General features: G+C 46.3%; 53 protein-coding genes, 6 tRNA genes and 1 pseudogene (2 of these 60 running past the window's edge). 24 read left to right on the top strand and 36 right to left on the bottom strand.

The window, feature by feature from the left end; genetic code table 11:
• The 6 genes from EXU85_RS35225 to EXU85_RS22085 form a co-directional block, all read right to left on the bottom strand.
• A tRNA-Ser gene (locus tag EXU85_RS35225) sits at positions 1 to 77 on the bottom strand (it extends 23 nt beyond the left edge of the window).
• Between the two features lie 7 nt (positions 78 to 84).
• Positions 85 to 157, bottom strand: a tRNA-Trp gene (locus tag EXU85_RS22070).
• 5 nt (positions 158 to 162) lie between these two features.
• Positions 163 to 233 (bottom strand) — tRNA-Cys (locus tag EXU85_RS22075).
• 10 nt (positions 234 to 243) lie between these two features.
• Positions 244 to 323, bottom strand: a tRNA-Tyr gene (locus EXU85_RS35230).
• A gap of 6 nt (positions 324 to 329) precedes the next feature.
• A tRNA-Pro gene (locus EXU85_RS22080) sits at positions 330 to 401 on the bottom strand.
• Positions 402 to 612: 211 nt separating this feature from the next.
• Positions 613 to 1,713, bottom strand: a complete 1,101-nt coding sequence (locus tag EXU85_RS22085) for an ISAs1 family transposase (protein ID WP_142774169.1) — start codon at positions 1,711 to 1,713, stop codon at positions 613 to 615.
• Positions 1,714 to 1,829: 116 nt separating this feature from the next.
• Between EXU85_RS22085 and EXU85_RS22090 the strand changes: the two genes are divergently transcribed.
• From EXU85_RS22090 to EXU85_RS22100, 3 genes and pseudogenes are all read left to right on the top strand, one after another.
• Positions 1,830 to 2,909, top strand: a complete 1,080-nt coding sequence (locus EXU85_RS22090) for a type I restriction endonuclease (protein WP_142774170.1) — start codon at positions 1,830 to 1,832, stop codon at positions 2,907 to 2,909.
• 122 nt (positions 2,910 to 3,031) lie between these two features.
• Positions 3,032 to 4,021 carry a hypothetical protein gene (locus EXU85_RS22095; RefSeq protein WP_168207847.1) on the top strand — a complete coding sequence of 330 codons (990 nt, stop codon included), beginning with the start codon at positions 3,032 to 3,034 and terminating at the stop codon, positions 4,019 to 4,021.
• A gap of 149 nt (positions 4,022 to 4,170) precedes the next feature.
• Positions 4,171 to 5,373, top strand: a pseudogene (locus EXU85_RS22100) (IS3 family transposase); the annotation flags it as partial.
• Here EXU85_RS22100 and EXU85_RS22105 read toward each other — a convergent pair.
• From EXU85_RS22105 to EXU85_RS22115, 3 genes are all read right to left on the bottom strand, one after another.
• The gene (locus tag EXU85_RS22105; RefSeq protein ID WP_142774172.1) at positions 5,370 to 5,672 is read right to left on the bottom strand and encodes an Arm DNA-binding domain-containing protein; all 303 of its coding nucleotides are present in this window, start codon (positions 5,670 to 5,672) and stop codon (positions 5,370 to 5,372) included. The pseudogene EXU85_RS22100 and the gene EXU85_RS22105 sit on opposite strands and share 4 nt — an antisense overlap.
• Before the next feature lie 180 nt (positions 5,673 to 5,852).
• Positions 5,853 to 5,936: transfer RNA gene (locus EXU85_RS22110), tRNA-Leu, on the bottom strand.
• A gap of 122 nt (positions 5,937 to 6,058) precedes the next feature.
• Entirely contained in the window at positions 6,059 to 7,297 is a 1,239-nt protein-coding gene (locus EXU85_RS22115; protein WP_142774173.1) for an ABC transporter permease, read from the bottom strand.
• Between the two features lie 158 nt (positions 7,298 to 7,455).
• On the opposite strand from EXU85_RS22115, the gene EXU85_RS22120 reads away from it, so the two are divergent.
• Complete coding sequence (locus tag EXU85_RS22120; protein WP_142774174.1) at positions 7,456 to 8,718, top strand: asparagine synthetase B; 1,263 nt, start codon at positions 7,456 to 7,458, stop codon at positions 8,716 to 8,718.
• Between the two features lie 106 nt (positions 8,719 to 8,824).
• A complete protein-coding gene (locus EXU85_RS22125) occupies positions 8,825 to 9,604 on the top strand; it encodes a prohibitin family protein (RefSeq protein ID WP_142774175.1) in 780 nt (259 codons plus the stop codon).
• Between the two features lie 78 nt (positions 9,605 to 9,682).
• On the opposite strand, the gene EXU85_RS22130 is transcribed toward EXU85_RS22125, so the two are convergent.
• A complete protein-coding gene (locus EXU85_RS22130; protein ID WP_142774176.1) occupies positions 9,683 to 10,744 on the bottom strand; it encodes a DNA/RNA non-specific endonuclease in 1,062 nt (353 codons plus the stop codon).
• Positions 10,745 to 10,855: 111 nt separating this feature from the next.
• On the opposite strand from EXU85_RS22130, the gene EXU85_RS22135 reads away from it, so the two are divergent.
• The gene (locus EXU85_RS22135) at positions 10,856 to 12,115 is read left to right on the top strand and encodes an NAD(P)/FAD-dependent oxidoreductase (RefSeq protein WP_142774177.1); all 1,260 of its coding nucleotides are present in this window, start codon (positions 10,856 to 10,858) and stop codon (positions 12,113 to 12,115) included.
• Here EXU85_RS22135 and EXU85_RS22140 read toward each other — a convergent pair.
• From EXU85_RS22140 to corA, 12 genes are all read right to left on the bottom strand, one after another.
• Positions 12,112 to 13,428 (bottom strand): hypothetical protein, encoded by a 1,317-nt coding sequence (locus EXU85_RS22140; protein WP_246859192.1) that lies wholly within the window; start codon positions 13,426 to 13,428, stop codon positions 12,112 to 12,114. The two genes, EXU85_RS22135 and EXU85_RS22140, sit on opposite strands and share 4 nt — an antisense overlap.
• 198 nt (positions 13,429 to 13,626) lie before the next feature.
• The gene (locus tag EXU85_RS22145; RefSeq protein WP_142774178.1) at positions 13,627 to 14,565 is read right to left on the bottom strand and encodes a bifunctional riboflavin kinase/FAD synthetase; all 939 of its coding nucleotides are present in this window, start codon (positions 14,563 to 14,565) and stop codon (positions 13,627 to 13,629) included.
• A gap of 54 nt (positions 14,566 to 14,619) precedes the next feature.
• Positions 14,620 to 15,309: a tRNA pseudouridine(55) synthase TruB gene (gene truB, locus EXU85_RS22150; RefSeq protein ID WP_371731931.1), complete on the bottom strand. Its 690-nt coding sequence runs from the start codon at positions 15,307 to 15,309 to the stop codon at positions 14,620 to 14,622.
• An 85-nt stretch (positions 15,310 to 15,394) separates the two neighbouring features.
• Complete coding sequence (locus EXU85_RS22155) at positions 15,395 to 16,240, bottom strand: undecaprenyl-diphosphate phosphatase (protein WP_142774179.1); 846 nt, start codon at positions 16,238 to 16,240, stop codon at positions 15,395 to 15,397.
• Between the two features lie 109 nt (positions 16,241 to 16,349).
• The gene (locus EXU85_RS22160) at positions 16,350 to 16,685 is read right to left on the bottom strand and encodes a DUF3098 domain-containing protein (protein ID WP_142774180.1); all 336 of its coding nucleotides are present in this window, start codon (positions 16,683 to 16,685) and stop codon (positions 16,350 to 16,352) included.
• 15 nt (positions 16,686 to 16,700) lie between these two features.
• Positions 16,701 to 17,582, bottom strand: coding sequence for an ABC transporter permease (locus EXU85_RS22165; protein WP_142774181.1), 882 nt, complete (start codon positions 17,580 to 17,582; stop codon positions 16,701 to 16,703).
• Between the two features lie 859 nt (positions 17,583 to 18,441).
• A complete protein-coding gene (locus tag EXU85_RS22170; protein ID WP_142774182.1) occupies positions 18,442 to 18,684 on the bottom strand; it encodes a hypothetical protein in 243 nt (80 codons plus the stop codon).
• Between the two features lie 373 nt (positions 18,685 to 19,057).
• Entirely contained in the window at positions 19,058 to 19,861 is an 804-nt protein-coding gene (gene truA / locus EXU85_RS22175) for a tRNA pseudouridine(38-40) synthase TruA (RefSeq protein WP_142774183.1), read from the bottom strand.
• 38 nt (positions 19,862 to 19,899) lie between these two features.
• Entirely contained in the window at positions 19,900 to 20,049 is a 150-nt protein-coding gene (locus EXU85_RS22180) for a helix-turn-helix domain-containing protein (RefSeq protein WP_246859194.1), read from the bottom strand.
• A gap of 212 nt (positions 20,050 to 20,261) precedes the next feature.
• A complete protein-coding gene (locus EXU85_RS22185) occupies positions 20,262 to 21,650 on the bottom strand; it encodes a DUF6600 domain-containing protein (RefSeq protein WP_142774185.1) in 1,389 nt (462 codons plus the stop codon).
• Between the two features lie 173 nt (positions 21,651 to 21,823).
• Positions 21,824 to 22,648 (bottom strand): mechanosensitive ion channel family protein, encoded by an 825-nt coding sequence (locus EXU85_RS22190; protein WP_142774186.1) that lies wholly within the window; start codon positions 22,646 to 22,648, stop codon positions 21,824 to 21,826.
• 105 nt (positions 22,649 to 22,753) lie between these two features.
• Positions 22,754 to 23,704, bottom strand: a complete 951-nt coding sequence (gene corA / locus EXU85_RS22195; protein ID WP_142774187.1) for a magnesium/cobalt transporter CorA — start codon at positions 23,702 to 23,704, stop codon at positions 22,754 to 22,756.
• A gap of 303 nt (positions 23,705 to 24,007) precedes the next feature.
• On the opposite strand from corA, the gene EXU85_RS22200 reads away from it, so the two are divergent.
• Positions 24,008 to 25,345 carry a chorismate-binding protein gene (locus tag EXU85_RS22200; RefSeq protein WP_142776794.1) on the top strand — a complete coding sequence of 446 codons (1,338 nt, stop codon included), beginning with the start codon at positions 24,008 to 24,010 and terminating at the stop codon, positions 25,343 to 25,345.
• A gap of 66 nt (positions 25,346 to 25,411) precedes the next feature.
• On the opposite strand, the gene EXU85_RS35455 is transcribed toward EXU85_RS22200, so the two are convergent.
• Together EXU85_RS35455 and EXU85_RS22205 are read right to left on the bottom strand one after the other, a co-directional pair.
• Complete coding sequence (locus tag EXU85_RS35455) at positions 25,412 to 25,579, bottom strand: hypothetical protein (RefSeq protein WP_168207848.1); 168 nt, start codon at positions 25,577 to 25,579, stop codon at positions 25,412 to 25,414.
• A 79-nt stretch (positions 25,580 to 25,658) separates the two neighbouring features.
• On the bottom strand, positions 25,659 to 25,919 hold the full coding sequence (locus EXU85_RS22205) for an adhesin (RefSeq protein ID WP_142774188.1): 261 nt from the start codon (positions 25,917 to 25,919) through the stop codon (positions 25,659 to 25,661).
• 305 nt (positions 25,920 to 26,224) lie between these two features.
• On the opposite strand from EXU85_RS22205, the gene EXU85_RS22210 reads away from it, so the two are divergent.
• Together EXU85_RS22210 and EXU85_RS22215 are read left to right on the top strand one after the other, a co-directional pair.
• Positions 26,225 to 27,298 carry a glycoside hydrolase family 130 protein gene (locus EXU85_RS22210; RefSeq protein ID WP_142774189.1) on the top strand — a complete coding sequence of 358 codons (1,074 nt, stop codon included), beginning with the start codon at positions 26,225 to 26,227 and terminating at the stop codon, positions 27,296 to 27,298.
• Between the two features lie 75 nt (positions 27,299 to 27,373).
• Positions 27,374 to 30,178, top strand: coding sequence for an ABC transporter permease (locus tag EXU85_RS22215; protein ID WP_142774190.1), 2,805 nt, complete (start codon positions 27,374 to 27,376; stop codon positions 30,176 to 30,178).
• Between the two features lie 55 nt (positions 30,179 to 30,233).
• Here EXU85_RS22215 and EXU85_RS22220 read toward each other — a convergent pair whose 3' ends face one another.
• The gene (locus tag EXU85_RS22220) at positions 30,234 to 30,908 is read right to left on the bottom strand and encodes a DUF6624 domain-containing protein (protein WP_142774191.1); all 675 of its coding nucleotides are present in this window, start codon (positions 30,906 to 30,908) and stop codon (positions 30,234 to 30,236) included.
• A gap of 91 nt (positions 30,909 to 30,999) precedes the next feature.
• Here EXU85_RS22220 and EXU85_RS22225 point away from each other — a divergent pair, with 91 nt between their 5' ends.
• Both EXU85_RS22225 and EXU85_RS22230 read left to right on the top strand, forming a co-directional pair.
• Positions 31,000 to 34,011, top strand: a complete 3,012-nt coding sequence (locus EXU85_RS22225; protein ID WP_142774192.1) for a prolyl oligopeptidase family serine peptidase — start codon at positions 31,000 to 31,002, stop codon at positions 34,009 to 34,011.
• A 124-nt stretch (positions 34,012 to 34,135) separates the two neighbouring features.
• The gene (locus tag EXU85_RS22230) at positions 34,136 to 34,483 is read left to right on the top strand and encodes a hypothetical protein (RefSeq protein WP_142774193.1); all 348 of its coding nucleotides are present in this window, start codon (positions 34,136 to 34,138) and stop codon (positions 34,481 to 34,483) included.
• A 172-nt stretch (positions 34,484 to 34,655) separates the two neighbouring features.
• Here the strand turns inward: EXU85_RS22230 and EXU85_RS22235 are convergent, their stop codons facing one another.
• Both EXU85_RS22235 and EXU85_RS22240 read right to left on the bottom strand, forming a co-directional pair.
• Entirely contained in the window at positions 34,656 to 37,283 is a 2,628-nt protein-coding gene (locus EXU85_RS22235) for a GH116 family glycosyl-hydrolase (RefSeq protein ID WP_142774194.1), read from the bottom strand.
• Positions 37,284 to 37,455: 172 nt separating this feature from the next.
• Positions 37,456 to 37,848 (bottom strand): DUF1573 domain-containing protein, encoded by a 393-nt coding sequence (locus EXU85_RS22240; protein WP_142774195.1) that lies wholly within the window; start codon positions 37,846 to 37,848, stop codon positions 37,456 to 37,458.
• Positions 37,849 to 38,063: 215 nt separating this feature from the next.
• On the opposite strand from EXU85_RS22240, the gene EXU85_RS22245 reads away from it, so the two are divergent.
• From EXU85_RS22245 to EXU85_RS22255, 3 genes are all read left to right on the top strand, one after another.
• Positions 38,064 to 39,389: a sensor histidine kinase KdpD gene (locus EXU85_RS22245; RefSeq protein WP_142774196.1), complete on the top strand. Its 1,326-nt coding sequence runs from the start codon at positions 38,064 to 38,066 to the stop codon at positions 39,387 to 39,389.
• Positions 39,389 to 40,057, top strand: coding sequence for a response regulator transcription factor (locus tag EXU85_RS22250; protein ID WP_142774197.1), 669 nt, complete (start codon positions 39,389 to 39,391; stop codon positions 40,055 to 40,057). The genes EXU85_RS22245 and EXU85_RS22250 overlap by 1 nt, the downstream gene beginning before the upstream one ends.
• Before the next feature lie 188 nt (positions 40,058 to 40,245).
• Positions 40,246 to 41,388 carry a hypothetical protein gene (locus EXU85_RS22255; protein WP_142774198.1) on the top strand — a complete coding sequence of 381 codons (1,143 nt, stop codon included), beginning with the start codon at positions 40,246 to 40,248 and terminating at the stop codon, positions 41,386 to 41,388.
• Here EXU85_RS22255 and EXU85_RS22260 read toward each other — a convergent pair.
• Positions 41,348 to 42,547: a S9 family peptidase gene (locus tag EXU85_RS22260; RefSeq protein WP_142774199.1), complete on the bottom strand. Its 1,200-nt coding sequence runs from the start codon at positions 42,545 to 42,547 to the stop codon at positions 41,348 to 41,350. The two genes, EXU85_RS22255 and EXU85_RS22260, sit on opposite strands and share 41 nt — an antisense overlap.
• A 437-nt stretch (positions 42,548 to 42,984) precedes the next feature.
• Here EXU85_RS22260 and EXU85_RS22265 point away from each other — a divergent pair, with 437 nt between their 5' ends.
• From EXU85_RS22265 to glgX, 5 genes are all read left to right on the top strand, one after another.
• Positions 42,985 to 43,695: an OmpA family protein gene (locus EXU85_RS22265; protein WP_142774200.1), complete on the top strand. Its 711-nt coding sequence runs from the start codon at positions 42,985 to 42,987 to the stop codon at positions 43,693 to 43,695.
• 86 nt (positions 43,696 to 43,781) lie between these two features.
• Complete coding sequence (locus tag EXU85_RS22270; RefSeq protein WP_142774201.1) at positions 43,782 to 43,994, top strand: DUF2945 domain-containing protein; 213 nt, start codon at positions 43,782 to 43,784, stop codon at positions 43,992 to 43,994.
• Between the two features lie 8 nt (positions 43,995 to 44,002).
• Positions 44,003 to 44,356, top strand: coding sequence for a DUF3140 domain-containing protein (locus tag EXU85_RS22275; protein ID WP_142774202.1), 354 nt, complete (start codon positions 44,003 to 44,005; stop codon positions 44,354 to 44,356).
• Between the two features lie 106 nt (positions 44,357 to 44,462).
• Entirely contained in the window at positions 44,463 to 44,918 is a 456-nt protein-coding gene (locus tag EXU85_RS22280; RefSeq protein ID WP_142774203.1) for a PA2169 family four-helix-bundle protein, read from the top strand.
• A gap of 132 nt (positions 44,919 to 45,050) precedes the next feature.
• Entirely contained in the window at positions 45,051 to 47,180 is a 2,130-nt protein-coding gene (glgX, locus tag EXU85_RS22285; RefSeq protein ID WP_142774204.1) for a glycogen debranching protein GlgX, read from the top strand.
• Positions 47,181 to 47,294: 114 nt separating this feature from the next.
• Here glgX and EXU85_RS22290 read toward each other — a convergent pair whose 3' ends face one another.
• From EXU85_RS22290 to EXU85_RS22315, 6 genes are all read right to left on the bottom strand, one after another.
• A complete protein-coding gene (locus EXU85_RS22290; protein ID WP_142774205.1) occupies positions 47,295 to 48,026 on the bottom strand; it encodes a DUF3891 family protein in 732 nt (243 codons plus the stop codon).
• Positions 48,027 to 48,137: 111 nt separating this feature from the next.
• On the bottom strand, positions 48,138 to 48,641 hold the full coding sequence (locus tag EXU85_RS22295) for a pyridoxamine 5'-phosphate oxidase family protein (protein ID WP_142774206.1): 504 nt from the start codon (positions 48,639 to 48,641) through the stop codon (positions 48,138 to 48,140).
• A 110-nt stretch (positions 48,642 to 48,751) separates the two neighbouring features.
• Complete coding sequence (locus tag EXU85_RS22300; RefSeq protein ID WP_142774207.1) at positions 48,752 to 49,168, bottom strand: four-helix bundle copper-binding protein; 417 nt, start codon at positions 49,166 to 49,168, stop codon at positions 48,752 to 48,754.
• Between the two features lie 39 nt (positions 49,169 to 49,207).
• The gene (locus EXU85_RS22305) at positions 49,208 to 49,420 is read right to left on the bottom strand and encodes a DUF2188 domain-containing protein (protein ID WP_142774208.1); all 213 of its coding nucleotides are present in this window, start codon (positions 49,418 to 49,420) and stop codon (positions 49,208 to 49,210) included.
• A gap of 299 nt (positions 49,421 to 49,719) precedes the next feature.
• On the bottom strand, positions 49,720 to 51,192 hold the full coding sequence (locus EXU85_RS22310; protein ID WP_142774209.1) for a hybrid sensor histidine kinase/response regulator: 1,473 nt from the start codon (positions 51,190 to 51,192) through the stop codon (positions 49,720 to 49,722).
• An 80-nt stretch (positions 51,193 to 51,272) separates the two neighbouring features.
• Positions 51,273 to 51,713: a response regulator gene (locus EXU85_RS22315; protein WP_246859196.1), complete on the bottom strand. Its 441-nt coding sequence runs from the start codon at positions 51,711 to 51,713 to the stop codon at positions 51,273 to 51,275.
• A 616-nt stretch (positions 51,714 to 52,329) separates the two neighbouring features.
• Between EXU85_RS22315 and EXU85_RS22320 the strand changes: the two genes are divergently transcribed.
• Complete coding sequence (locus EXU85_RS22320; RefSeq protein ID WP_142774211.1) at positions 52,330 to 52,974, top strand: porin family protein; 645 nt, start codon at positions 52,330 to 52,332, stop codon at positions 52,972 to 52,974.
• A gap of 79 nt (positions 52,975 to 53,053) precedes the next feature.
• On the opposite strand, the gene EXU85_RS22325 is transcribed toward EXU85_RS22320, so the two are convergent.
• Complete coding sequence (locus EXU85_RS22325) at positions 53,054 to 54,529, bottom strand: sigma-54 dependent transcriptional regulator (RefSeq protein WP_142774212.1); 1,476 nt, start codon at positions 54,527 to 54,529, stop codon at positions 53,054 to 53,056.
• A 95-nt stretch (positions 54,530 to 54,624) separates the two neighbouring features.
• Positions 54,625 to 55,026: a response regulator gene (locus EXU85_RS22330; RefSeq protein WP_210422399.1), complete on the bottom strand. Its 402-nt coding sequence runs from the start codon at positions 55,024 to 55,026 to the stop codon at positions 54,625 to 54,627.
• A gap of 455 nt (positions 55,027 to 55,481) precedes the next feature.
• Between EXU85_RS22330 and EXU85_RS22335 the strand changes: the two genes are divergently transcribed.
• The 4 genes from EXU85_RS22335 to EXU85_RS22350 all read left to right on the top strand — a co-directional run.
• Positions 55,482 to 55,649 (top strand): lmo0937 family membrane protein, encoded by a 168-nt coding sequence (locus EXU85_RS22335; RefSeq protein WP_142774213.1) that lies wholly within the window; start codon positions 55,482 to 55,484, stop codon positions 55,647 to 55,649.
• Positions 55,650 to 56,116: 467 nt separating this feature from the next.
• Positions 56,117 to 56,368, top strand: a complete 252-nt coding sequence (locus tag EXU85_RS22340) for a YtxH domain-containing protein (RefSeq protein WP_142774214.1) — start codon at positions 56,117 to 56,119, stop codon at positions 56,366 to 56,368.
• 50 nt (positions 56,369 to 56,418) lie between these two features.
• Positions 56,419 to 56,787 (top strand): YtxH domain-containing protein, encoded by a 369-nt coding sequence (locus tag EXU85_RS22345; RefSeq protein WP_142774215.1) that lies wholly within the window; start codon positions 56,419 to 56,421, stop codon positions 56,785 to 56,787.
• Between the two features lie 211 nt (positions 56,788 to 56,998).
• On the top strand, positions 56,999 to 57,671 hold the 5' portion of the coding sequence (locus tag EXU85_RS22350) for an efflux RND transporter periplasmic adaptor subunit (RefSeq protein WP_246859197.1). Its footprint extends 557 nt past the window's final position; only the first 673 of its 1,230 coding nucleotides appear in the window; its start codon is at positions 56,999 to 57,001; its stop codon lies off the right edge, out of view.

Below are 57,671 nucleotides of genomic sequence, written 5' to 3' on the forward strand. Positions count from 1 at the left end.
ACCGGCGACCCGGCCAGAAGTCAGTTTTCCGACTACAGCTTAGCAGGCTGTTCCATTAACCATTCTGGCAACTCTCTATTCCGGCACACCGGGTAGGGCTCGAACCTACGACTTTCGGTTTTGGAGACCGACGCTCTACCAACTGAGCTACCGATGTAGTTGAGGTCCGTCCCGGATTCGAACCGGGGGTGTTGCTTTTGCAGAGCAATGCCTTACCACTTGGCCAACGGACCATACTTTAGTTGGAGCTGAGGGATTCGAACCCACTCACCCGAAGGAACAGATTTACAGTCTGCTGCAACTCTCCCACGTTGCCGAGCCCCAATGTGTAGGGATAGTGAGAGTCGAACTCACCGCTTCTTGGTCCCAAACCAAGCGTCTCACCCCGAGACTATATCCCTGAAAACGAAAATAGCCCCTACCGTTTGAATCCGATAGGGGCTTTCTATAGAAAAAGTCTTTTGAACCTTAGACAATAGTCATACCCCTAGCGTGCCAATACTGACAGCTACTTGGTTGGGGTTGATATTGACGGCGATTGTTCATGGCACAAAGGTAAAACAAAAGAAATCACACTTGCAATACCTACCGTTAAGTAATAGGGTGATTGCATCAAACGTTAAGTTGGCTCAGTAGGGTCATTAGGTAGGCATCGTCACGGGCGGCTTTCTTACGTTTGCGCTTCAGACTCATCTTGACTGGATCGCGACTAATCAAGCCTAAAGCTAACTTACGCACTGTGGTCAGATTACGTGGAGCATGGTCTTTCCGAACCTGACAGGCATCCTCATCAAAGGTAACGTCCAAGTGCCAGTGTTGCTCATTCTCAATACTCCAGTGCCGACGAATATAACGGCTCATCTGAGTCGCCGAAAAACCTGTTAATGAACTGATATAGAAATGTTTACCATACTCTTCCTTGTCGTTCAACCAACGACTTGACTCTACGCAGATGATACTTCTGAGTCCGATCCATTCCGTGGCAGCATCCACCAGGGTTAGATTTTCACTCACCCAAACGGTTCGCTTTTCTGCTCGCCCATGGCCTAAATCCCGGCTTACGTGGGCTTGTAAAGTAGGCTTTACCCGCTCAAACCAACCTACCACCTGCTCATAAAGTCCATCTTGGTTCGCTTTTAGGCCAATCACATAGTCTGCCTGCTTGTCAACAATCAGTTCAGTAATCGTTTTCTGGCATCCAATGGCATCAATACTCACCACACTGCTCGTGATGTCAAGCGGTTTGAGCAGGTCAGGGATGGCTTTTATCTCATTGGTTTTATCGGCTATCTGACTCTGAGCCAGGCACAACCGCTCTTTTTCCGCCCAAACACTGACAATTTGAACCCTAGCTTGCTTATGCCCAGCCTCAACAGTTCCTCGCAGTTGCTTGCCGTCAACGATGAGTTGTTTTTGGGCCAGTAAGCCCACAATATCCTTCCCCCACTTCGTCAACAAAGCTTCTAACTGCGTAGGCTCTAATCGGCGAAAGACTCGGTTCAAGGTATCATGAGAAGGGATGCCGCAGGGCAATTCAAGAAACTCACGCAGGATATCCTGTTTATCACAAGCGTAATCATACACCTCTTCAAATCCTTCACAATCAGCTAAATAACCGCACAATACAATCATCAATATATCGGTTAGCTGATGAAAACACTTCCCCTCCTGGCGGGGATCGTCAATCTCAAAAAATAATTCGGCTACATCCATCTATCAAAGATGGCTAACTTAGCCTTTCATGCAATCACCCTAGTTAAGTAATGTGGTGGCCAAGAGTCTGGATTTCTTTTATTCTTTGTCAGATAAATCCTAAATCTCCCTTTTTCATGGACTTTAAAGATCAAATTAAACAATTGGCGGAGCGTGTCTCCCGCCTGAAAGACTCTATCCAAACCGAAGAGGCTACCAAGAATGCCTTCATCATGCCTTTTCTGAATGCACTTGGCTATGACGTATTCAACCCATTCGAAGTAGTACCCGAATTCATATCTGACATTGGCACCAAGAAGGGAGAGAAAGTAGATTATGCCATCATGCGTGAGGTAAATGGACAACCTGAGCCCTGTATGCTCATCGAGTGTAAGCACTGGAAGCAAGCCTTGACGCTACATGATAACCAGCTCTTGAGGTACTTTCACGTAACCAAGGCTAGGTTTGGGGTCTTAACCAATGGTGTCATCTATCAATTCTTTACCGACTTGGAAGCGCCCAACCGAATGGATGAAAAACCATTCCTTGAGATTAATATGCTCGATTTGCGAGATAATCAAATTGAAGAGCTTAAGAAATTCCATAAGTCCTACTTCGATGTAGATAGTATTCTGTCGACAGCTAGCGAGTTGAAATACACCAATCAGCTTAAGGTATTGATTCAAAATGAGCTAGCCTCACCTTCGGAGTTCTTTGTGCGTCATTTCGCCAAACAGGTCTTTACCGGCCAGATGAATGCGCAGCGATTGGAATATTTTACCGGCCTAGTCAAGAAATCATTTCAACAGTCTTTCTCCGATCAAATTAAAGATCGGCTTACTACTGCACTCACCAAAGAGCAGGAAACACCCGCAGCAATAAGCGTTGAGGTGGCAACCTCCATTGAAAAGCGTGAGCCTGCTGTTATTACTACTGCTGAAGAGCTAGAGGGGTTTTACATCGTCAGGGCCATACTCAGACCAGTTATATCTCCTGAGCGCATAGTACACCGAGATGCACAGTCTTACTTTGCTATCCTGCTTGATGACAACAACAGGAAACCACTCTGCCGTCTGAATTTTAACGGGCAAAAGAAGTTCATTACTCTCTTTGACGAAGCTAAAAAGGAAGTCAGGCAAGAAATAAACTCATTAAATGACATATTTGATCATAGTGAAGCACTATTAAGCACTTTAGCAACGTACGGTATAAATTAATGCAATTGCTAGATATACTTCATATAGAACCTGATGGCCAGTAGTAATTTAACTACATAGAACATTTTTCAATGGGCAAGCCAAGTAATAAAATAGTTGAGTTTTTTAAGCTTCAGGCTAGCATGAAAAAAGCTGGTCACATATCAGAATGCTTCTACCATAAGAAAGAAGAATGTAGAGGCCCAATAAAGCAGGCCCATAGCCTACAGAAAAATGGTAGGTTATCATTAATAGAGGGGGAGGTTAATGGGCAAAATAAAATATACACTTTCTCAAATACTCAGCCAAATGAGAAATCTTATTTTGGCGATCTAAAACCAATTGGAAAAGGTGAAGCGTCAACCTTTTTTGGTTTTTGTGACAAGCATGATGCAGAGCTATTCTCTGACATTGAAAATCACGAGTATGACGATAGCGATAAGCATAATTTTTTACATTCTTATCGTTCTTTTGCTCACAGTTATCATATTAGTAAACAGGGTATTAAAGCAGGAAATTCAGATAAAAAGCCAAGAACTCCAATCGATGAACCTTTATTACAAGGATTTAAAATGAGTCTGGTGGATTTTGATATCTCAAAGGCAAAGTTGGATAGAATGATTGAGCATAAAATCTATGAAAAGTTATGTTATTTATCAGTTGTGTTACCCGATCAAACCATCCCGATAGCTTGTGCAACTGTCATTACTCCCCCTTATTATTATAGTGGTAAACCCTTTAATAATCACCTTGATATTGACATACCTTATTCTGATATAATGTTAACCGTATTGCCAGATTACAATCAAACTATAATAATATTTGCTTGCTTTTCAGATGATGGTGCCTCTATAAAGTTTTTAGACGAGTTTAGTACGCTGTCAGATTTATTATTTTTCAAGGCAGTATCTTCTTCACTTATCTCCCAAGTAGAAAACACTTTTTTTGCACCTGCCTTTTGGAATGCCTTAGGGCTAGAAAAGCAAAAACAACTACTAAAGGAAATAGAATATAATGTTGCCGAAGGGCTAGTAATGCCACCTCATAAGGGTTTTTACCGTAGTAAAATTAATCTTTTTGACACAAGGCTATCAGCCCAAAAGTTGGGTATTGATTGTGTTTGGCTAAAATAGCAATTATATACATTCTCATCCTTAAGCCGAGAGTCCAGTAAGATGCATAGTGGAGCTGCTACATTTGACTGGACATTAAGTTAAGTGTGATCTAACTTAGTGAACCATGAAAACCAGGAGACAGTACGACCGCACGGGCGGCCCCGGAAGAATTCAAAAAGATGGCCGTGGAGCTATCAGTGGCAAAAGGATCGCTAAAAGCGACTGCTGAAGAGTTAGGAATAACCCCACAAATTCTGACCCGGTGGCGTAGTGAACGAGTAGTTGCTCAAGGCTCCCCAGCCGTCAGCCGAACTCAGGTGAGCCAGGAACAACAAGAAATAATACGACTGAAAAAGGAACTCAAACAGGCTGAATTAGATCGGATCGCCGAAGCGACGCGATATTCTAAAAAAGGCGGTCGGCATCTTCTCCAGGGGCGACGGGAAATATTCGGATTTATAAAGGCTTACCAAACCGAATTCCCCGTTGAGATGATGTGTAGAGTACTGAATGTAAGCCGCAGTGGGTATTATTATTGGCTAACCCAACGACCCACCAAAAGAGGCACTGAAAATCAAGCTATTACGCAGTTAATCAGCAACTTGTTCACTGCCAGTAAAGGCCGGTATGGTAGTCCAAAAATTACTCAGGATTTAAACGCTCAGGGCGTAAAGGTATCACGCCCCCGCGTAGCCAGACTGATGAAGCAGGCTAATCTTAAAAGCGTCATTCAGAAGAAGTATGTAGTTGCTACTACGGATTCAAAACACACCTACCCAGTGGCCGAAAACCATTTGAATCGCCAATTTAATCCCATAAAACCGGGCCAGGCCTGGGTGTCTGATCTGACCTACATCCAGACCGGTGAAGGCTGGCTGTACCTGACAATGATTATGGATTTGTATGATCGGAAAGTGATTGGCTGGGCCTTGAGTAAATCGATGAAAGCCGCTGAAACAACCATTCCAGCTTGGCAGATGGCGATTAAAAACCGGCCAATCGAACGCCAGTTGATCTTTCATCGCTCCGGCGACCCGGTCGGATCGAGGGGTTCAGTATGCCTGTCATAGCTTTACTAGACTGCTGAAAAAACACCCGCTGGTTGTGCAAAGTATGAGCGGGAAAGGGAACTGCTGGGATAATGCTGTGGCGGAGAGCTTTCGCTTCGGCGATCCGATTCAAAAGCCTCAAGTCGGAGTTGGTCTATCAGCACGATTTTCAAACGCAAGCCACGGCTAAACAGGCAGTCTTTGAGTACATAGAGATTTGCGGGGCCGCCCGTGCGGTACAATCGCCAACGAAGGCACTCAGCATTAGGCTATCTTTCCCCTTTCGACTATTATAACAGGCAATATCAAAATGTGGCTTAGAGATTTGTCCAGTGTTCTGTTGCAAGTCCACTTTGCATGTACTCAAAGAAATTGACCTTTTGCTTTAAGGCAGGTGCTACACCATTATGTTCAGCCCCGGCCTGTAATTCCCTTTTGGCCCTGATATTCTCAGCAGTTTGGGTAACAGCCTTGTTGTGTTGCTTCTCTAAATCGTCTTTTGGCCGCTTGTAGAGATAGAGTTTTAAAAATTCATACGTACTCTGCTCCCCATTATAGAGGTCTAAATAGAGGCTAATTTTCCCGCTAGCCAGCGCCTTTTTTCGAAGTTTAACTGCCATGTTTTGCTGCTTTATATTCCTAAGCTAGCAAGTAACAGACAAATAAACGAGTAACAAATAGGTAACAAGAAAGCGATAAGTAACAGAAAAGAAGAGAAAACAGAAAGCCTTAAAAACACAAAAGCCACTGATAATCAGTGGCTTTTACTTTCTCTTGTTTGCCCTTGTTAGAGCCTTTTGTACCGGGAGCCGGACTCGAACCGGCATGTCCTTGCAGACAATGGTGTTTGAGACCATCGCGTCTACCGATTCCGCCATCCCGGCGACAGAATCGTCTCTGTTTCCAGAGATGCGTTTGTCAAACGTGGGTGCAAAAGTAAGGAGAAAGAAGGAAAGGAGAAAGGAGAAAGAAAAGAAATCTTCATTATTTCTCCTTTCCTGACTTTCTACTCATACCGTAATGCATCGATTGGGTCTAATTTGGAGGCTCGCACAGCCGGGTAAATTCCGGCAAACAGCCCAACCGTTATACAGACCACAAGCCCCAGTCCCATCCAGGCCCAGGGCACAACAAAGCCGCCTTTTCCCTGGCTGATCACACCCGAAATCAGGTTACCTACCCCCAGGCCCAATAGAACACCGCCTACTCCACCAAGAATGCAAATAACAATGGCTTCAATCAGGAACTGCTCCCGAATACGTTGGGGGGTAGCCCCGAGCGATTTCCGAATGCCTATTTCGCGGGTCCGTTCGGTAACGGATACCAGCATGATGTTCAGCAACGCAATAGAAGCACCGAGTAAGGTAATGAAACCAATACCAAACCCGCCAATCCGCAAATAACCGGTTATGTTCTCCGTTTCCTTCGCCAGATCATCGGCTCGCTCAATCTCGAAGGAATCAGGTTGGCCAAGTTGATCACGCCGAACTAACCGCATTGTGCCCCGTGCTTCGTCAACAGCTTCATCCTGATCTGACACGGTGGGTACTGATGCGGTAATATCGAATGTCAGTTGCTGACTCCCTGCCAAGGCCCGGGCATTATCGAGCGGAATTAGGATGATCCGATCATCGCCCCCACCCGAAAAACCTCCTTTTTTGGCCAACACACCCACAATTTTATACTGGTTTCCAGCCACCCGTATGACCTGATTAATCGGGTTCAACTTCCTCTCGAATAAGGTATTCGCCACTTCACTGCCAATTATGGCCACGTTGCGAGCGGCAGTCAGATCATTCGGCGTTAGGTTACGACCAGTTTCCATCGTGAATCCTTTCACATTCAGGTAGGCATCGTCGCCCCCGGTAAGCTGAATGTTCGGGTTTGTTTTCTTTGATCCGAATTTAGCCTGAGCGGCCCCGGCCACCACAGACGAAACAGAAATAGTAGCCCCATACGGAAATCGGCGTTTGAACTGAACGGCATCAAAATAATCGATTGGTGCATCCTGCCGCTGTACCCGCCCCCCCCGTCGGAATGCATCCTGTCGGGCTACAATGCTAAATGTATTGGCTCCTAGTCCTTCAAAACTACTATTCACTGAACTCTGAATACCCTCAATAGCCGTCAGAATACCCACCAACGAGGTAATACCAATGGCAATAATGAGTGAAGTCAGAATAGTCCGAAGTCGGTTACCAGCAATCGACCGCAACCCTTCGCGTATGTTTTCGAGTAGATTCATGAAAAAGGAGAAGGGAGGAAAGGGAGGCAGGAGGAAAGGAAGTTGGCCATACATTCTCCCTTTATTCCCTTTCCTCCCCTTCCTCCTATTTTTTGCACAATATTTGCTTATCTTTCGTTATTACAAAACTACCACGAGCATTCTTAATAGGGAAACCAATGAAACGGCTGCTGTTACCGCTTATCCTAATTCTGACCCTGGTGGGCCGGACATGGGCCTCTAAAATCCTGATTCCTATGGATGATGCCCAGAAAAATCATCTCAAAGCCTATGGGATTGCCTATTGGGTACTGAAAGTTCATGATACCGAAATTGACTGGTTACTCAACTATCGGGGTGGTTCGTTTATGCTCCCCCAAAGTCAGTCGTTTATCAACGAAATGGTCATTCGTGGGGTTAGTTACGAGGTAATTTCAGATGCCCAATCAGCACAGATCTTAAGCGAGATTGCTGCTGCTGATGCCAATATGGATGCCGTGAAATTGCAGAAACCACCCAAGGTTGCTGTTTATTCGCCCAAAACAAAGCAACCCTGGGACGATGCCGTAACCATGGTAATGTCCTACGCCGAAATTCCTTATGATGTTGTTTTCGATGAAGAAGTGATGAACGGCAAGTTGCCCGAATATGACTGGATACACTTGCACCATGAGGATTTTACGGGACAATATGGCAAGTTTTTCCACTTCAAAGATCAGCCCTGGTACATTGCTCAGAAACGCGAAGCCGAAACAATTGCGCATAAGTTTGGCTTCACGAAAGTGCCCCAGTTAAAATTGGCGGTAGCCCAGAAAATTCGTGATTTCGTGCTGGGTGGAGGCTACCTGTTTGCCATGTGTAACGCTACGGATACCTACGACATCGCACTGGCCTCTCACAACACCGATATTGTCGATTCGTTTTACGATGGTGATCCTGCCGACCCCAACGCCAATAGCAAATTGGATTACAGCCAGACGTTTGCGTTTCGTAACTTCCAGGTCTATACGAATCCTTACCTGATCGAGTTCTCCAACATCGACAACCAACCCGAAGAGCGCGGCCTGAGCGAACACAATGACTACTTTACGCTCTTTCAGTTCTCGGCCAAGTATGATCCTATTCCAACCATGCTAACCCAAAACCACCTGAACGTGATTAAGGGATTTATGGGTCAGACAACCGCGTTCAAGAAAAACCTGATTAAGCCCGAAGTGGTCATCATGGCCGAAAATCGCTCGGCGGGCGAGGCTCGTTATGTTCACTCGCCTTATGGCCGTGGCTTCTTTACATTCTATGGTGGCCACGATCCTGAAGACTATCGGCACGAAATCGGCGAAGAACCTACAGATCTGAATCTGCATCCTAATTCAGCTGGCTATCGCCTGATCCTGAATAATATTCTGTTCCCAGCGGCTAAGAAGAAGAAGCAGAAAACGTAGGAGGACTGAGTCATATCAACTTTAACAACAACTTAACTTATTTTTACTCAGGCTTTAATGATCAGTCGGGTAGTTAGCGAATCAATTCATTTTTTCGTTATCTACTATGAAAAAGCTTATAGCATACATTCTGACTGCCCTGTTACTAAGCAGTTGTACAACCATTCGTCAGGGTGAAGTTGGCGTTAAACGCAAGCTGGGGAAATTAGATCCAGTTGTCCGCGGATCGGGCGTACATACCTACAATCCCTTTACAACAACCATCATTAAGGTGCCAACCCGCACCATCAATCTGCCGCTTGCCCTCGAAAACATTCCGTCAAAAGAAGGGCTGAACATAACAGCCGAAATGGCTGTCCTCTACCGCGTTCTACCCGAAAAAGCTCCCGAAGTACTTTCTACCATTGGTGACCGCTACGAAAATGTAGTCATTGTCAGTGTATTCCGATCAGCAGCTGCGGACGTTTGCGCCCGATATTTTGCCAAAGATATGTACACCGGTCAGCGGGAAGAGATCGAAAAAGAAATTGCGTCCGAAATGCACACCGTGCTGGAGAAACGGGGTATTGTGGTGGAGAGTGTTCTGATGAAAAGCATTCAGCTACCCAAAGGACTTGCACAATCCATTGAACAAAAGCTCGAAGCGGAGCAACAGGCCCAGCAAATGGAGTTTGTCCTGATGAAAGAGCGTAAAGAAGCCGATCGAAAAGTAATTGAAGCAAAAGGGATTGCCGACTCACAAAAGATTATTTCAGAAGGGCTTAACAAGCAGCTCATCGAGTATAAAACCATCGAAGCCTTCAGGCAGTTGGCGGCTTCCCCTAATGCGAAAATTATAGTCACAGACGGAAAAACGCCAATGTTAATTAGTCCAAACGGACAATAGACTCATTCAACGTTCAGGTTTCGTGTTCCAGCTAAGGTTGCTAACCCTTGAACACGAAACCTGTAGCCTAATTAAGGGTCAATTATCAAACCATTCATCAACAACTTCTTCACGGCCTTTGCTTTCAAGTTTCCGTTCCAGATCGTCAGGGATTTTCGGAAAGAAGTCGAGTCCCGTTAGTTGTTCTATAAGATCCACAGGCACAACAAAGTCTTTTATCGAGTTGGTGGACCCTTCATTATTGAGCAAAAAGCCAATCATCCGAATTTCGGGCTTATTGCAATACAGAATAACTTTATAAAACTTAGCAGGTACGCTTACTTCATTACTTTTCCCAATAGTGGGCAAACCGGGCTTCAACACCGGTCCTGTCACGACATAAAGTCCATTATCGCGCCGGGCCCACAACCGCACCTGGTTTTCGAGATCACTCCAAATACCCCGATTAAACTGAGGCTCCTGCGGTGTGATATTGCTCATAAAGAACGTCTCCCGCATCATTCGCTGCGAAAACTTAAAGTCGGCAGCCGGGGCCAGATGCCCTCGATCATAGCCAGAACGGGTATAGTCGGCAGGGAGCGCAGTCCCGTTTTCAACGGATGGGTCGGGTTTGAACTGTTCGTATTTTCGGTCGGCGTCGCCCGTAGTTTCGTAGGCAAGTAGCGGGTAAGCCACCCATTCCGCATCTTTATATTGATCCCGATAGCTAAGCGTATAACCTTCATGACGAATCAACTCACCATTGGCCCTGGATATCGGTAACAGGAAATCAACCTGTTTTTCAAAATCAAACCGCTGGTTACCCGACGATGCCTCCGAGGGCTTGTTCGAATTTACATCGCTGGCTTCACTTTCATCGGAGGACGATGACTTCCCTCCTCCCCGCTTGTCGGTAGTCTCATCTGAGTTGGGCTCAGGCGCTTTGTAGGGGTTAGAATCCTCCCGGTCTGATCGGGATCGACCCAAACCAATCATCTGCCGAAAGTCATTCCAGAACGCCACAACGGGCTGGGTCCGGCCACCGTAGTGAAGAAAAAGCCCGATCAGGAAAAACACGAATAGAATAACCAGCGTGTTGCCCCGTAGGCGGAAGCCCTTACGAGCGTATTTTTGGGTCGAAAATCGAGGTTTGACGAACATAAGTGTAAATCTACAAACGGTTTACGGTTTTGGATTTATGGCCCTCGTCAATTCACATACCACCTATACGTAAACCTTGAACTGTAAACCTCAAAGTGCTGTTTTTCTCCCATGTCATCTCTGAATATTATTGTTATCGGTGGCGGGGCCGCTGGCTTTTTCGGGGCAATTACGGCTGCCGAAACCTTTCCCAACGCTACCGTTACCATTCTCGAAAAAAACCGTACTGTACTGAATAAAGTCCGCATCTCGGGCGGGGGCCGTTGCAATGTTACCCATGCCTGCTTTGATAACCGGAAGCTGGTAAAATACTACCCACGTGGCGAGAAACCCTTACGCTCACTGCTCAGCCAGTTCGATGCTGCTTCTACCGTTGACTGGTTCGAGCGTAGGGGCGTTAAGCTGAAAACCGAAGCCGACGGACGTATGTTTCCGGCCACCAATACCTCCGAAACAATTGTCGATTGTTTGCTCAACACCGCCCGCCAGTTAGGTATTCAGGTTCGTACCAGTTGCGGAGTTGCTGCTCTTCGGCGGAATGGCTCCTCACGATGGTCTGTCGAGTTGCTCACGAACGAAACCCTCATCGCCGACCGGGTGCTTATTGCCACAGGTGGCTACCCGCAACTAATGTCCTACAGCTGGCTTCCAGAACAAACAGAGCCGCTTCTTTCGCCAGTTCCTTCTTTGTTCACGTTCAATACGCCGGATAGTTATTTGTTGCCGCTGGCCGGCGTGTCGGTGCCCGACGCTAAGGTGTATGTGCTGGAAACCAAGCAAGAGCAACGCGGCCCGGTTCTAATCACCCACTGGGGATTCAGTGGTCCGGCTATATTGCGATTATCCGCCTGGGCAGCCCGCGAGCTAGCCGATGCTCATTACCGTTTCACACTCCGTATCAACTGGACGCCCGATCTGAACGATAATTCGCTTCGCAGCAAGTTGCAGGATTTTCGCCAGCAAAATGGCCGAAAACAAGTTGTTTCCCAGAATCCCTTCGGCTTACCATCCCGATTATGGCAGGCATTTGCCGTAGAAGCAGGCATTTCAGATCTGCAACGCTGGGCCGACCTGCCCGCCAAGCTCCTGAATCGATTAGCAGAACGCATCATTAACAGTCAGTTTCAGGTATCAGGAAAAACGACGTTCAAAGATGAGTTTGTGACCTGTGGTGGCATTTCACTCGATGGACTGAACCAGCAAACCCTGGAAAGCAAAGCCCAGCCGGGACTGTTTTTTGCGGGAGAAGTGCTGGACGTTGATGGCATCACAGGCGGCTTCAATTTCCAGAATGCCTGGACCACAGGCTTTATTGCCGGGTTAGCTATCGGCAATAAAGCGTCTTCATTACAGCCGAGTTCAGCTAGTTAGGCGGCAGACGATAGATCCAGATTCGCATCCGATTGATCTACCAGATCCCAACTCGGATCATTGGTATCCAGTTGGGTCGATTGTCGGGCAGATAATGTAGACTGATAGGCGCGCTGAAGTTCGATCAAGGCTTCCTGCCCTGTTTGCCATCTTCGTATAACGTTTACCTGGCGCACGAGCTCCGGCGATTTGGGTACGTTTATCTGGGCAAAGTATTCCGGCATGCGTTCCGTCATCCGACTTACCAGTTCTTCGATCGAGCCACTAATGAGCTCGGGCGATAGTTTGGTAATCTGGATAAGTGCACGGGCCATGGAGGCTGTATAAAAAGCGCAGTCGATATCCTGATGCCGTATGGGTACACCATCGTGCAGGCGCTGGAGATTGAGTCCACCATCTTCCAATCGCTCCGAAGCAGCGGGACTACCAACTGGTTGGGGAAATACAGTATCTACGTATCGCTTAAACTTGTCCCACCAGGGTGGTTTTCCGTTTGGCTTCAAGGTATCACAGAAGAGAACACGCTGGGGCAGATCAGGCTGTTGCGTGTTCATCAGTAATAATGCGGCTCCCAAATGGCGATCATCGGCAGCATGACGGCGTTGTACAACAAAACAATGAAGTTGCTGATGGCTTTCCGCCTGAAGTCGCTCGGTCATTGTTTTAATGGCCCGCAGTGAATCTTCCATATACCCTTCTGTTACTACATGAATGGGTAGCAGGGTTGAGAATAAGGCTTCGTGTCGAAGCTGACGGGCAATCAGATTCAAGGCCGTTGTATCCGACCGTCGGGTGCCAAAATAGTAGCCAATATCTTCCCGGGCTTCACCAGCGGGCATATCGGCAAAACTCACCGAGTCGCCATAAGCCCCCTGCCGACTGGTTGGGCTGTACCGAAATGGCACTTCCAGATGTTCGCGATGGGCAGCTAGATTATAGATGCGTTTTTCAAATTTTGCCAGTAACGGCTCGTAGGCGTCTGGCTCAAAATAAACCTGATTACTGGAGCGCAACAGGTGCTGGGCAATAGCATCCTGCTGGAGCAAGCGCTCCAGGGCATCATCATGATGCTTAAAATAACTGCGTAAGGCTCCTTGTTGAATAAATTCTTCGGTGTCGTGTTCAACCTCTACACTCCGGTCTGCACCTGCTACCGTACCCTGCTCGATCCACTGGCGCAGGTATTGGGTTACGGATTCATCGAAGGCAAGATTGGCTTGCTCCGCCTGTTCTTTGGTATACTCAGTTTGGTAAATTTGTAGGCGATTTATTGGCTCGGGTTCACTAAAGCCGAGTGCCATCAATGCATTCATGCAGGTTGTTAGGGCTTTCTAAAGTTTTCTCTAAAATACGACTTTTCAGTGGATTATTTTGTCGTATAAATAACCTGCTATCAATATATTTTTAACTTAGTATGAATAAACAAATCAGGCAGGCTTGCGCGGATAAACTACCGTTCATCCCCAGCAAACCTGCCTGACTATTTTCAGTAAATTAGCTCTAATCCTGACTTACGACGGCTTGTTTCTCAGCACTGCCCGAGCGTTTTCCTCATCCCGCTTTAATTGGGCAACCAGTGCTGGTAATCCATCAAATTTCTGTTCTGGTCGAAGAAACTCCCGAAACCTTAACGTTAAATGTTCACCGTAGATATCTTTGTCAAAATCGAAGATATACGTTTCAATGGTTTGATTCGTACCGGCAACCGTTGGGCGGAATCCAATATTGAGCATGCCGCCAAGCGTCTGTCCACCGTATTCTACATCAACAGCGTAGACACCATTTGCCGGAACAAGCTTAGCTGGGTCGTCTACCTGCATATTGGCGGTTGGGAAGCCAATCGTGCGGCCCAATTGCCGCCCTTTTACAATCGTTCCCGTCAGATTGTATTCCCTGCCCAGAAATAGATGGGCGGTATGAACATGGCCCTCGTTGAGAGCCGCCCGAATTTTAGAGGAGCTCACACCTACAGCGTCTATATCCTGACGGGGTATTTCTTCGACTTCAAACCCGTATTCACTCTGATGCGCCCGGATGTACTCAAATCCGCCTTCACGGTCGCGGCCAAACCGGTGGTCGTAACCAATGACCAGTTTTTTAGTGCCGATTTTTTCAAGTAGAATCTGGCGGATGTACTCCTCCGAGGTCAGTTGCGAGAACGAACGGGTAAACGGAATAATCACTAAGTGATCAACCCCCGCCTGATCGAGTAAGTCAATTTTTTCATCGAGGGTTGTCAGCAGTTTTAGATTCTGGCTATCATTGGAGACAACGGTGCGTGGATGTGGCCAATACGTAATCAACACCGACTCTCCCCCACTCGTTTTGGCAACCTCGGTTAGCCGGGCTAAAATAGTCTGGTGCCCGCGGTGTACACCATCAAAAGTCCCACTTGTTACAATGGCGTTTGCTAGCGGTTGTATATCATTGAGCCCTCTATAAATAATCATTCGATGGTATATAGAAGCCAGGGATTGACCATTCCTGACAAATTCCTGACAAAATTAATTTTCCCGGCACGTTTCAATAAATTTTTCGATGGTGTGCGCATCCTCTACCCGGAAATCGCCGATACGTGTCCGGCGTAAGCTACTCATATACGCTCCATTATTGAGCAGTAGTCCAATATCGCGTACCAGGCTGCGAATATAGGTGCCTTTAGAACACACGATACGAAAATCTACTTCGGGGAAACGATTGACCTCCACCTCAAATACCGAAACGGTTACCTGTCGGGCTTTAATTCCCCCTTCAACCCGGTCAGCAGTTTCACCCCGACGGGCCTTTTCATACAATCGCTCCCCATTGACCCGGATAGCCGAATAAATAGGGGGAACTTGCAGAATATCGCCCGTAAGCTGTTGGGCGGCTACCTGAATTTGTTCGGGTGTAATACCAGACGTATCAAATTCGGCATCGAAGGTGGTTTCAAGATCGACGGATGGTGTGGTCTTGCCAAGCACAAGTGTTCCGGTATATTCTTTTTCCTGCGCCTGATACTGGTCAATTTGTTTGGTCATTTTACCAGTGCAAAGAATGAGTAAGCCGGTAGCTAATGGATCAAGCGTACCCGCATGACCAATTTTCTTGAACTTACAGGCATATTTTAGCTTGTTGGCCACATCGAACGATGTCCAGGTAAGCGGTTTATCAATCAGAATAATCTGACCGGGATCGGGAGTTTGTTGTAACACAGAGATACACAGAGAAGCACAAAGATACACGGCGGAAAGCCTCTTGATATCGTTGTGCTTCTCTGTGTATCTCTGTGAACTATTTTTATAAAACGTCTAACTTCACACCGGCTGCCACCAGGCCCAATAACAAAAGACCCAGCGCAATACGGTAATAACCAAATACTTTAAACCCGTAGCGCGTTAGAAAGCCAACAAAGCCCCGAATGGCCAGCAGGCCCACTATAAAGGCAATCGCGTTGCCGATGAGCAACATCTGGTAATCATCGGGTTGGAGAAGTTTATAGGTTTTGAGGAGCTTATAGCCAGAGGCAGCCGCCATTGTGGGTACCGCCAAAAAGAACGAAAACTCGGCCGCCTGCGTCCGGGTCAGCCCCTGGAACATACCCCCAATAATGGTTGCGGCCGACCGTGAAACACCAGGAATCATGGCGATGCACTGAAAAAAGCCAATCTTCAGTGCATCTGGTACGCTTACATCCCCATCTTTAGGCTGTACGTTCACGATTCGGTCAATAAATACCAAAACGATTCCACCCAGCAACAGTGTAATTGCTACGACCACCACATTTTCGAGCAGCGAATCAATGAAATCGTTCAGTAAAAAACCAATGACAGCGGCAGGTAGAAACGCAATCAGAATTTTGCTGTAAAAATCCAGCATAGGTTGCCAGCGAACAGGAAAGGATTTCAGATAGCCCGGCACTACAAACGATTCCGTACGGGGATCCGTTAGGAACCGGCGATGATACAGTACCAGTACAGACAGAATACAGCCGAACTGGATATCAACAGTATATAGTTTAGTGAATTCGTTACCGGCAATACCAGCCAGAGAAGAGTAGATAATCATGTGACCCGTTGAGGAAACCGGAAGAAACTCGGTAAGCCCCTCAATAATGGCCAACGCAATTGCGTGAATAAGCTCCATTAAAAGTAGTTATAAAGTTAGAGAGCCATAAAGTTATTGAGTTGAAAAGAGACCGCCACTAAAGGGAATCACTTTTCAACTCAATAACTTTATGGCTCTCTAACTTTCCTTACGCCTTTGGGCGAGCAAGGATAGCGAAAAATTCAAGAACAAAACCGCCCATAACAACAATAGGCCCAAGCGTAAGTCCCAGGAAGCCAAAGCCGAACTCTTCTTTATCCAGGCTCATAATAAAAAAACCGGCCAGAATGATACCGATGCCCGCTAACATCAGTGTATAGTTTTGCCGACCAAACGGAAGGGCAGCTGCCGACGTCCGGGAAGCCTCGCTGCTCACCGTGCGGGTCGAAGCCGTTTTGGGAGCTACGCTAGTCGCAACTACTGTTTTCTTAGCTGGTTCGTCGCGGATTAGTGTTGCCGGGCCAGCCTGTTTATCTTTTGCCATAGTCTTTTTGTGTTATCAATATAACTCATCCAATGTCAGTCCCAGATACCGGTGAACGGCCTGGAACGTACTTACAAAACCGATCAGCACACCTAGCCCAACAATGCCCGCCATCAAAAAGGTTATCTTTTCTGGGTCCTGGAAAGTCGATAACTCAGGCAGGTTATGGATGGCAAGTTGCAAACTTGCCAGCAACAAGCCAACGGCAATAACGCCCGCCAACAACCCCTGCCACATACCACGTCCCAGAAACGGCCGAGTAATGAACGCATTGGTAGCACCAACCAGTTGCATACTCCGAATCAACATCCGTTGCGAGTGAAGCGCTAGTCGGATCGTATTATTCATCAGTACCACAATAATGATCAGTAAGATCACTGCAAAGGCCGACATGATGGCGTAAATCTTAGTGATATTCCTATTGATGTTATCCACCAGATTTTCCTGATAAACAACTTCGAACACACCGTCGATTTGCTCTAAATCCTGTTTAACCTCCTGCAGCTTGGCTTCCTCAAAATACCCTTCATTCAGTTTGATCCGATAGCTGTCATGCAGCGGATTCTCCCCCAGAAACTTCGAAAAATCCTCTTTTGTTTCAGCGATAAACTCTTTGGCGGCTTCATCTTTCGTAACCAGACTAACCTGCGCTTTACCGTTAGCCTTCAGAACATAAGGTCGCCCAGCAATCGTTTGAAATAAGGCTTCCGCCTTTTTCTCACCGAGGTCTTTATCTAAAAACGCCCGGATTTCATAGTTTTCGCGGATATAGGTAACCAGCTTTTTTGACTGTATAGCCAGCAATCCACAAAAACCAATTAAAAACAATGCCAGCGTCAGGCTAAACAAAATCATGCCGCTGGGATACGCACCTACTTTTTTCTTCGTACGAGCCATTCAGGGGTTCGTGTTATGGGACAAAAATAACGGATTAAACCGCTAAGCGGTCCAATTTAACAAAATTTAGCATTCTGCACCTGAGAAACCAACGTAATGGGCTCTATTCCCCGTATAGTTACGTCCAATATTTCAGCTAACCGAATATTTCAGTTTATATGAGCTCGGTTAGGCTTCATTTCCAGGATTTCTACCAGGTTTACAACGCGATATATCAACTCAGTAGAATCAAGAGAATAGTTGATAAAACTTGCGTTTACAAACCTTGCACTGATAGATTTTAACTGGAAGGGACTTAGCCCATTCGGGGCGATGCATTCGTTTGAGAGTAACGCTGCCACAGTTGGGACATCGCTTTTTAAACGTAACCTTTCTATACAGGTAGATGGCCATTAAGGCAAACAGGATACCCAAAAGGGTAATCAAACCATACTCTTCCAAAAACTTTATCATGTTAAAAAATCCACCGAATCACTCCATAAACCAACACAAACGTAACCAGCCAGATGGCTATCCAGGTCAGGGTACGGATTGTTCCATGGTTTTTTTGGCTCATGACAAAGCAGAGGCTAGGGGCTGAGTTTACGTATCCCTACATACGTACAATGTAGCTTAACGGTTGCTCAACTGCAACAAAAGTTCAATCTATTATTCAATAAATGCCATGAATATACTAAAAAGAATCTTTGTGCAAAAATGATGACTTAACCAGTGAGCACGACGGGCAAAACATACCGCCTAAAATCTGTAAAAATAATCGGCCGAAGAAGGCATAATGAAGCGTACTTATCCTAAATGGAATAAACTGTACAAGGAAAATCAGCAATACGAAAGCAGCCTAAGTGGGCGAAATTATTTTTCAAATCGACAATGAAGTTCGCTTAGCGATTAGCCCTACCTGATAATATTTCTTCCCGCAGGCCGCACAGTGATAGGCTTTACTCGGAACAAGTTTCATCAATTTAGGGCGGGCTATCCGGTCGGGGTAGGGATTTCCGCAGGTCGGGCAGCTCTTTTTAAAACGAATTGTTCGGAAGAGGTACAGTAGCAATGAGGCCATGACAACTGAGCCAACAGCCAGGAGGATAAGATGGAGCGGCATGGGAGGAATTAGAGTGGGTTACTTACTAGATGATTAAACCCTAAAATAGTCACCCCAACAGACTCTAAAAACCGCAATGCATTGATCGAATTTATTAAACGGCTAAATCAATCCCTACCCCCCCGAAAATTTAGTTGGAATCCGGCATTGTGATAGAGCGAAGAGATTATAAAGCCCGCATAATCCTGACTTATAAAAAAGCCCCTACTAGCAAAATCTAGCAGGGGCCTGGCCTATTAAGTATGAATTCTAGTATACTAGTAACGGTATGGTAACAGTATTTGATGGATTGAAGTAAATTATTAGTTACCAAATATTCAAATCATCTAACAAAAGATACAATTAAAGCCAATCATTATCCAATTATCAGCACTTAACTCAGTGACTGATTGCTATTCGTTCCATTAATTTTGTTTCTCGAATCAGGAGCACTACACACCCCTTGCGGATACCCTACCTCAACTAAATACAACCCATTTGCTGGGGCGGCTCTACCTGCTTTGTTTCGGTCTCTGGACAGAATAATCTGTTCAAACTGATCAAGGTTCATTCGTTCCTGTCCGATCTCAATCATAGTCCCAACAATGGTACGAACCATACCCCACAGGAACCGGTTCGCCCGAATATGGAACGTTAGGGTATTCTCGTCAATACGTTCCCAATAGGCAAAATCGAGCCGACAGTTAAAGTGCGTTACGTTTGCGCGGGCTTTGCTGAAACTTTGAAAATTAGTATGTTGTAACATCAACTGACAGGCATCATTCATTATGGCTTCGTTGAGCACTGGCCGAAAATGATATGTCAGGCCACTTTGAAACGCACTTTTCTGGCGGCAGATTCGATACTGATAGTACCGAAAGATGGCCGAAAAGCGAGCGTGGTGGTTTTCCTGAACCGGAAAAATCCGGTGAATAACAATGTCTTCAGGTAGAATACAATTAATGGAATATAGAAAAGCTTCGGTCAGTGGAAGTGGCTCATTTACATCGAAATGAGCAAACTGCTGGCTGGCATGAACGCCCGCATCTGTTCGGCCACTGGCAACCACATACATAGGTTTACCAAGTCGTTTGGTCAATGCGGCTTCGAGCGTGGTTTGTACACTGCATCCATTTGCCTGTGTTTGCCAGCCATGATAGGCCGTACCCCGGTACGATAATTCAATAAAATAACGCATCGCGGGCAAAAGTACCGCTTAATCGCTTGTCCCGCTAGTTACTCTTCCCTAATCATCTTTCGATGCTCCTTACCCCAGTCGATCATCGCCTGTATAATGTTCGCAAAAGTTTTGCAATAGGGCGTTGTTTCATATTCTACCAGCACCGGCGAATCGGGATACACCTTACGTACAATTATCTTGTTCATTTCCATCTCTTTCAATTCCTTCGAAAGCATCCAATTCCGAACCCTGGTAGGTGATACGGGAAAAGGGCTAATGACCCTCAGAAATTCGGCTCCTATTGAAGACTATTTAGAAAAAATAGCTGCTAATTTCCAGTAATTGATTTGGTCTTGAGCTATAAAAGCAAAAAGCACGTATCCAGCCAGACACGCGCTTTTTGCTAAAGCTGTATTTATTAACGTGGACCACGCCCACGATGTTCTCCTCCAGTTGAGCCACCACTAGGTTGTTGGGGTTGGATTTGTGGCTGTTGCGGTTGCATACTACGTCCACCACCCTGTGGGATCTGATGAATTTCTCCACCGCTTCGTCCACCGGGCATCGGCTGCGGACTCATCTGGGGTTGCCGATCAACGCGTTCGAATGACCGGTTAGGCTGTTGCATTCCCCCTGGAGAAGCATTTCCCTGTTGAACTCCTCCAGGCGCGTAACTTCCCCGATTCGACTCAAAGCGATTCGACTGAGGTTGAGGATTACCAGGAACAGGCGTTGTACCGTAACTCCCCCCTCGATCAACTGGTGCATTCCCCCCATAACTACCACGATTAGGCATAGTAGCTCCACCATCGTTAGGTCGATTAGGCGTAGCGTTGTTGTTATAATCCCGGTTTGGTGTTCCATTGCTATTGTTTCCGTTATAACCTCCTCGGTTTGGAGCACCATTGCCGTTGTAGTCTCGGTTCGGCGTATTATTGCCATTGGTATAATCCCGATTGGGCGCATTACCAGGACCATTATAATACCCTCTGTTCGATGGCATGTTACCGCCATAATTAGGTCGGGGCGAATTATCGAACCGGTCATTACGACCATAATCCCGCCGGTTATCATAGCCCCCACCAGGGCGATAAAAGCCTACCGACCCATTCCCAATGACCGAACGTCCCGGCCGATCCATATGATCGATTCGATAGATAGGAACACTCCGACGCGTAATCCGCTCAATATCGCCACGAGGTGGGCCATACACATAAGCCCGGTTGTTTGAGCGATAGATATTATTAAAGATTATCGTGTTCTGATAGATATTTACGACCTGAGGGCGGGGCACATAATAACTATACAAGTTCGGGCTGGTAATGTAAATCTGCGGCACGAAGGTCCAGTAGAAAGCCGGAATGTTAATATTCACGTTAATATCCCAGCCAGGAGCCAGTGGAGCCCAGCCATAATATCCACCACCCGACCGCCACGATACCCAGGCTGGTCCCCAGTCGGAACCCGGAATCCATAGCCAGCCACCAAAAGCCTGATCGAAAATCCAGCGGCCATAGTGAAAGGGAGCCCATCCCCAGGGATAATCCGATACCCAAGTGTTACCATATTCCGTTACAACCCAATGACCAGCACTTGCATACGGCTGAAAATCAGGCCCGGCATTGGGCAACCACACATTACCGTAACCAGGATGCTGTATCCACTGCCCATAGGGAGCCAACTCATTATAGAACGACTCAACAGGTACACTAACGCCTGGCTGAGCAGCCACTTTGCCAGAATAGACAAAGCCACTCATTACCAGCGCAATCAGGGCAATATATTTTAGTATTCTCTGGGTTTTCATGGCGAGATGTTGTTTATCAGGAAGAGCTATTCAAACTCTTCGAGAGTTAGATAGTCTGAATAGGTAAACGTTTAACGAACTACTAAAAAAAACGCTTATTTCTGGCATAAAAAAACATCCCGAAAGGGTAAACCTTTTCGGGATGTTGATTCGAAATAGAAGCTACTAATGCCTTACTCTTCGTTGGTAATAAACATTTTCGGTTTGGGTGCTTCAATACCATCTTTACCAAACTGCCGGGCAATATTCTCAAGCATGTAATAATAGGTCTCCCAATAGGTCTCGCTCTTGGTCCAGACCCGCACATCGTAATCGCGAGAGTTAGGATTCAGTTTGGCAATCAACACATCATGTTCACGATCTTTAAGCGCATACGGGCAGGCTTCGATCACACGCATAATAGAGGCTTTTGTAGCATCAATATCGTTCTGACTACCCACACCGTACACCTGATCAACCCGAATAACCCCTTTCGTGCTAATATTCACAATTGCCGAGGTTGACAGAGGACCGTTGGGCAGAATAATCGTTTTGTTATCTAACGTTACCAGCGTGGTATCGAAGATGCGGATGGCTTCCACATTGCCCGTGAATCCCTGAGCTGTCACCAAATCACCAACACGAAATGGCTTGAAAATTAAAATCAAGACACCACCTGCAAAATTAGCTAAGCTCCCCTGAAGAGCCAGCCCAACGGCCAACCCAGCCGCACCGATAATGGCGACAAAGGAGGTGGTTTGAACACCAAGCGTACTGGCAATACTCAACAGCAGCAATACCCGCAGAATTCCGTTCACAAGGGAGATTAGAAACGGTTGCACGTCGCGGTCAACGTGCCGTTTTGTCATCGCGGATGATAATAGTCTGGTAATCCAGCCAATTACCCAAAGACCAACAATAAGGGTTATGATGGCCAGTAGCACACGGCCACCATAGAGCGTAACAAACGTTACTAGCTGGGTGTAAAAAAGTTCGATTCTGGTTTGCGCCTGTTCCATAAGTTACTAGGATGGAAAGTTAGTTTGGAACTAAGACGCGGGTAAACAGAAAAGTAACTCACTGGAAGCTACTCATATATAGTAAGTTTTATGCAAATTTTGACTCTATAGCCAGTTTTTACGCCGGAATATCCAAACGGTCAACGCAGATGATAGAACCATCATGGCTAATGCAAAAACGTATCCGTATTTCCAATGTACCTCTGGCATCTCATCGAAGTTCATACCCCAGATACTGGCTAGTAAGGTAGGTGGTAGAAAAACCAGCGAAACAACCGTAAATATTTTGACAACCCGGTTTTGTTCCAGATCAATTAAACCGAGGTAGGTATTCTGTAAAAACTCCAGTCGTTCAAAAATAAAATTCGTGTGATCGATCAGGGAATTGATGTCTTTGATCAGTGTTCGGAGTCGTTGCTGTTCGAGTTCGTTAAACCACCCATCGGAGCGAATCATCGACGATATAACACGCTGTTTATCAACCACATTTTCCCGAATTGACATGGTTAATTCCTGGTAATCGTTGATATTGAGCAGCATTTCCTTGTCGAGGTTCGCATCCAAATCAAGTATTCGATTGATTGCCTTGATTTCACCCGACACCAATTCAATCAAATCAGCATCGTAATCTATCCGCGACTCGAAAATGGAGATCAATATCTGCGCCCCATCGCTAAACAACGCCCGGCGCGACTTGATGCGCTTGACCGTGTCGGCAAAGGACTTTATATCGGCATTGCGATAGGTGAATAGGGTGTCGTCTTTAAGGATAAAACTGACGGGGACGGTTACGTAGCGCTGTTCCTGATCAGGCACCAGGAAATTGGAATTAGCGATCATAAAGTCGTCCTCTTCAATATAGCGCGAACTGCTTTCAATTTCCAGCTGCTCCTGCTGACTCAGAAAATCCACATCGAATTTTTCTTCAACACTCTTAATTTCGGCGGCTGTCGGGTTTTGCAGATCCACCCAAAGGGTTCGCTCAGTGTCGGAAAAGGAGTCAATATCACGGATTTTTCGAACGGCGGTTTCGTCCTGCTGAAAGATGCGAATCATGGTAGCTGAGTGGCAAGTATTGGGCCGCTAAGTTCGCAGAAAAGAATGGTACTGGCGCATGCCGGTTTGTTATTCCGAGCCTACCGCCCATTAGCTACTTTATGAAACTGGTAAAACAGAGTTTCAAGCAATCGGTCATCTTAGTCACCTCACTTTATGGCAGCGTTTGATACAACATTCATTATACGCAATATCTATAGATCCTTTCTGATGACGAATGAAGAGTTTCGGCCCCACTACGCACAAATTCCCGGCAAATAGTGTTATCTATCTAACCAGCCCTAACCCGGTCGGTTAATGATTATGCAACCGGAGTATAAAGTCGATTCTTCATCAACTAGTCAACTCGCTGAAACGCAACGGACTGCCCAGCCCAATGCCAGTGATATTTGGGAAACAGCGCTTACCCTGGGACTTCCAGCCGCCCTTTGGCGATTACCCAATAATCAGGATAAACACCTGATTGTATCATTTGACGAGATACTGCCTCGCGTTTCGGCTGATCTGGATGAATTGCCTGCTGGTTTTCTCGTGAGCCCTTTCGATAATCTCGCAAAGGATGCACCCGTAGAAGCGCTGTTAGCTGAGCATTTGGATACAACGGGTAGCGTACCGCAAACCCTTTTTTTGCGGGCTGATATCCAGGCAATTTTTCCCGAGAGTGGACCTTCTTCAGTAAAGCAAAACGAGCATACAACCGCGTCGGTAGAAACCACTGACCAGTTCTGGCATGAATTATCGGTTCGGTCTACACATAAAACGAGCCGTAAAACGACGTCAGAATCGCCTACGCCTGTCCTTGACCCTACTATAGGGGTCGTTTACGAGCGAAATGTAAAGGAAGCGGTAGAATCCATTAAACGGGGTGAATTGCGAAAGGTTGTTTTAGCGCGAACAAAGCAAGTTTTGTTTACTGATGCACCAAATGCCATTGAGCTGTTTGATAAGCTTTGTCAAAAGTACCCTACTGCGTTCGTATCGGCGGTTTCGATTCCGGAACGGGGACAAATCTGGATGAGTGCCACCCCAGAGCGCTTAGTCAGCATGAGCGCCGATGGCATTTTTCAGACGGCATCGCTGGCGGGTACGCAATCGGCCTTTCATCCGGATGGTACGGCTAAACAACCGTCCAAAGCCATGTGGTCGCAGAAGGAAATTGAAGAGCAGGCAATCGTGAGCCGATATATTATTGAATGTTTCAAGAAAATCCGATTACGGGAGTACATTGAGGAAGGGCCCAAAACCATTATTGCGGGTAATCTGATGCACCTTGGCACTTCGTACACCGTAGATACACAGGCTGTTCGCTACCCACAACTGGGTACGGTTATGTTGCGGTTATTACATCCAACATCAGCCGTTTGCGGAACGCCCCGGAATGCAGCCTTTACTTTTATTCGGCAACACGAGCCCCACGATCGCGAATTATACAGCGGTTTTCTGGGGCCGGTGAACATAAATGCGAATAATGAAGGACCTACAAGTAGTATTTTCGTACACATTCGGTGTATGAAACTCGAAGGCAAACTGGCTACCCTATATGCGGGTGCAGGGATAACCGAAGATTCGGAACCTGAACAGGAGTGGCAGGAAACCGAAATGAAATGTCAAACCTTACTTAAGGTAATGTATAATGAATAATGTAAAATGGATAATGAAACGGGATTGTTGCCCTTTATTCATTATCCATTTTACATTATTCATTACTTAGGCCCCTTCGGCTGGGTCATTCGGGGCCCGGGAGCCATCTTCTGCGGTTCGATCACCCGCTTCGCTAGCAGCCGATGATTGGGTGTCAGCGTCAGGCGCGGTGCCCTCATTGTCGGCGTTTTTCGTCGTAATCAGGGGTTCTTCACCCGGTTGTGTATGTGCCATAGGTCGTGAGTGATATTGTTGAGAATTAGACTGGCTTACGTTGCCATCTACAACAAAACCGCTTCCGGTCAGGCATTGTTTACTCCATACTATCGTCGTCCAGATCGTCGTCGATACTATCGTCGTCTAAATCTTCATCCAGATCTTCCGGATTAAAGTCGTCTTCAATGTCGTCCAGATCATCGGCTCCATAGCCGCTACCGGCTCCTGAACCCAGTTCATCGAAGTCGGCTCCGTCTTCATCGAAGTCATCATCATCGTCGTCAAATGCAGCTGATTCTGGATCAGGGTTCAACATCAGCACGTCTTCATCCTGATCAAACGTTGGCTGGTAAATCATGGTTAATAAAGGATAAAAGTTAGTTCACTTCGTTTAACGCGGCTCTTTCCCGGAAGGTTTAAACAGCTCCCAAACTTATTGAATAAATGATTCAAAACTACAAGGGCTGTATAAAGTTTATTCAATAAGCTACCTGAATTAGTTCGTTACCAAGTCATTGTAGTGCTTGGCCAAAATAGATTCTTTGGAGCCCGTTGATTCAAGTAGCACAGAAACCAGTATCTACAAAAATTCATTTTGAACAAGTACAAGTCATCTTATGTCACTAGCCTAGCCACTTTACAACACGACCAAATCCGTATCTAATGAAAAATTATCAGCTCCGACGCCTGTCAGACCAACCTATTCTGCAAACGAGTGATGTAACCCCCAGTATTGATGGTTTTGAAGTCCTGGGGGCATTCAACCCCGCAGCCTGCCTGTTCAACGATGAAGTTCTACTTCTATTACGTGTGGCGGAGGCTCCAAAAGCCGAAGTAGGTTCCATCGTTATACCCTTAATTGAGGAGCAGGATGGCATTCCATCGTTGGTAATCAAGCGTTTTTCAGAGCCTACTGCCCCCTATGACCCTCGTGTAATTACGTTAAATGGGAAGGTTTATCTAACCTCACTGAGTCACCTGCGCCTTGCCCGAAGCAAAGATGGCATTCATTTCACAATTGATGAAAAGCCATTTTTATTCCCTGCCCGCATGGACGAATCCTATGGTATCGAAGACGCCCGGATTACATTTTTAGACGGTAAATACTGGATTACATATACCGCTGTATCCGAACACGGCCCCGGCGTTGGCCTGGCTGTTACAACCGATTTCGTGACTGTTGAGCGGGTAGGCATGATTTTACCGCCACCTAACAAAGATGTGGCGCTGTTCCCCCAAAAAATCAACGGTAACTATATGCTTCTGCACCGGCCCATGGTGTCGGATATTGGCAAACCGTCGATCTGGCTGGCCGAATCGGAAGATGGTGTCCACTGGGGTAATCATCGTTTTTTGTTCGGAGGTCGGGGTCATGCCAGTCTGGATCCACTCGCGAATCCATTTGGTTGGGAAGGCGCAAAAATAGGTGCTGGCCCTGAACCTATACTCACCGACGAAGGCTGGCTAGTTTGCTACCATGGAGCTGATCCTACTCATTCGTACTCGCTGGCGCTGGCTTTACTGGACAAAGACGACCCTGCGCATGTACTAGATCGGTCTAGTCTGCCCTTATTATCGCCTGAACTTACGTGGGAGCGGGAAGGCTTCTTTCCCAATGTAGTGTTTTCAAACGGCTGGGTTCAGTGGCCAGAACATAGTGATAAAGCAGGCCAAATCTGGGTGTATTATGGCGCAGCCGATTCGGGGGTTGGACTAGCCGAGCTGGTGCGGAGTTAGTTAATGGTTAGTGAGTTAGTAGTTATTCGTAAGAGTCATTACTAACTCACTAACCACTCGTATATTGGGTTCACTATGAGCCCTATCCTGACAATTGCCCGTTTTGAATTCGCTTATCAGTTGCGACAGCCAGCATTTTACTTATTTGCTGTTCTTATAGTGGGGCAAGGAGTCTGGTACTCCTCCCAATTATCAACGCTTTATGCCTATAGTGATCCCGCTGTTACTGCGTATTTGACGTTAGCCTCGCTGGGGGTAATTCTGTCAATAGCCACCGTTTTACTGGCTGGCCAATCACTGACGAAAGATCTGGAATATCGTACCAACGCATATCTGTACACCTTACCAATTACCAGTCGGATGCACGTTGCCGGGCGCTTCATTGGCACATACTGCGCGGCACTACTGCTCGCGTTATTTTATCCACTTGGCATTACACTTTTTACATCTATTTATACAACCAGTTCAGAAACGGCATGGCTAGCGCTCACGGACGGATTTATCCGGTTGCTTGCCCAAAACATCTTTATTGTTATTAGCCTGACGTTTTCGCTGACCATTTTTCTACGAAGTATACGAGGGGCTTATGTAGCACTCTTTCTGACTGTTCTTTATTTTCTGCTCACCGAATCAAGCCTGAACCTTGTTTCGGATTCGGACCTGTGGCAACTGCTGGATCCATTTGGAGTAGGAATGGCGAGAGAATCTGTCGAGAATTTGCCGTTCAGCGATGATCCGCAGGGGTTTCTCGTTTATTCTGATCTATTTTTTATCAACCGTCTACTTTGGATGGGTCTGGCTTTTGGGCTATTAGCCTATGCAGAACAGCGCTTTTCATTCGCTTATTTTGCCAGTAAAGAGCCGAGCAAATTACCAGAAAAAGCCAGTTCAACCAATGCTTCATTTCCGCTTAAAAACCTTACTATCCAGCCACGATTTGGCGGTTGGCTATCGTGGCAAACTACCTGGCGGCTGGCTAAACTGGAATTTTCAAATCTGATTCGACAGCCAGTTTTCCTGATTACGGTTGGCTTGCTCATACTTATAGGTCTCCTATTAACAACGGTGTTAGGGATGAACCCTGATTTCCCGGAATTGCCGATCACAGCACGCATGACAGCCTTACGCCTACCCCTTGGGCTGTTTATTGGTTTGTTTCTATTGGTGATGACTGGTGAGTTGGTTTTTCTCGAACGTACAGTAGGCTTTTGGCTTATTTATGATGCCCTGCCCCAATCCAATTTCGTTCTATTAGTCGCCAAATTAATGGCCCTGGTGGGCGTGGCTGCTGTACTGACTGTAGTACTTTTTGTTACCGGAGTTGGTGTGCAGCTAGGCAGTGGTTTCAGTGATATTGGTTGGTGGCGCTATAGTTCCGATTTGCTGACCGACGGCTTTCTACGGTATTGCCAACTCATAGCCCTTGCCGCATTGGTAGCTTCCCTAACGAATAACCGGCTGGTGAGCCATGTCATTAATCTGATCATTTTTGCCATTTTAGCCTTCACGTATCAGTTTACAGTAGACGGGCAGCCGCTTTACTTATACAGTTTCCTGCCGGGCTCTAAAACCTACTCCGACTTAATCGGTTTCGGGCCAACTACATCGCTTCGCCCTATTGTTCATTTTATGTGGTGGGGCGTAGCGGGCGTTTTATTGGCTTCATTTTTTCTCACCTGGAACCGGGGTGTAGTCAGTAGCTTGCCCGAACGTATTGGTCAGTGGAGGGATCGGTTTACCTGGCCTTATCAGTTGGCGTTCGTACTTTTTGGTGCCCTAATAGGTTTATCAATGTGGCAAACCCAGCAACGCCTTGTTGCCTTGCCCGCTACGCAAACCAACCAGTACAAAACCAGCACAATAGCGGTTCCATTGTTATCCGGCCAGTCGATACGTGTTCAAATTCTACACCATCACCCCTATCAGATTCAGCATATGCAGCGCGTCGTTGCGGTGGCGTTACACAGGGGCGAACAACTCTTTGGCAACTACCCTTATGCCGATTTACGCATCAAAGAAATACCCGCTGGCGTAGCTAACGTAGCCTCTGAACCCGGCCAAATTCTAATCTCAGAAAAAGAAGGCTGGACTGCCGACAACGCGCAACCCGACAAGCTTGATTACATAGATTACCTGATTAGCCGTGAGGTATTTAAGCAATGGCTGGTGCATAAGCTGAACCCTGTAAAAAAAGCAGGCGATGGTTTTATCAGACAGAGTCTGGCGGAATATCTGGCCTTGCAGGGTGTTGCGAAACAATACGGTACCGAACGACTGACCCAACGCCTTACGCAACGAGCGAACTGGTATGCCCAAAGCCGACTGCGTAGTCATAAACCCGAACATCCCCTGCTTCAGTCAAGTGATAACGATGCGCTGGAGCGCGGACGAGCGGCCCTTGCCTTAAGCAGTATTGAACAAGTGTGGGGAGATAAGCCGCTCAGTTTTACAATCAGCCAGTTTTACCAAAACGCAGTTCAGCACCCATCACAAGCTACGGCTACTGCTTTTTCTAATGAGTTAGCCCATCAGTTACCGGATTCATTACGCTATCTGGAAACTTATTTAAGCGATCAGTTCTGGTTCGATTTTAAAGTAGGTCGGGTTGCTAATTTGCCCAACGGCCTGACGGTTGAAATTATCTCAACGAAGTGGCGGGAAAATAAAATCGGCCAGCGACAACCAGTTCCAATCAATGACTATATACCGCTGGTCGTTCTTGACCAACATGATCACCCGATTTATCGGCAGTTGGCCCATCCCAATCCAGACGAACGGTACGTATCACTTCCTGCGCTTCCAAATGCCCGAAAAGTAATCATCGACCCGCTAGGTGCCTGGCCCGAGCCGAATAAACGTGATAATTACAAGATTTTCTGATTCTTCGACAGGATTTTTAACGCTAGAATTTATCCTGTTAATGCTGTCGAAAACGTTACAAATCCAGCACATAGAGTTGCCGGGCTATTTCCATGGTCAGGCTGGGATCGTAGGCCGCATTTAGTCGAACGGCGTTCTCGGCAACCGTTAGCGGCAAACCAGCTTGTTTACGCCGTTGGTTAACGTTCCGATAATCCTCAATGGGCCACACAAAGCAACGAGAGGCCGACGACGCACGAACTTTCCGACAGGCGATTTGTGTGCCATACAGTTGTGGTTTCTGCGCGTACATCAACGAACGGTCGAGCATCAACGCGTATTGATGAAAGGGCAGCTCCCCCGATTCAGCGGCTTTCTTTACAGCAGGCAGGTAAGTGTCTACTTTGTGCGAGTGCTGAATGATGTAAAAGATGGCTTCATTAGTCGGCACACCCACCATTGTTTTTCCCGGATAACCCTGTTGTTGCAGAATTACCTCCGCACGCTTCAGATTACTCGAATCAATCTGAATCTGTTCGGTCCAAAGGGCACCAGCCAGTTTAGTTCGACTCACCTTATACAGGGTTGTTAAACTATCCGTTAGCGGCTGATTATTACCCAGTTTAGTCAACCACACCCGATTGCGCTGATCCAGTACATACATACTGTCTAACTCATGTTTGAGTATGTTTTTCGATTGCGAAAATGCGCAAACGGGTAGTAAACTGAGGGCGAATAGTAGGAATCTCATGATTAATTGTAAGTAATGGGCAAATTAGCAAAGATGAAGATACCAATGGCGGATTTTGAGTAATTTAGTAAGTCTTAATTTACCCTTTTTTATGAATCGCTTCACTCAACTTCTACTCTGTTTTCTACTGACAACTCCCCTGCTGGCCCAGATTCAGAAACGTGCGCTCACCGGTGCCGATTACGACCGCTGGCAGAGTGTTCGCTCCGAAAAAATTTCGAATGATGGCCGCTGGATTGCCTATCAGATTGACCCGCAGGATGGCGACGGACGGCTGGAGGTCGTAGCTGGTGGCTCGAACACCTCTACGACACGCTATGTATTCCCCCGTGGGTACATGGCCCAGTTTACACCTGATAGCAAATTCCTGGTCATGCGCCTGAAAGTCCCGGTTGCTGATGTTCGTAAGGCGAAACTCAAAAAGCGAAAGCCCGATGAGATGCCTAAGGACAGTCTTCTCGCTCTGAATCTGTCGACCGGAAAGCCAACCAAATTGCCGAATGTCAAATCGTTTTCCTTTGGCAAAGAAGCCGGTTCCTGGCTGGCGGTCGTTCAGGAACGGAAAGATGATAAAGAAAAAACGACGCCTAGAGGCAGTGCCCAAAGCTTAAAAGACACGCTTAATCCAGCCCCTGCTGTTTCTACAACAACTGTAGCTACCCGCAAAGGCCCGGCAAAAAAACCAAAGGGTGATGATCTGACACTCTTCAACATGGCCGATGGTTCGCGAAAAACAGTTCGGTATGTTTCAAACGCGGTTGTATCTGATAATGGCCAGGCTGTATTTTACAGTAAAGAATCTGCCAATGACTCGCTGAAAACGGGCGAAAACGCGGTACCAGGTGTGTTTTTGTTCAATACGGCCAACGGGAAAACGATGCTTGTGGACACCAGTTCAAAGCGGAAGATTTATAAAGGGTTGGCAATAAACAAAACCGGTGAGCAACTTGCCTGGATGGCCTCTGCCGATAGCGCGGGCGCTGATGTCAAAGTGTTTTCGCTCTATTATAAAAATCTGGCCCCGGCAACCGTAGCTAAAGGAAAGAAGCCGAAAACGCCCGTAATCGAAGCCCCATTTACGGTGATAGCCGACACGGCTGCCAAAGTTTTGCCCAAAGGCTGGTCGGTGAATGAGTTTCGTGAGCCGAAATTTGCGGATGATGGTAAGCGGCTGTATTTCTCAACCTCACCCATTGCGCCCAAGCCTACCAAAGACACGCTGACACCCGATGATGAAAAGGTTCGCATGGACATCTGGACCTGGACAGACACGCGTTTGCAACCCATGCAGCAACGACGGCTCAAGGAAGAAAAAGAACGCGGTTTCCTGACGGTTTATGATCTGGCAACCGGTAAAGTTATTCCATTAGCGAATCGGGAAGTGCCAACAGTAGCCTTCGACCCTAAAGTCAATACACGTTACGTATTAGGCTTGAGCGATCTGCCTTATCAGGTTCAGGCGTCCTGGGACCCCGGCCATACAGACTTATACCTGATTGATGTTCAAACAGGTGAGAAAAAGCGAATCGCTAATGATATTATGGCGTCGCAACCGAAACTATCACCCGAAGGAAAGTATGCTTATTGGTTCGATGAGCGCGATTCACTCTGGCGGGCCTGGTCAATACAGGATGGCAAACGTATTGATCTGACGCGTGGCCTGCCCAGCAAATTTTTCGACGAAGAGCACGATACACCAAACCTACCCGGTGCCTATGGGGCAGCAGGCTGGACAACCGGCGACCGTTATGTTTGGCTGTATGATCGTTATGACATCTGGCAGGTTGACCCTACCGGCCGCGAGAAGCCGCTGAATTTGACTGCGAGCTGGGGTCGCAAAAATAAGGTTCGTCTCCGTCGTGCCGAGCTGGACAATGAAGAGGATGATGCTCCCGGTCGGCGGGGCGGCTCTATCGAAAAAGGTATAGACCCTAAAACCGAATTATTCCTGACCGGCATCTGGGAAAGCGATAAATCGACCGGGATTCTGAAAAGTAAGAATGGACTTGCGGCAACAGACCCAACAACCCTGAGCCGCAGCAATCACCGTTATTTCGGGTTGAACAAAGCGAAAAATGCGTCGACCATGACGTTTTATAAAGGTAACTATCAAGAACCGATCAACATTTTTGTGACCGATACAACGCTGGCTACGCCGAAACAACTAACCCATGCGAATCCGCAACAGGACAGCATCCGATGGGGCAGCGTAGAAATTGTGAAGTGGATCGGCACCAACGGCATCAAACTCGAAGGACTGCTCTTCAAGCCAGAAGGGTTCGATCCGAAGAAAAAATACCCAATGCTGACGTATTTCTATGAGCGAAATGCCGAAACCCTGAACGATTACCGGGCTCCTTCGCCAAGCCGGTCGACTATTAACGTTCCCTACTGCGTGTCCAATGGCTATCTGGTCTTCATTCCGGATATAGTTTACACAACTGGCCAACCAGGGCCTAATGCCTATGACTGTATCGTGCCGGGTGTGCTGAGTTTGTTGGATAAGGGCTTTGTTGACCGCGACCGACTGGGTATTCAGGGGCAAAGCTGGGGTGGTTACCAAACTGCGTACATCATTACCCGTACAAATCTGTTCCGGGCTGCCGAAGCCGGGGCTCCTGTTGCCAACATGACGTCGGCTTATGGCGGTATTCGTTGGGAAACGGGTATCAGCCGGGCATTCCAGTATGAAAAAACCCAGAGCCGCATTGGCGGTACACTCTGGGATAAGCCGATGAATTACATCGAGAACTCTCCGCTGTTCTTTGCTAATCGGATAGAAACGCCCCTCATGATGACGCATAATGACGCCGATGGGGCCGTCCCCTGGTATCAGGGAATCGAGATGTTCTCGGCGCTACGTCGCTTGAACAAGCCAGTCTGGATGCTGGTCTATAATGGCGAAGGCCATAACCTGACGCAACGGCACAATGCCAAAGATCTAAGCGTTCGGCTGTATCAGTTCTTCGATTATTACTTGAAAGACGCACCCATGCCAATCTGGATGAAAGAAGGTCGCTCCGCCGTTGAGAAAGATCGGGGCGAAATGAAGTATGGTCTATCAGTAGGATCGACTCAAACCCAAAGCAGCGGGACAAACTAAATTGGATATGTATAATGGACAATGAATAATGAAATGACCAACACGTCTGTAAAATTGTACATTACTCATTGTCCATTATACATTGCCATTAGTTTATGTAACTTTACAGAAACAACCCGCCGACATGTCCATTAGTAAACAACCCTTACTGTTCGTAGGCTCTCAGGGAGAAAAACATTTGTACATGCTATTCGATAGTGGCGCAAACCTATCATGTATAAACCCGGAGCATGTTCCAGAGGTAGCCCATTTAGAAAGTCTGGGACGGATAAGGCGTGTAGCCACAGCTGCGATAGGGCATTACATCGAGATAAAGCATGTTGTTCGACTGGATTTCTATTTGCAAGACGTGCTTCTCTCTGATGAATTCCTGGTCGTTCCTGATTTAAGCGAAGAAGCAATCATTGGCGCGGCCACTATGCAGAAGTGGCGAATAAAGCTTGAACGGTCCGCCGTCGCGGTTCGAACATGACACGGTACATGTAGATCCTAAAGTGGCCAAAATGCAGTTGATTTAGAAATTAGGTTTATTAACCACAGAGGCACAGAGAACACAGAGTTATAAATAAGCTAAAAATTCTATGTTCTCTGTGCCTCTGTGGTTAATAATTTCACATAATTACTCAGTCGTTAAATTGAGTTTGTCATCGGCTTGAGGCCTGTTCATTTACGGTAAAATTCACCGTTTTCCCTTCCTGTACTTCCTGCCGTTTCGGGAAGGAGTAGCTCCCACTTCCCTGAACAGAAAACGTACGAAGTCCAATCTTGCCATTTAGCACGGTCAGCGAAACGCCTGTGTTCGTACCAGTCCGTTTTATAGAGCAGGTTCCCCAGGCCGAGCCGTTCGACCAGAAATACGTCCCTGGTTTTGAGGTGATCGTCATGGATTCCGTTACGCCCGAATACTGAAACTGACTCCAGGCTAACACCGTGTTCCAACTGGTCATGGATCGGGCATAATGATAGCCGCACTCGGGTTCGTTAAATGGATTCCGCTTGCGACCGTCGAACCGATTCCGAATAGCCGAAATGCATTTGAGTGCATTGTCGGTTTGGCCTTCATACAACATGCCAACGGCGGCACAGTATTCAAAGCCCGTCATCGACTCCGCAAAATACGGGAATGGTACTTTCAAACGTCCTTTGGGCCAGCTCGCCATTAATAAACCGGCTTCATCGCCCATCACATACGACCGCATATTATTAAAATGATCGGCGAAGTTGTCCAGATAATTGTACTTCATAATGCTTTTCAACGTAGTCAGGATGTGCTCCCGATTGGCCAGATAACCCAGCCCTACCATGTGCGCCATCATCTGACCAACTAACTGATCGACCAGGCAACCTTTTCCTAATTGATAGTCGGGCACACTAACGGTTGAGTCGCGTTCCCAGTTGAGAAAATCAAACGTTTTGGGATCTGTGATTTTATGCTCGTAGTATTCGCCATTGAACAGATTTTGATCCATCCAGGTACTCCCCTTTTTAGCTAAGTCATCGCATTTTTTGGCCAGTTCGGTATCGTTCATAGCCATAGCCATGTCGCGACCGGCTTTCAACGCGCCCAGATACCAGAAACCCATTTGTGGATTGGGGCCGTAATAATCGACATCCATCGTATTATGCTGCCGCCCTTCCATCACACCGTCCTGATTGCCATCCCAGCCGCCTTTGATCCAGGCATAGCTCAGCACTTTTTTCACCTGTGGCCAGTTCTTTTTCAGAAACTCCTGGTTGCCCGATAACTGCCAGTCCCGGTAGAATTTCATAATCGTTCCCAGTTGCCCGTCGGCTGCGGCATTCTGCCATTCCTGGGCCTTTTCCAGCGGAAGCATAACCCGGAAGCTCATCTTGCCAATGTCGTTGGTCGCATAATTGAACTCGATGTCGCGCATCGACTGCGATAAGTCGGCAAAGAGAAAAGCGGTTGCCTGTTCATAATTCCAGACATGTGTGCAGGAGCCGAAACAGGAACCAAATTCATCAAAAACACCCTCCCAGCCCATCAGGTGCCCACTCGGAATTCGAAAAACCGTTTGTGATCGTAATGTAGCCAGATTAAATAAAGCGGCCTCTTTGATCACCTCCGGGTAATCGCTTTGCAGAAAGGCATTGACAAATTGACGGGTCTTCGTTTCCAAAGCGGGTAAGCGAGGCAGCGTTTTTACAATAACATCCCAGGCATCGGCATACTGCGCTGAATAGTAATTCCCCACGGCTGGCTGATCTGGTTTTGTTGAAAACGACGCCCAGGCCGCCCGATTCGGGAAATTCCAGGTAATGAAAAACGTGAATGTCTGGGTTTGTCCGGGCGCAATTGACTTCTGTACCGCCAGCGATGCCAGCGGGTCATCATCAACAAGCTTACTCTTTTCGGTCAGGACACCATCGGCGCTGAAATCGTCCCAGAAATCGAGCATGGCATTCTCCCAATCATTGGAGCGCGAACTGGTTCGGTAGCTTACTCCCATAGTACTATTCGTTGTTAGGGCGATTGTTCCCCAGGCAGCATCCTGTCGGCTCACACTATCCGAATGCATAAAAATGCCTTGTACCTCGCCTTCGCGTTTGTAGGAATTGATGTTCTTTTTGGCACCGATAGGAACGTAGTCGCCTTTCCAGTCTTTGATGGATTTACCCCCGTCCTTCCCAATAAAATTTCGCATCGACCCACACACCGATACGACCAGGGGCGTCTGGCCCGTATTGGTTACTTCATAAGCCAGCACGGCAATGGGAATCCCGCTATTATCAGCATCACCGGGAATGAATGGGTTAAAGCCTTTTACTTTCACTGTCACAGGCATTCGTTTGTCCGATAAATTGACCTGCCCAAACGGGTAAGCCGCATCGAACGAAGCATCGGTGAAGCGGGGAAAGCCATGCTGATTTACGGGACGACCTTCGTAATGCTGAAATTCGGATGGGTCCAGCGGGCCAAGTAGCGCTTTCGTCATGGATTTTCCCTGCGTCGGGCGCACATTGATCGCAAAAAACGGGGCATTATTCCCAACAGTCACCGTGCTGAATCCTTTGGCCGGTTTGTTCATGATTTCCCAATCGCGCAGTTCCCCCCGACCGCCCAGCGAAACCGTTCCAGTACCGATACCACCCAACGGGAGTGCAATGTTCACCAGATGATCTTTGTCGTAATGCTTCAGGGTTGGCCAGGTAGTGGGTTTCCATTGGGCAACGCAGGTTTGCGCTATGAGCAACAGGAAACCAAGTAGATAGCTAGTTGATCGGTTTATCTGGTTAGGGATACGGTTCATACATGACCTCGCTTTTGTACGTACAACTGATAGATGGGTATGACCCCGATGGGGTCATACCCATCTATCAGTTCAACTCAATGATACTAAAAGCGTGGCCTTAGACAATTATTACTCTTTCATAAAAGAGGTTGATTCGAGCAAAAAAGAGCGATTAGGGATGTTCTCTTCTCTATTGAGCTACTGTACCTTCTTTCACCACTTCTCCTTTGAAATACAGCATCTGAGTGCCGCCTTCCGCGTTCGACTCAACTGTTACCGATTTGTTGAAAGCACCCAGGGCAGCCGCATTAAAGGTGGCTTTGATAACGCCCGACTGGCCAGGCATAACAGGTGCCTTGGGGTACTCAACTCCCGTGCAGCCGCAGGAACCTTTGGCTTGATTGATCACAAGCGGCAACTCCCCTTTATTGGTAAAGGAAAACTCTGCCGTAACGGGCTTGCTTTGGGGAATACGTCCGAAATCATGAGTAGCACTACGCCAGTTGAATAAAGCAGCCGGAATGGTCATAGCCATGCAGACTGTCATCAATACAAATGCGCCGAAAAACAGAAGACGTTTCATAGAAAAAATGGTTTTAGAAGATGTTTCGTATTGCCCACTCAGGCAACGATACAAACCTACCCCCTCCCCCCCTAAACCCTTGTTAAGCACTTCCTAACGTTTGTTAATGAGTTGTTAATGATGGAAAAATGAGCGATTGAGTGAATGAGTGATTGAGCGAATAACACGTACTTTACAGTCACTCTTTCGCTCATTTACTAATTCGCTCATTAAAAATGTCCCGTTTGCGCCTGCTGGTTATTCTATCGGTGCTATCCATTATTGGTATCCTGGCCGTGCAGGCCGTTTGGGTGCGCAATGCCTATGCCCTGCGCGAACGGCAGTTCCGGCAGTCGGCGTTTATTGCCTTGCAGGATGTGGCCGACGACGTAGCGAAGCTGAATAACTTCACACTGAATCGGTATGCCGTTACACAACTCTCCGCCGATTATTTCATTGTCAATACCGACGCACCCATTGACCCCGCCACCCTCGAACTATTCATTCAGCGGTCGTTGCAACAGCATAATCTTATCACCGATTACGAATACGGTATCTACAACTGCGAATCAGATCGCATGGTCTATGGAGCCTACGTTAGCACAAGCAGTTCGGCCTTAACAAAAACCAAGCTTCAGGGCGGAAAAAACCTGCCTAAATTTCCGCGCTATACGTACTATTTCGGTATTCGATTCCCTAATCAAGGGGCATTCGTAGCGGGCCAGTTAGATGGCTGGGTCTGGTCTACCATAGCCGTGTTACTGGTAGTCAGCTTCTTCGGGTATACGCTCATCGTGGTGCTAAAGCAGCGCCGACTGACCGAAGTGCAGCGCGACTTTATCAATAACATTACGCACGAATTACAAACGCCCGTCTCTACCATTCGTATTGCTGCCGATGTGCTCCAGTCGGACACCATTACGCAACAACCCGACCGGCTGAACCAATATGCCCGCGTGTTAGGTGAGGAAAGTAGGCGATTGCAAAAGCAGGTTAATAGTATCCTGCAATTAGCCCGCTCTGAACGTACTGGCTTCATTCTGGAGCTGGCCGATGTCGATTTGCACGAGGTTATGCGTGCGGCTGCCGACACCTTTGCCCCAGTTATAACGCTTGATCTCACGGCCAATAAGGCCCACATCCGGGCAGACCGTTACCAACTCGAAACAGCGCTAAACAACCTGATTGACAACGCGATCAAGTATTGTATCCAATCGCCTTGTGTACTACTGCATACACGAACAGAAGACAATCAGTTAATCTGGTCGGTTAGCGACAACGGTATCGGCATTGCTCAAAAAGACCAAAAAGCCATTTTTCGGCAGTTTTTTCGGGTCTCTTCGGGCCATACCCATAATGTAAAAGGCTTTGGACTTGGGTTGTATTATGTTCGGCAGGTTATTCGGGCACATGGCTGGCAGATGAAGCTTACCAGTGAGCTGGGAAAAGGCAGTCAATTCGAAATAAAGAGTGAATGCGTGAACGAGCGAAAGGTCGAATCTCATTCACTCCAGTCTATTTCCTGGTTACGCTCATTCACTCATTCTCTATTGCACCTTTAATGTCTGCTCACATTCTATTCGTTGAGGACGATGTTAACCTCGGGTTTGTGATTCGGGATACACTCGAAAACGTCCCTTTTCAGGTCACGCATTGTACCAATGGCGTCGATGCCTGGGCCACGTTTCAGGCAGGTTCGTTTGATGTTTGTTTATTGGATGTAATGCTTCCGCAAAGTGATGGGTTTACCCTGGCGCGGCAAATTCGGGCCGTCAATACGCAGGTACCCATTTTATTTCTAAGTGCCCTAGCCGACAAAGATGACCGTTTGCAGGGTTTGCGACTGGGAGCAGACGATTACCTGACCAAGCCCTTCAGCATTGAAGAACTAATCTTAAAAATCAACGTCTTTTTACGCCGAACGATAACGCCTGCTGACCATCAGTCACTCAGGCACACCATGCTCAATCGCCATAATCTAACGCTCACCGTAAACGGACAAACGCAGACGCTTACGCATCGTGAAGCCGACGTCATCGCTTATCTGCTCGATCGCCCAAACACACTTGTTCGACGCGATGAATTGCTGCGAGCCGTTTGGGGCGACGATGATTACTTTATGGGCCGTAGTCTCGATGTATTCATTTCCCGAATCCGCAAACGAATTGCCCAGGACCCAACCATCCGAATCGACAATGTACATGGTGTAGGCTTCGTTTTGCGGCAGTAGCCTACGAAGTTTAAAGAGCTCAAAAGCGCAGGATTATATAAAGGATTTGTCCACAGAGGCACAGAGAACACAGAGATATAACTGATTGAAATATTTTTTTATAACTCTGTGTTCTCTGTGCCTCTGTGGACAAATCCTTTACTTATTATCGATATCATTTATCTTGCGCCTAACTTCGATAAGCTACTATGATTTTCAGATACTGTACCATTGCACTAACTGCGCTATTCCTTATTTCTGGCTGCAAAACGGCTAAACTTCCTGCCAATACTACCAATATACCGACCGCGACAATTACTGAAGAAGGCTTTCTAAACTGTTTTGCTGCTGGCACCTCGCTGAATGGGCAGACGGTTTGGTGCGAAGCCTCGGCAGTAGCATTCGATGGCAAAAATCTGCTTTTCGCTAATGATAAGGATATGCCTGCCGGTCAGAGCCCGGTATTTATGAAAACACCAGCAACCCTAGCTGACTCGACCCAATCGCCTACCTACCTGACACAGCCTGCGTATTCGGCTGCCCGGAAATACGAAGATTTTGCCCAAACGCCAGACCGGAAATTCATCCTGCTAACCACGGCCTTCGATCGCCTGAAGCCCGGTAGTCACGACTGGGACAGCTATAATACCATTCTTTACTGGCGAACTGGCGATGAGCAACACCCGCATGTGCTAGCTCCTGATGATACCAGCCGAAATTCCATGGCCTACCGCCAGCGAATTGCACAGGTACTGGCCACGACGGAATTTCCCGGCGAAATGCCTTATTTCAAGATCGAGGGGCTGGCCGCTACTGACAGCCAGCTCCTGTTCGGCATTCGGGAAGCGGGTAAATCATACGAGAGTTTTACCTACCAGGCCAAAGTTATTGGCGTATCCTATCGACTGGAAAAGAACGGAGATACGGAACGAATTCGCTTAGCGGATGACTGGAAAATTGTCAACGATTTCGACATAGCCAAAGCGGATTCCACCCTGCCGAAACCACTCGCTTTATCGAGCCTGGAATATGACCCGTTTCAGAAACGATTCTGGATGCTCACCTCTCAGGAAGCCAATGGAAAGTTGGACGCTTATCTGTGGACGGCTACATCGGATGAATTATATACCAATAGGCCATTCACGCTGGTACGCGACGCTCAGGGGCAACCTGTACACACAGCCGGTCATAAAGCCGAAGACCTGACTCCGCTGGATGCCAGCCATCTGCTACTCATTTGCGACGACGACCGGGGCCGCACAATGGTTGGTGCCCGAACCCGACAACCTAATCAGGCAGCCTACACGATCCTTACTGTATCGAGCCAAAAAAGTCGTATGTCCCTAAAATAAACGTAACGATCCCGGTTCCGTGCGTTGCTCCTTTTATTGGAATCAATTCTACATTGGTAGCCCCTCGCTTCTTCATGGCATCATACGCATTCTGCGAGTTCAAAAAAGACACGATCTCGTCGGCATCTCCATGATACAGTCGGGTTGGCGTACGGGGTTTCCAGTCGTGAATATCATTGTCCTGTACAGCAGCCAGAAAAGCTTTATCGGTACCATCGTTGATGCCCTGTTTAAACGCATCCGTAAATGTCTGGTTGAGACTCACATTAATTGACGCATTTATACCCTGATTCGTGATCTGCGTAGCATAGGGCTCTTTAAAGTAGGTCGACATGGGACGGTTAAGCCCGTAAATCCGATCATAGGTTTGTAATACCCAGACATAGAGTCGATTGATGTAATCAACACCAGCCGATTTATCATTGATAATCTGCTTCATAAAGGCAGGTTTATCGTAAGCACCAGCCCCACAACTCGACGCCACCAGGTTGAATTCATTCGTGGTTTCTTCCTCTAGTTTCTTTTGCAGCGACATCGTTGCATAGCCTCCTTCCGAATAACCCGCAATAAACAGTCGCTTGTCCCAGTTTATAGCCTGATCGGCCAGAAAATCGCGGGTGGCCCGTAGCATATCGAGCGATGCCGTAGCCAGACCATTTCGTTGCTCATAGGTATGCGGAAGGTCTTTAGAAGCCCCATAGCCAATGTAATCCGGCGCGGCAATGATGTATCCCTGAGAAGCAAACACGGACCCGAACGAATAGGCTTCGCTACTCGTACCGAAGTTCGATGGCGCATCATTCTCACTGGTTATCGTACCATGTTGCATACTCAACAATGGTATAGCTGTTGGCACCGTGGGAATAATAAGCGCTCCGGATGCTTTAATGGGTTTACCGTCCGTATTTGTGGTTGTATAATCTAACCGATATGCTTTAATACCATAGCGGATAAAAAACTGAAGTGCGGCATTTGCTCCTGTAAAGCGACTACGAAGTTGGTCGGTTGAATACTCCCCAATCAATGTACTACTGACTAATGTACGGGGCAAAACGGGAACAACAGAATCGGTATTCCCAGAGGTCTTACAGCCGACCGGTGCAATAAGCAACATACTCCCAACAAGGAGCAATGTAACGAATGATTTGATTGTCAACATGCAGTATGATAAAATGATAGACAGGCTATTTATCTAACGTTTAGAAAGCCCTTTTCGTTTGAATACTCTGGCGAATAGCAACTAAAAATACATCAAATAATATGCTGTATACCAGACACTTACAAAAATAGCTATCTATTCAGACAACTGGAATGTGAACACCGAAAAGGTTTTACTACTGCCAAATCTATTTTACGCAGGCGTAGTTTCCCAGTTGTGTAGAGAGCGTTCCACAACAATAGGCATAGTACTTCCCGCTTACTCTATCAAATTAGTTGTCTTAAATCAGAATACGATCAATTTTAGACAAACCAGCTACTACACAATCACCTAAAAATCAGCAATTTACCAAAAAGGTTATCCAACAACGATTCCCATTGGATTAAACTGGTACAGCGTTTGGGTATCTATAGGCAATACCAAATATTCACAACGCTATGAACTATCAATGGAAATCAGTTGGAACGAAGTCGCTTGCGCTTCTACTGACTGCTAGCTTTCTGTCAGGGAATTTATCAATTGCCCAGAGTCAGAAAAAGAATTTGAATAAAACTCAAAAGGGAGCAATAGTTGGTGCCAGTGGTGGAGCTGTAGTTGGTGCCGTACTTGGCAAGACGAAAGGTAACACTGCTCTGGGTGCTATTTTGGGAGCAACAGTTGGTGGAGCAGCCGGTGCCGTGATTGGTCATCGAATGGATAAACGAGCTGAAGAAATTAAACGCCAGATGCCGGATGCTCAGGTCGAACGAGTTGGTGAAGGCATCAAAGTGAGCCTCGGTTCCGATATTCTGTTCGATACGGACTCCTATGCGTTAAAATCTGCTACCAGACAGCAATTGATCAATTTCGCTCAAACGCTAAATAAGGAAGAAGATACCGATATTCTGGTTGAAGGTCATGCTGATGCTACTGGTTCGGCAGAACATAATCTGGCCTTATCTAAAAAACGTGCCGATGCTGTAGCGGGTTTCCTGGAAGGGCAAGGCGTGAAAACATCCCGGGTTGACGAAAAAGGATACGGTGAAGCGCAGCCAATTGCCGACAACGCTACATCAGCAGGCCGTCAGAAAAACCGTCGAGTCGATATTGCCGTATTTGCGAATAAACAAATGCAGCGTGATGCCAAAAACGGCAAGCTCAGCGAATAAAATAGATTCAGGCGATCAGGAATACTATTCCCGATCGCCTGAATCATCTAATTACCCAGTGTAATACCATTACCTCATTATTTCCTATGAATAATCCGAAAAAAGGCGATGCAGTGAGTTGGAACTATGGGAAAGGCAAAGCCAAAGGGAAAATTTCCGAAGTCCATGAGGAAAATATAGAGCGTACTGTGCAGGGTACTCCTGTTAAGCGCAAAGGCTCTGCTGCAGAGCCAGCTCTTGTGATTGAACAAGGCTCTAAACGGATTATCAAGTCGGCCAGCGAGGTTACCAAAAAATAAACGTCACTATGGCAACAGCAATCCTTACAGATTCAGACAAAAAAGAAATTCGACAAACGTTTGATGAGGTTGTCAATATGTCGGCTTCTGAGATTGAAAGCTGGCTCCAAACTGATGAGTCCAAGTCTGTTGGGCAAACAAAAGAGGGAGAAAGCGAATCGATTGGCCATAAATCGGGTAAACGCATCATTGAAATTCTGGGTACAAAAGCGAGCGAGTTAACGGATAACGATTATGCTCATATGGAGAAGGTTATCAGTTATGTAAAGCGCCATAGTGCACAGCAACCAAAGCATGTAGCCGATTCGAATTGGGCCTATTCGCTAAAAAACTGGGGGCATGACCCTACAACCAAAAAATAACAACAAATTAACATATACATTACTTTTTACGTTACCTTTCTGATTTGCTCAACACGAAACGTTATGACTTTTCAACCTAATTAACTCAACAAAACCAATCAACGCTATGAATGTAAAAGAAACCCGAACAGAAATCCTCGAACAACTAAGCCAATTACTTACGCTTAGCCATGATGCAGAAAAAGGGTATCAGGAAGCCTCCGAGAATGTAGACGATAACGAACTTAAAACGTTGCTTCTGGCTCAGTCACGCCAGCGCGCAGAGTTTGCTCAGGAATTAGATCGTGAAATACGGGCCTTAGGCGGAGAAGCCGACAACGGTACCAGCTTAACCGCTGACTTACATCGGGCCTGGATCAATATCAAATCGACATTTTCTACAAATGACGATAAAGCCGTAGTACAGGAGTGTCACCGGGGTGATCAGGAAGCTCTGAATACCTATAACGCTGTATTACAGGAAACAGACTTAGTTGCCAGTACTCGCGAATTGCTGCTTCGCCAGAAACAGAGTATCGACTCGGCCAATTCAACAATGGCCCGTCTGGCCTTGGTAGTGTAGTGAATGGTGGGATTGGAAAGCCTGCTCCCTTTGGGGGTAGGCTTTTTTGTGCCTTTTACTTACCAAAACATTCGTACTATACAGGGAGTTTATCTCCCAAATTATACCTACTTATTCCTACGCAGACACGTTATGAGTAAACAATCTAACACAAATTCATTTTCAGAATCAATTCAATCCAAACCCGGTAAGCCCTATCCACTGGGTGCTACGTATGATGGCGAAGGTGTTAATTTCACCCTATTTAGCGAAAATGCTACCGCCGTCTATCTATGTCTTTACGACGCTGCTGACCCCAGTCATGAAACGGCTCGAATTCCACTTGCCGAACGCACCGATCTTGTCTGGCATATTTATCTTGATGGACTACAACCGGGTCAACTCTATGGGTTCCGGGTTGATGGTCCTTACGAACCACAGGCAGGTCATTTTTTCAATCCAAATAAGCTCCTGCTTGATCCTTACGCCCGTGCCATAAATGCACCCGTGAACCATAATGATGCCTGGCTGGCTTATGATTATACCAAACCAACATCGAGCGAAGAAGGTACGGACGAGTACCTGGTGATGAGTCAGGAGGATAGCGGTCCCACAATGCCCAAAAGTGTGGTAGTAGATACAGCGTTTGATTGGGAAGATGATGCCGCTCCGGCCACTCCGCTGCACCGTTCCGTTATTTACGAAATGCACGTAAAAGGATTCACTCACCTGCATCCTACCATCGAGGAGTCGATTCGGGGTACGTATGCAGGCTTAGGCACCCCAGAAGTAACAGATTATCTAAAAAAACTGGGTATCACAGCGGTGGAGCTTTTGCCTGTACATCAGTTCACCGACGAAAGCTATTGGGGCTATAACAGCATTGGCTTCTTCGCTCCCCAGAACACGTACTCATCATCTGGTATGGCCGGACAGCAGGTTGCTGAGTTCAAACAGATGGTAAAGAACCTGCACAAAGCGGGTATTGAGGTGATTCTGGATGTTGTTTACAACCACACTGCCGAAGGCAACCAATTAGGACCACTGCTCTCGTTCAAAGGCATTGACAACCGGATTTACTATCACCAGGTTGGCGACACGCCAGAATACTACATGGACTACACCGGCACGGGTAATACGTTTAACCTGAGCCATCCTCGCGTATTGCAGTTAGTAATGGATAGCCTCCGCTATTGGGTAACGGACATGCACATTGATGGATTCCGGTTCGATTTAGCCTCAGCGCTGATTCGTACCGACGAAGAATTCGGTAGTGTTTCTTCGTTCCTGGATACCGTAGCCCAGGACCCTATACTGGCCCAGGTTAAACTCATTGCTGAACCCTGGGACATTCAGTCGTACCATGTTGGCGGATTCCCGGTTCGCTGGTCGGAGTGGAATGGCAAGTATCGGGATACGCTCCGGGCATTCTGGAAAGGGGACGATGGTAAGGCTGCGGAAACAGCTACTCGCTTATTAGGTAGCCCTGACCTATACGCCGATGATGGTCGTTCGCCAGCCAATAGCATCAATCTGATTACAGCACACGATGGGTTTACACTCAACGATCTGGTTAGTTATAACGACAAGCACAACGAGGCCAATGGCGAAGATAACCGCGATGGTTCCAACGATAACATGAGCTGGAACTGCGGTGTTGAAGGGCCTACCGATGATCCAGCGATTAACGATCTCCGTGAACGCCAGAAGCGTAATTTTCTGACCACGATGCTACTCAGCCAGGGTACACCCATGATTGTAATGGGTGATGAGTGTGGCCGAACCCAGCACGGTAACAACAATGGCTACAATCAGGACAGCGAAATTAGCTGGATGGATTGGCACTGGAACGAGAACCAACAAGCACTGTTTGAGTTCACCAGTCAACTTACCGCCCTGCGTCAGGCTGTTCCTCTGTTGAGTCGGCGCCGTTTCTTTGGTAGTGAGCAAGTAGCCTATCTACGTCCGGATGGCGACGAAATGACCAGTGACGATCTACACAATCCCAATACGCACTGTTTGGCTCTTTTTATTGATGGGCTTCGCGTATCGGAACAAACCGAAGATGGTCAGGACATTGGGGATGAGCAGTTAATCTGGATCTTGAACGCTTATTGGGAAGATATTCCATTTATGCTTCCGAAAATTGGCCGTAAAAGTTCGTCCTGGGAAGTGATTGTTGATACGTTTACGGGACAAGTCAACCCAACGATTGAGCCAACTAAAGGTGGCAAATCCATTAATGTGCCGGCACGTTCTTCGATCTTGTTACGGCTAAAATAATGTAGACCTTTATTAGTAAAAATGCCATAGCAGATCGCTATGGCATTTTTACTTTTGACACTTTCGCATTACTGTGGTGTCAGCTACTTATAGCTGACACCACAGAATCCATAACTAATCATGTTCTTTAAACGTCCACTCTTTTACACTAACAGGAGAGTCCTGTAGCGCATTATAGAGCTGTTTGTCATTTTTAAAAACTACCTGATCCAGGCAAAACGTTTCAACATGAACAGTAACCTGAGGCCCCTCAAATGGCCAGGGGTCCAGGCTCAATGTTCCATCAGCGCGTTGATGAATGTAATACGATAAGTCATCTGGTCCTTTGCTGACTTCTAAACGTCGCTCTTCATGAGGTACCTGATTCAGGCAGAGCACAAGGGATAGCGCATCACACCATTGAAGAAACGCATAGGCATAATCGGTTTCTGCTTTTGTGGCTTTCGATTCCTTCCGCCACTTGGTCTGGTTCGTCATCTGCTGGTCAAGAAATACATCCAATGCCTTATCGGTACCGCGTTTCGATTCGTACAGAAAAGACGTGTGCATAGACATGAGCAGCGCATTCCAGCGGCTTTTTTGCAGACCGATCTGAATCATTTGCTGACATTGCTCTACCGAATACTCTAGTAGTTCAAAATGAAGTGGTGTACCTGCCGCTGTCAGATGGTTACGGCCTTCCCAGGGATTCTGGCCATCATCGTGCTCTGTTAGCGCCGTTACTGTTTCAATCCAGCGGCTGGGTCGTTTATCTACTCGCCAATGCAGGGCCAGTTGTACGGCCAGTAAACCATGTGCCTGCTGGTTAATAATTTGCCAGCCCGTATCTGTTTGGGAAACAATCATAGAAGAAGGAGAAAAGGGAGAAAGGAGGAGGGGGAAGAAAGGGAAAAGAGTGAAGTACTTGATTAAGTAATACCCTCTTTTCTCTCTTTCTTCCCCCTCCTCCTTTCTCCCTCAATTGTAAATCTTTTCGTTCTCTCCCATCTTGGGCGGGTTGCCAGTTATGGCTGCATTGGCCTGCTGAATGAACCGAATCATTCGGCTATCGCTGGCACTCCAGTATTCAGCCATGTCGATGTGCACTTTCAGCAGCGTTAATTCCGGGTCGTCTTTCCCCTCAGGAAACCAGGCTTTTGCCTGTGGATTCCAGAGTTCATCCACTTTAGCCTGATCGTTAAACTCTTGCGCTTTACCTGATACAGATACATAATCAGCATCGCTAACGGATGCAAACGACAGATTTACCCGTTGATCGTTGTTATCAATCTGATCGACCTTAGGCGAAGATCGCTTGGTAAAAAACCAGATGGTCCCATCTTCATCTACCTGTAAAGCAGCCATGGGTCTGCTTACTAAATTACCCTGTTCATCAACGGTTGTCATCATGGCGATACGAATGTCTTCGATCATATCGCGCACCTTTTCCAGGGGTTTGTTAATGTGTTCTGTAGTTTCCATAACGTTGAAAAGAAAAGTCGCCAGTCGAAAGTCATTAGTCAATAGTATAGTTTTTGAACCTACTTACTTTGACTGTTAACTATCGACTGACGACTAGTGACTATTAGCTATTAATTATAAAGTGTTTCGCGCAGATCAATACCATAGAACAGAGAAGCTGGCGTAACGGCTGGGTTTTGCGCTTCAATATCTGTCTGATAGCCCATATCAATAATATTCACACAGCTACAAATCGTTTGCTGACACATAGCAAACACCTGTTGGCTACGCTCTGTATTAAACTGACTTACCTCCTGAGCACATTTTTCACATACTTCAATACAAGCTTTTGCCAGTAGCCGTGCATTTTCAGAACCACGAACATATAGCATGGCCAGGTTACGGCACATATCGGCACAATCCAGGTTTAGAAAAATACTCCGATACCGGCTCTCTATGTCTTCTGCATTGGAACATTCTGTAGCAAACTCATTACACAAAGTTGCACAGCTTGTTAACGAATCGTAAATGTTTTTCTTCCAGATCATAGCTAATGGCAGGTTTAAGTTAGATATCGAATAGTTGGGTTAGGCGTATTGCTGTATGTTTCTGACTGCCCACTCCCGGTTGGAACTCTCACAACGAGCCCACCGACGGGCCTCCTCAACACTCATCAGGATGACATGTTGCTTATCTAACTGCCCTTGTTCCAGCAGTTGATTTGCAATCTCAATTGCCTTTGCCCGAGTAGTGGGATTTAATGACCGCATGGCCGCCGGAAAGTGAGTGATAGACCACATAGAGATAGTTAGTAGGTTATCTATTGACTAAACTAATATTGTGCCACCTCTAAAATAATCAACCACCACACTTCACACCAACCAAGCCAACAACTCATTATCAACAACTTATAAGATAATTATTTGATCTATGGATTGATATTCTCCGTCGATCCTGTAGACTATCTGTAGAATTTACCAGCGGGATTGTGTATGTTTTTACCCAGTCAATTCCACAAAAAAACCAGCTTTGGGTAAAAGCTGGTTAATGAGTGATCTATGCTACGAAAAAGCCAGGAAACTACTTAGGGCGCATCTGCTTATTTTGGAAAAAACAGTCGAAATGTAGTTCCAGTAGCCACCTTACTTTCCACTTCAATTGATCCCTTGTGGCTATTGATGATATTTTGTGTAGCGGTTAATCCCAATCCCATCCCCCCCGATTTCCCGGTAAAGAACGGATCGAAAAGGCGTTGTCTATCTGCTTCACTAATCCCTCCTCCATTATCGCTCACCTCTACACATACCCGATTGTTATCCGTACAGGTCGTTCGTACCGAAAGCACACCCTTTCCTTCTTCCATAGCTTCTACTGCGTTGACTAAAATATTCAGCAACGCCGTTTTTACCTGATCGCGGTCTAGTAATGCCTGGCCGTCGTCGGTCGTGAAATTCGTTTCGAGTCGCATCCGTTTCAGTTTGATCCGGTCGCTAACGAGCTGTAACGTTTCTTTAACAACGCCATTAAAATCCTGCTTTTTCCGATCCAGATCGCGGGGTTTCGATGAATTGAGCATTTCTGTAATGAGTTGCCCAATACGGTCCACATTGCGCCCAATGATATCCGTAAACATGGTTACATACTCATTGTCTGTATCCAGTTCATCTTTAAGCTGTTCAAGAGCCAGGCTAAGGTTAGTAAGTGGATTACGCACCTCATGGGCAATACTGCGGGCAATTTTGCCGGTCATAGTCAGTTTTTCGGCCAGGATCAGATCCTGTTGAGCCCGTTTCTGATCTGTAATGTCACGCACAATTCCCTGGTACCACTCTGGATGCCCAATCATATCCTCGACCGCCCAAACGGAGATCAGGCAAACCCGTTTACGGCCGTTTCGGTGAATTAGTGTGGTTTCGAAATCTTTGATTTGACCATGCTCGCGGACGTTAAACCGCAGATTACGCAGGTGATTCAGATCAGCAAAAAGGCGAGCGGGATTCAGGTGTCGGAGTTCGTCACGACTGTACCCTAATAACTGTTCAACGGAGGAGTTGGCGTCCTGAAATCGAAGTTCATCATTAGCCACAAAAATGGCATCGATTGACCGTTCAAACAGGGTTCGGTATTTATTTTCTTTCTGAGCAACTTCGGCAAGTACACTCGCCTGTCGGAGCGCATATCGGATACTACGCCCAAGGAGTTGGGCATCAATTCGCCCTTTCACTAAATAGTCGGCGGCTCCCAATTCAAGTGCCGACTGGTCTACGGTCAGATCATCCTGGCCGGTAAGCAGAATCATTGGGGCCCGGCAACCCATCCGAAATGCTTCCTGAATCAAATCAATACCTGTATACGGGCCCAGTCGGTAATCGACTAGATACACATCGTATTGTCCCGTATCAATAGCTGCCAGACCCCGATCATAGCTATCTACCCAGTCGAGTTTAATGGACGAATTTTCTCTGACAGAAACTAAGGCTTTGGTAAGCAAGTAATCATCTTCGTCATCTTCAATGAGAAGAATACGAATCGTTTCCTTTTTTTCGGCAACATCGAGTGGGGCAGGTATCATAAACCGTGAGTAGTTGGCAATGAACGGTACCGTGTGTACCCATCAGCAAGACCATTTACTGATAAGTACTCACTAGCTGGTTATGGCAATTTAACGGTATCTATCCAGTATGTTTTTAAAGCCCCAACCATTTCGACCAAGCGGTTAAAATTGAATGGCTTTGTTACAAATGAATTAACGCCGAGATTATAGGTTTTCAGTACGTCTTCGTCGGCTGAGGATGTAGTCATCACGACCACGGGTAAACGCCGTAGTTTAGGATCATCCTTTATCTCATTAAGGGCCTGAAAGCCATTCTTACGAGGCATGTTCAGATCTAAAATCAATAAATTAGGCCAAGGAGCATTGTCTTCGTTATAACGACCCTCCCGACGTAGATATTCCATTAACTCTTCACCATCTTCAACAAACTGAACATTTTGCGTATAACCACTCTGACGAAGTGCCTTATCCATAAACAGGCGGTCATCTGTATCATCGTCTGCAATTAGAATGGTCATGGATGTAAGTCTACGGTGCATACAAATCAGTAAAAAGTTACGGCTGGAGAGTGCTAATCAATTTCCTGCGTTTTGATATACTCAGGTTTCCAGTACGTACGCGGCTGATTAGCTATTCCTTATCTGTCTTTAGCTTTTTCAGAAGTTACCCTCCCCTCCAAAATTACTCAAAAACATCAATTTATTAACGTATTATTTACCAGTATAAAATCCAGAACACCTATCTTGATTTAAGGTGTTTGCATAAGCTTATAAATTGCACTTTTCATATATTTCTATTTTAAGTGTTTATAAACTAACCTATTACTACCCGCTCAATCCTTTTTCAAACTGTTGTTTGCCAATTTCAGGCTTTAGAAAATATTTTCTACATAATTAAAGCAAACAGGGCTTCTGATAATAAATTCTTATTCAGAGGTTTCAAAAACTGAATGTTGTATTCTACAAGTTGGGGAATTTCTTACTCGCCTAAGCTTAAAAATTTATGCAGTGCCTATACGTTCAACATATCTATAAACCCAAGTAAACCAGGCTACCACAGAGATTTACCCTAAAAATGGCGGTTTTGGCACGAATTTACCACCTCTATACACAGAGCAGAAGTAACTTAGGTACTGCTTTTAAATCGAAAATCGTTATGAAACATTCAGTAAAAACCTTGCTTGTAGCCGCTATTCTTACAACAGGTGCCTTAATGATCAACTCGTCTACTGCGTTAGCACAAGGAAAAACGCGGGTTGGCGTAAAAGGGGGATTAAATGCCAGTTCGCTATTCTACGACAGTCAGGGAGCCAGCAATAAAAATGAGCGCATTGGCTTTCATCTAGGAATATTTTCCCAGATACCTGTTGGTGAGTTTTTTGCCGTCCAACCAGAATTGCTCTATATGACCAAAGGCGCATCAGCTACCTATGACGTCATTGGCTTTACGGGAAAAAATACGTTTAAACTTAATTATGCCGAGCTACCCGTTTTAGCTACGTTTAAGCTGGGTCAGGCAGTTGAGTTACAGGCAGGCCCCTACGTATCCTACCTACTGAATTCAAACATCAATTCGAACGGCGATTTTGGCACAGGAACAAGTGCAATCAATCGGGATAATTTCAACAAAGTTGATTACGGAATTGCAGGCGGCTTGAACCTTTACTTCGGTAAAGCCTTTATTGGCGCGCGTTATGAACAGGGTCTGCAAACCATTGCTAACAGTGGAGCCGCTAAAACGGTATTGGGCAATGCTAAGAATGGAGTTGGCTTGCTATCCGTTGGCTTCAGCCTGAATTAGTTGAGTAGGTAAAGTAAGTGCAGTGGGTGAAGAGGGTTAGGAACCTACTTCACCCACTGCACTTACTTTACCTACTAACTCACAAATGGATATCGTACGCTTTCAATTTATTATAGAGCGTTTTACGATCAATATTAAGGACTTCAGCCGCTTTGGTTTTGTTATAGCCTGTTTTTTCCAGTACCTTCAGAATAGCAGCCCGTTCAGCGTTCTCAGATACCGACTTCAAATTAGCCGCCGATTGAGTAAAGACTGGAACACCGGGTCGAGCGGGGTCGTAATTAATCTGAATATTAGTAGTACCGGTATCTTCAGGCGTGAAATACTGGGGCGAGATGATCTCATGCGGTAGTACATCGGCTTCAATATAATCGCCTTGAGTTAGCAACACGGCCCGTTTCACCACATTTTGCAATTCGCGGAGATTGCCATGCCAGTAATACTCTTTTAACTTTTCTTTTGCTTCCTCTTCAAACCCCTGAATATCTTTCTCTAGTTGCACATTAGCCAACTCCAGAAAATGATCAGCGAAAATCATAATATCGGACTTGCGCTCACGCAGGGGCGATAAATGCATTTCGAATTCAGCAATGCGGTGATAGATATCTTCCCGAAACTTGCCTTGCCGAACGGCCTCGCGCAGATCTTCATTTGTAGCTACTATAATCCGAACATCGACCGGAATATCCTGATTACTGCCAATACGCCGAATCTTACGCTCCTGTAATACACGAAGCAACTTGATTTGATTGTCGTACGACAAGTTTCCGATCTCATCCAGGAAGATGGTGCCACCATTGGCAAATTCAAAGCTACCGGCCTTGTCCGACATAGCGCCGGTGAAGGAGCCTTTCACATGCCCGAATAATTCGCTACCGGCTAATTCTTTCCCAAGAGCGCCACAGTCAATGGCCACAAATGGTTTATCGGCTCGTTTGCTTTTGAGGTGAATTGCATTGGCAACAAACTCCTTACCCGTACCTGTTTCGCCGGTAATGATAACCGACATATCGGTGGGAGCAATCAAGTCAATGTGTTTCTGAAGTTGTTCGGCAGCCCGACTTCTACCAAAAATGAAGCGTTTTCCATCCGGGGTTAACTGCGTTTTGGCAGGAGCTACTTTTACAGCAGGTGCTTTTGGTATGCCAGTAGCAGTAGTGGCCGATGAACCCTTCGACTGATTTAACGATTGGGCGCGCCGTTCGAGGGCTGCTTTTATCGTATATAAGATTTCGTCGGGATAGAGTGGTTTTGTTACGTAATCATAAGCCCCATGCTTAACCGTCTGCACCGCCATTCGAACATCAGAATAGCCGGTGATGATAATTACAGCGGTGGTGGGGTGCATAACCTTGATGCGACGAAGCATCTCCAGGCCATCAATATCAGGAAGTTTAAAATCGCAGATGACTAACTCAAAAGCTTCTTTCCGTAACAGAACCAGCCCATCATCGCCCCGCTGTACCGACGCTGTTTTATAGCCCTGCTTGCTCAGAAAACGCTCAAGAAGCAGGCATATATCATTATTATCGTCAATAATCAGAATTTTTTCCATGAAGCGGCATTGAACTTGTTCAGACAGACCATGTCCAGTAATGAACAACGAATGAATCTACCTTAGCTGTATGAAAGCTGTATGAACAAAGTTACTCAAACCTGAATGGTTTGCAAAGCCATCTCTACCGAACGGCGAGTAAAGGGTTTACCAATAAAATAATCAGCTCCTTGCTCAGTAGCCCGCCGACGTTCAGCCTGTCCATCAAAGGCACTGATCATAATAACCTTAGCTTCGGTTTGATCTTCTTTGATGAATGGCAATAAATCAAACCCAAGTCCATCGGGCAAATTTAAATCTAGAAAAATAGCGTCGAATTTCTGTGTATGGAGGCACTGACGTCCTTCTTCAATAAAATGGGCGCAGGTAGGCTGATAGCCCAGGCGACGTAACAACCCTGATAGCAACAGACAGATATCGGCTTCATCATCAACAATCAATACGCGTTTTGCAAGAGGTGCTGTATTGATGGCGACCGGCCTGTATTGTTGTCCCATGCTAACCCCTGTTATTGTATTTACCACGGCTCATTTCGTTTTCATTTGTGTTCTTCTTACACACTCTATTATAAAATATGTGCCGAAAGTGTAAGCCTGAGTCAAAAATCAAGTAGCAACATACATTAATGTCCATTAGATTAACAGTTTGCGCTTATAATTTCATTAATTTATATCGGCTATAAACTAATTCGCCCGCTAAAGAACTGTTGGGGATTGAGCTATTTTTCTACGTTTATTCTACAAGTGTAGAAATTAATCCACAGTTTTTGTTTTGCAGCAGGTTTTCTCGCTTCGATAATAAGTGAAGAATATGACCTAATTAAATGCTCATTTACAAGCGTATAAGGGTATATATAGGAAACGATTGGATGTATTTACCATTATTGGCACAACTTTTTCTAATAAGATTGTCAATTGCGAGATAGTTAATTCTGATTTACTCAATAAACGTCATGGGAAACCTTCTTTACACTATAGCCGTGATTTTGATCATTATCTGGCTCCTGGGCTTTCTAGGCGTGTTAGGAACAGGTATTGCTAGTGGTAATTTAATTCATATTCTACTAGTGATTGCGGTGATTGCGATTATTCTACGCTTAATACAGGGGCGCGGGGTGTGAAGAAGGGAGTACATGTAGTCAACAAGTCATAGAGATATCACCTGTGATACATATCATTTTCTAACCAAGCAATTGTGTTAGACTCGGGTTAGCCCGAAGCAATTCATTTTAGGTTAAGTACAAGTTACGGTGGGTACGGAATCCCTGCGCCAAGTTGAGCGCGGGGATTTTTTTTGTGCCTGTAGAATTCAGATGATGTGGGTTATACCGTATCTGCGTATCAATAGTTATCATCAGCATCTAAAGAATCAACAGAATCTCTCGTAGTTCGAGACTCGGCAACCAGTTGGGGTCATTGCGTAAAACGTGGACGCCCTTGTAGAAAAAAATCCTCAACATCCCAAACCAGCACTATATTGTACCGTACTCATATACAACGACTTACCCTCTTTTCTAATCAGTGGTACAGTATTTTCTAGTAGATTGACGATATTGGAACCATAAGTCATTCACCAAAGTTAGAAATCATGAAATCACTACCAGGAGTTTTAGTGGGATTAGCAGTTGGCGCAGTTATTGGTATTCTGCTTGCTCCAGAGAGCGGCCAAAAGACGCGTAAACGTATCTCGTCTGAGTCAGATTCGTTCTTTAAAGACTTACAGGACCAACTACAGTCTGGCCTGGATAGCATAAAAAGTCAATATAACGAATATGTTGATTCGGCTGCCGGAAAAACACAGGATCTGGTTAGTCAGGCCAAGAAGAAAGCAAAGCAATAGGCTTCCTGCTAATCACCTAAAATAAACACTCACCTAAAACACATAAAACGATGAGAAGCACACGAGATTTTCTGACCGGCATTATTACCGGTGTTGTTATTGGTCTTCTAACAGCTCCCCGAAGCGGTAAAGAAACACGCGAAAAACTGACTGAAGAAGCCAGCAAACGCACAGGCGATTTGAAGGACCAATGGGAAAAAGGAGTATCTCAGGTGAAAGAGGGGTACGAGCAGGCGGTAAGTCAGGTAAATCAGTATACCGACAAAGCTAAAGAACAGTTCAACCAGTATAAAGACCAAGCACAGGCGACTTTTAGTAAAGATCAGCTCAAGAGTGATTATAACGATAAAGTTGACGAATTAGCCGACGATGCCAAATCAGGTATTGATAATGCAAAATCTTCAGTAAAAGCAAGCTAAGTACTAGCATCCTATTTACTCAACGTTCTTGAAATATACAGCGCCTGCCGGACCATACCCGGCAGGCGCTGCTGCGTTATACGCATGATGGGTTTAATAGCCTTTTAATATGGGTTTAAGAAGCCTTTAATTGGCAAAGGAGACTTTTGTGACGGCTCCTTTTTACTTATCAGTCAGGTAATACTTATACCAATTCAGGCGTCATAATACTATGAAAAAATACCCATTTGCCTTTGCTTCCTCACTGCTCCGTAATTGGCAGAGGCTTATAGACGATAATAAAAACGTACGAGCGTATCCAACTGGGTTAGTTGTTTGCCCAGCCTCTATTTATATGGCTAAGTCAGTACGAGCCTGGGCAATGATCGTTACAATGGGCTTTATAGCTGTAAACGGACTAAGTAGCTGTAGTAGTACCGCGCAAAAATCCGAAGCAAGTGAACCAACCAAAGAGCGTCAGGAAACGAATTTACTTGCCACAGCCGCCTTCGATACAGCTAAGTATGAGAATGCCCGCAATGAATTGAATTTGACAGGTAAAATTACCTTCAATCAGGATCAGGTTGTAAAGGTATTTCCTCTGGTAGGTGGGCATATAGAAACTCTCAAGGCTGATTTAGGCGACTATGTTAAAAAGGGACAGACCCTGGCTGTAATTCGGTCGGGCGATTTGGCCGATTTAGAACAACAGAGTGTAGAAGCAAAGGGGCAATTATCGGTAGCTCAGAAAAACCTGCAGGTTGCGGAAGACATGACTAAAGCGGGTCTGAGCTCCCAGCGCGAATTGGTGGCCAGTCAGGAACAACTGCTGGCGGCTAAAGGCGAAGTAAACCGTGTGAGTGAACGACGCCGGATTGTAGGCGGTAATGGTGCCGTTTATGTAG

Origin of the sequence: Spirosoma sp. KCTC 42546 (assembly GCF_006965485.1) — a bacterium.
GTDB lineage: Bacteria > Bacteroidota > Bacteroidia > Cytophagales > Spirosomataceae > Spirosoma.

What these genes read in the sequence shown, in the direction of transcription:
- EXU85_RS22140 (WP_246859192.1), bottom strand. Translation starts at nt 13,428, where the DNA reads ATGAATGCATTGATGGCACTCGGCTTTAGTGAACCCGAGCCAATAAAT.
- EXU85_RS22240 (WP_142774195.1), bottom strand. Translation starts at nt 37,848, where the DNA reads ATGAAACGTCTTCTGTTTTTCGGCGCATTTGTATTGATGACAGTCTGC.
- EXU85_RS22205 (WP_142774188.1), bottom strand. Translation starts at nt 25,919, where the DNA reads ATGATTTACCAGCCAACGTTTGATCAGGATGAAGACGTGCTGATGTTG.
- EXU85_RS22185 (WP_142774185.1), bottom strand. Translation starts at nt 21,650, where the DNA reads ATGAAAACCCAGAGAATACTAAAATATATTGCCCTGATTGCGCTGGTA.
- EXU85_RS22265 (WP_142774200.1), top strand. Translation starts at nt 42,985, where the DNA reads ATGAACTATCAATGGAAATCAGTTGGAACGAAGTCGCTTGCGCTTCTA.
- EXU85_RS22315 (WP_246859196.1), bottom strand. Translation starts at nt 51,713, where the DNA reads ATGCACCGTAGACTTACATCCATGACCATTCTAATTGCAGACGATGAT.
- EXU85_RS22260 (WP_142774199.1), bottom strand. Translation starts at nt 42,547, where the DNA reads ATGTTGACAATCAAATCATTCGTTACATTGCTCCTTGTTGGGAGTATG.
- EXU85_RS22115 (WP_142774173.1), bottom strand. Translation starts at nt 7,297, where the DNA reads ATGAATCTACTCGAAAACATACGCGAAGGGTTGCGGTCGATTGCTGGT.
- EXU85_RS22090 (WP_142774170.1), top strand. Translation starts at nt 1,830, where the DNA reads ATGGACTTTAAAGATCAAATTAAACAATTGGCGGAGCGTGTCTCCCGC.
- EXU85_RS22215 (WP_142774190.1), top strand. Translation starts at nt 27,374, where the DNA reads ATGAGCCCTATCCTGACAATTGCCCGTTTTGAATTCGCTTATCAGTTG.
- EXU85_RS22340 (WP_142774214.1), top strand. Translation starts at nt 56,117, where the DNA reads ATGAAATCACTACCAGGAGTTTTAGTGGGATTAGCAGTTGGCGCAGTT.
- EXU85_RS22220 (WP_142774191.1), bottom strand. Translation starts at nt 30,908, where the DNA reads ATGAGATTCCTACTATTCGCCCTCAGTTTACTACCCGTTTGCGCATTT.
- EXU85_RS22345 (WP_142774215.1), top strand. Translation starts at nt 56,419, where the DNA reads ATGAGAAGCACACGAGATTTTCTGACCGGCATTATTACCGGTGTTGTT.
- EXU85_RS22325 (WP_142774212.1), bottom strand. Translation starts at nt 54,529, where the DNA reads ATGGAAAAAATTCTGATTATTGACGATAATAATGATATATGCCTGCTT.
- EXU85_RS22190 (WP_142774186.1), bottom strand. Translation starts at nt 22,648, where the DNA reads ATGGAACAGGCGCAAACCAGAATCGAACTTTTTTACACCCAGCTAGTA.
- EXU85_RS22130 (WP_142774176.1), bottom strand. Translation starts at nt 10,744, where the DNA reads ATGTTCGTCAAACCTCGATTTTCGACCCAAAAATACGCTCGTAAGGGC.
- EXU85_RS22125 (WP_142774175.1), top strand. Translation starts at nt 8,825, where the DNA reads ATGAAAAAGCTTATAGCATACATTCTGACTGCCCTGTTACTAAGCAGT.
- EXU85_RS22255 (WP_142774198.1), top strand. Translation starts at nt 40,246, where the DNA reads ATGATTTTCAGATACTGTACCATTGCACTAACTGCGCTATTCCTTATT.
- EXU85_RS35455 (WP_168207848.1), bottom strand. Translation starts at nt 25,579, where the DNA reads ATGGCACATACACAACCGGGTGAAGAACCCCTGATTACGACGAAAAAC.
- EXU85_RS22230 (WP_142774193.1), top strand. Translation starts at nt 34,136, where the DNA reads ATGTCCATTAGTAAACAACCCTTACTGTTCGTAGGCTCTCAGGGAGAA.
- EXU85_RS22170 (WP_142774182.1), bottom strand. Translation starts at nt 18,684, where the DNA reads ATGCCGCTCCATCTTATCCTCCTGGCTGTTGGCTCAGTTGTCATGGCC.
- EXU85_RS22295 (WP_142774206.1), bottom strand. Translation starts at nt 48,641, where the DNA reads ATGGAAACTACAGAACACATTAACAAACCCCTGGAAAAGGTGCGCGAT.
- EXU85_RS22280 (WP_142774203.1), top strand. Translation starts at nt 44,463, where the DNA reads ATGAATGTAAAAGAAACCCGAACAGAAATCCTCGAACAACTAAGCCAA.
- EXU85_RS22275 (WP_142774202.1), top strand. Translation starts at nt 44,003, where the DNA reads ATGGCAACAGCAATCCTTACAGATTCAGACAAAAAAGAAATTCGACAA.
- EXU85_RS22135 (WP_142774177.1), top strand. Translation starts at nt 10,856, where the DNA reads ATGTCATCTCTGAATATTATTGTTATCGGTGGCGGGGCCGCTGGCTTT.
- EXU85_RS22095 (WP_168207847.1), top strand. Translation starts at nt 3,032, where the DNA reads ATGAAAAAAGCTGGTCACATATCAGAATGCTTCTACCATAAGAAAGAA.
- EXU85_RS22085 (WP_142774169.1), bottom strand. Translation starts at nt 1,713, where the DNA reads ATGGATGTAGCCGAATTATTTTTTGAGATTGACGATCCCCGCCAGGAG.
- EXU85_RS22300 (WP_142774207.1), bottom strand. Translation starts at nt 49,168, where the DNA reads ATGATCTGGAAGAAAAACATTTACGATTCGTTAACAAGCTGTGCAACT.
- EXU85_RS22165 (WP_142774181.1), bottom strand. Translation starts at nt 17,582, where the DNA reads ATGGCTCGTACGAAGAAAAAAGTAGGTGCGTATCCCAGCGGCATGATT.
- EXU85_RS22160 (WP_142774180.1), bottom strand. Translation starts at nt 16,685, where the DNA reads ATGGCAAAAGATAAACAGGCTGGCCCGGCAACACTAATCCGCGACGAA.
- EXU85_RS22225 (WP_142774192.1), top strand. Translation starts at nt 31,000, where the DNA reads ATGAATCGCTTCACTCAACTTCTACTCTGTTTTCTACTGACAACTCCC.
- EXU85_RS22250 (WP_142774197.1), top strand. Translation starts at nt 39,389, where the DNA reads ATGTCTGCTCACATTCTATTCGTTGAGGACGATGTTAACCTCGGGTTT.
- corA (WP_142774187.1), bottom strand. Translation starts at nt 23,704, where the DNA reads ATGATTCGCATCTTTCAGCAGGACGAAACCGCCGTTCGAAAAATCCGT.
- EXU85_RS22245 (WP_142774196.1), top strand. Translation starts at nt 38,064, where the DNA reads ATGTCCCGTTTGCGCCTGCTGGTTATTCTATCGGTGCTATCCATTATT.
- glgX (WP_142774204.1), top strand. Translation starts at nt 45,051, where the DNA reads ATGAGTAAACAATCTAACACAAATTCATTTTCAGAATCAATTCAATCC.
- EXU85_RS22320 (WP_142774211.1), top strand. Translation starts at nt 52,330, where the DNA reads ATGAAACATTCAGTAAAAACCTTGCTTGTAGCCGCTATTCTTACAACA.
- EXU85_RS22270 (WP_142774201.1), top strand. Translation starts at nt 43,782, where the DNA reads ATGAATAATCCGAAAAAAGGCGATGCAGTGAGTTGGAACTATGGGAAA.
- truA (WP_142774183.1), bottom strand. Translation starts at nt 19,861, where the DNA reads ATGCGTTATTTTATTGAATTATCGTACCGGGGTACGGCCTATCATGGC.
- EXU85_RS22335 (WP_142774213.1), top strand. Translation starts at nt 55,482, where the DNA reads ATGGGAAACCTTCTTTACACTATAGCCGTGATTTTGATCATTATCTGG.
- EXU85_RS22210 (WP_142774189.1), top strand. Translation starts at nt 26,225, where the DNA reads ATGAAAAATTATCAGCTCCGACGCCTGTCAGACCAACCTATTCTGCAA.
- EXU85_RS22305 (WP_142774208.1), bottom strand. Translation starts at nt 49,420, where the DNA reads ATGTGGTCTATCACTCACTTTCCGGCGGCCATGCGGTCATTAAATCCC.
- EXU85_RS22290 (WP_142774205.1), bottom strand. Translation starts at nt 48,026, where the DNA reads ATGATTGTTTCCCAAACAGATACGGGCTGGCAAATTATTAACCAGCAG.
- EXU85_RS22310 (WP_142774209.1), bottom strand. Translation starts at nt 51,192, where the DNA reads ATGATACCTGCCCCACTCGATGTTGCCGAAAAAAAGGAAACGATTCGT.
- EXU85_RS22155 (WP_142774179.1), bottom strand. Translation starts at nt 16,240, where the DNA reads ATGGAGCTTATTCACGCAATTGCGTTGGCCATTATTGAGGGGCTTACC.
- EXU85_RS22180 (WP_246859194.1), bottom strand. Translation starts at nt 20,049, where the DNA reads ATGAACAAGATAATTGTACGTAAGGTGTATCCCGATTCGCCGGTGCTG.
- EXU85_RS22105 (WP_142774172.1), bottom strand. Translation starts at nt 5,672, where the DNA reads ATGGCAGTTAAACTTCGAAAAAAGGCGCTGGCTAGCGGGAAAATTAGC.
- EXU85_RS22200 (WP_142776794.1), top strand. Translation starts at nt 24,008, where the DNA reads ATGCAACCGGAGTATAAAGTCGATTCTTCATCAACTAGTCAACTCGCT.
- EXU85_RS22120 (WP_142774174.1), top strand. Translation starts at nt 7,456, where the DNA reads ATGAAACGGCTGCTGTTACCGCTTATCCTAATTCTGACCCTGGTGGGC.
- EXU85_RS22235 (WP_142774194.1), bottom strand. Translation starts at nt 37,283, where the DNA reads ATGAACCGTATCCCTAACCAGATAAACCGATCAACTAGCTATCTACTT.
- EXU85_RS22145 (WP_142774178.1), bottom strand. Translation starts at nt 14,565, where the DNA reads ATGATTATTTATAGAGGGCTCAATGATATACAACCGCTAGCAAACGCC.
- EXU85_RS22330 (WP_210422399.1), bottom strand. Translation starts at nt 55,026, where the DNA reads ATGGGACAACAATACAGGCCGGTCGCCATCAATACAGCACCTCTTGCA.